Source organism: Escherichia sp. GZ89, assembly GCF_019366485.1.
Taxonomy (GTDB): Bacteria; Pseudomonadota; Gammaproteobacteria; order Enterobacterales; family Enterobacteriaceae; genus Escherichia; species Escherichia fergusonii.
On sequence record NZ_JAEOHX010000015.1, the window covers coordinates 1 to 57,671 of the forward strand.

General features: G+C 47.7%; 47 protein-coding genes, 1 tRNA gene and 2 pseudogenes (1 of these 50 running past the window's edge). 17 read left to right on the plus strand and 33 right to left on the minus strand.

What is annotated here, in order from left to right; genetic code table 11:
- Nucleotides 1-75: 75 nt before the first annotated feature.
- A pseudogene (locus K0335_RS18950) lies at nt 76-405 on the minus strand (hypothetical protein); the annotation flags it as partial.
- 220 nt (nt 406-625) lie between these two features.
- Between K0335_RS18950 and K0335_RS18955 the strand changes: the two are divergent.
- The 3 genes from K0335_RS18955 to K0335_RS18965 all read left to right on the plus strand — a co-directional run bounded on the left by K0335_RS18955 (nt 626) and on the right by K0335_RS18965 (nt 3,412).
- Entirely contained in the window at nt 626-1,546 is a 921-nt protein-coding gene (locus K0335_RS18955) for a Kdo(2)-lipid IV(A) acyltransferase (protein ID WP_000181884.1), read from the plus strand.
- A 182-nt stretch (nt 1,547-1,728) separates the two neighbouring features.
- The gene (mdtG, locus tag K0335_RS18960; RefSeq protein ID WP_000075067.1) at nt 1,729-2,955 is read left to right on the plus strand and encodes a multidrug efflux MFS transporter MdtG; all 1,227 of its coding nucleotides are present in this window, start codon (nt 1,729-1,731) and stop codon (nt 2,953-2,955) included.
- Nucleotides 2,956-3,037: 82 nt separating this feature from the next.
- Nucleotides 3,038-3,412 carry a MysB family protein gene (locus tag K0335_RS18965; protein ID WP_000180065.1) on the plus strand — a complete coding sequence of 125 codons (375 nt, stop codon included), beginning with the start codon at nt 3,038-3,040 and terminating at the stop codon, nt 3,410-3,412.
- Here the strand turns inward: K0335_RS18965 and K0335_RS18970 are convergent, their stop codons facing one another.
- The 3 genes from K0335_RS18970 to mdoG all read right to left on the minus strand — a co-directional run bounded on the left by K0335_RS18970 (nt 3,413) and on the right by mdoG (nt 7,864).
- Nucleotides 3,413-3,640 (minus strand): YceK/YidQ family lipoprotein, encoded by a 228-nt coding sequence (locus tag K0335_RS18970; RefSeq protein ID WP_001210959.1) that lies wholly within the window; start codon nt 3,638-3,640, stop codon nt 3,413-3,415. It lies immediately after the preceding gene.
- A 152-nt stretch (nt 3,641-3,792) separates the two neighbouring features.
- Nucleotides 3,793-6,336: a glucans biosynthesis glucosyltransferase MdoH gene (gene mdoH / locus K0335_RS18975; RefSeq protein ID WP_104917371.1), complete on the minus strand. Its 2,544-nt coding sequence runs from the start codon at nt 6,334-6,336 to the stop codon at nt 3,793-3,795.
- Nucleotides 6,329-7,864 (minus strand): glucans biosynthesis protein MdoG, encoded by a 1,536-nt coding sequence (gene mdoG, locus K0335_RS18980; RefSeq protein WP_015953466.1) that lies wholly within the window; start codon nt 7,862-7,864, stop codon nt 6,329-6,331. Before mdoG ends, mdoH begins: the two co-directional genes overlap by 8 nt.
- Nucleotides 7,865-8,137: 273 nt before the next feature.
- Between mdoG and mdoC the strand changes: the two genes are divergently transcribed.
- Nucleotides 8,138-9,298, plus strand: coding sequence for a glucans biosynthesis protein MdoC (gene mdoC / locus K0335_RS18985; protein ID WP_001070381.1), 1,161 nt, complete (start codon nt 8,138-8,140; stop codon nt 9,296-9,298).
- A gap of 7 nt (nt 9,299-9,305) precedes the next feature.
- Here the strand turns inward: mdoC and K0335_RS18990 are convergent, their stop codons facing one another.
- The 6 genes from K0335_RS18990 to csgB all read right to left on the minus strand — a co-directional run bounded on the left by K0335_RS18990 (nt 9,306) and on the right by csgB (nt 13,127).
- The gene (locus K0335_RS18990) at nt 9,306-10,787 is read right to left on the minus strand and encodes a phospholipase D family protein (protein WP_180492020.1); all 1,482 of its coding nucleotides are present in this window, start codon (nt 10,785-10,787) and stop codon (nt 9,306-9,308) included.
- Entirely contained in the window at nt 10,729-11,262 is a 534-nt protein-coding gene (gene ymdB / locus K0335_RS18995; RefSeq protein ID WP_000842231.1) for an O-acetyl-ADP-ribose deacetylase, read from the minus strand. Before ymdB ends, K0335_RS18990 begins: the two co-directional genes overlap by 59 nt.
- A 94-nt stretch (nt 11,263-11,356) precedes the next feature.
- Nucleotides 11,357-11,671: a hypothetical protein gene (locus K0335_RS19000; RefSeq protein ID WP_000879861.1), complete on the minus strand. Its 315-nt coding sequence runs from the start codon at nt 11,669-11,671 to the stop codon at nt 11,357-11,359.
- A 115-nt stretch (nt 11,672-11,786) separates the two neighbouring features.
- Nucleotides 11,787-12,119, minus strand: coding sequence for a curli assembly chaperone CsgC (gene csgC, locus K0335_RS19005; RefSeq protein WP_001094297.1), 333 nt, complete (start codon nt 12,117-12,119; stop codon nt 11,787-11,789).
- Nucleotides 12,120-12,178: 59 nt separating this feature from the next.
- Nucleotides 12,179-12,637, minus strand: a complete 459-nt coding sequence (csgA, locus tag K0335_RS19010; protein WP_000765273.1) for a curli major subunit CsgA — start codon at nt 12,635-12,637, stop codon at nt 12,179-12,181.
- Nucleotides 12,638-12,677: 40 nt separating this feature from the next.
- Nucleotides 12,678-13,127 carry a curli minor subunit CsgB gene (gene csgB, locus K0335_RS19015; protein WP_024256466.1) on the minus strand — a complete coding sequence of 150 codons (450 nt, stop codon included), beginning with the start codon at nt 13,125-13,127 and terminating at the stop codon, nt 12,678-12,680.
- 746 nt (nt 13,128-13,873) lie between these two features.
- Here csgB and csgD point away from each other — a divergent pair.
- From csgD to csgG, 4 genes are read left to right on the plus strand one after another with little or no spacing between them, the layout of a single operon-like run.
- The gene (csgD, locus tag K0335_RS19020; protein ID WP_000490584.1) at nt 13,874-14,524 is read left to right on the plus strand and encodes a biofilm master transcriptional regulator CsgD; all 651 of its coding nucleotides are present in this window, start codon (nt 13,874-13,876) and stop codon (nt 14,522-14,524) included.
- A gap of 4 nt (nt 14,525-14,528) precedes the next feature.
- Nucleotides 14,529-14,918, plus strand: a complete 390-nt coding sequence (gene csgE, locus K0335_RS19025; protein ID WP_000833257.1) for a curli production assembly/transport protein CsgE — start codon at nt 14,529-14,531, stop codon at nt 14,916-14,918.
- A gap of 23 nt (nt 14,919-14,941) precedes the next feature.
- Nucleotides 14,942-15,358, plus strand: coding sequence for a curli production assembly/transport protein CsgF (gene csgF, locus K0335_RS19030; protein ID WP_104920238.1), 417 nt, complete (start codon nt 14,942-14,944; stop codon nt 15,356-15,358).
- Nucleotides 15,359-15,384: 26 nt separating this feature from the next.
- Nucleotides 15,385-16,218, plus strand: a complete 834-nt coding sequence (csgG, locus tag K0335_RS19035; protein ID WP_001189333.1) for a curli production assembly/transport protein CsgG — start codon at nt 15,385-15,387, stop codon at nt 16,216-16,218.
- Between the two features lie 37 nt (nt 16,219-16,255).
- Here csgG and K0335_RS19040 read toward each other — a convergent pair whose 3' ends face one another.
- The 4 genes from K0335_RS19040 to ghrA all read right to left on the minus strand — a co-directional run bounded on the left by K0335_RS19040 (nt 16,256) and on the right by ghrA (nt 19,179).
- Complete coding sequence (locus K0335_RS19040) at nt 16,256-16,738, minus strand: DUF1097 domain-containing protein (protein WP_219394005.1); 483 nt, start codon at nt 16,736-16,738, stop codon at nt 16,256-16,258.
- A gap of 100 nt (nt 16,739-16,838) precedes the next feature.
- On the minus strand, nt 16,839-17,393 hold the full coding sequence (locus K0335_RS19045) for a molecular chaperone (protein WP_001001886.1): 555 nt from the start codon (nt 17,391-17,393) through the stop codon (nt 16,839-16,841).
- 23 nt (nt 17,394-17,416) lie between these two features.
- Nucleotides 17,417-18,154: a phosphatase gene (locus K0335_RS19050; RefSeq protein WP_219394007.1), complete on the minus strand. Its 738-nt coding sequence runs from the start codon at nt 18,152-18,154 to the stop codon at nt 17,417-17,419.
- Nucleotides 18,155-18,240: 86 nt separating this feature from the next.
- Nucleotides 18,241-19,179, minus strand: coding sequence for a glyoxylate/hydroxypyruvate reductase GhrA (ghrA, locus tag K0335_RS19055; protein WP_000353197.1), 939 nt, complete (start codon nt 19,177-19,179; stop codon nt 18,241-18,243).
- A 234-nt stretch (nt 19,180-19,413) separates the two neighbouring features.
- Here ghrA and K0335_RS19060 point away from each other — a divergent pair.
- Nucleotides 19,414-19,501 (plus strand) — tRNA-Ser (locus K0335_RS19060).
- 275 nt (nt 19,502-19,776) lie between these two features.
- Here K0335_RS19060 and lysS read toward each other — a convergent pair.
- The 6 genes from lysS to K0335_RS19090 all read right to left on the minus strand — a co-directional run bounded on the left by lysS (nt 19,777) and on the right by K0335_RS19090 (nt 30,232).
- The gene (gene lysS, locus K0335_RS19065) at nt 19,777-21,294 is read right to left on the minus strand and encodes a lysine--tRNA ligase (protein ID WP_000003789.1); all 1,518 of its coding nucleotides are present in this window, start codon (nt 21,292-21,294) and stop codon (nt 19,777-19,779) included.
- Nucleotides 21,295-21,562: 268 nt separating this feature from the next.
- Complete coding sequence (gene dtpC, locus K0335_RS19070; RefSeq protein ID WP_000856806.1) at nt 21,563-23,020, minus strand: dipeptide/tripeptide permease DtpC; 1,458 nt, start codon at nt 23,018-23,020, stop codon at nt 21,563-21,565.
- Between the two features lie 58 nt (nt 23,021-23,078).
- Nucleotides 23,079-25,226 (minus strand): lysine decarboxylase CadA, encoded by a 2,148-nt coding sequence (gene cadA / locus K0335_RS19075; protein WP_002431488.1) that lies wholly within the window; start codon nt 25,224-25,226, stop codon nt 23,079-23,081.
- 79 nt (nt 25,227-25,305) lie between these two features.
- Nucleotides 25,306-26,640 carry a cadaverine/lysine antiporter gene (gene cadB, locus K0335_RS19080; RefSeq protein WP_160194076.1) on the minus strand — a complete coding sequence of 445 codons (1,335 nt, stop codon included), beginning with the start codon at nt 26,638-26,640 and terminating at the stop codon, nt 25,306-25,308.
- Between the two features lie 363 nt (nt 26,641-27,003).
- Entirely contained in the window at nt 27,004-28,533 is a 1,530-nt protein-coding gene (cadC, locus tag K0335_RS19085) for a lysine decarboxylation/transport transcriptional activator CadC (protein ID WP_001187204.1), read from the minus strand.
- A 340-nt stretch (nt 28,534-28,873) separates the two neighbouring features.
- Nucleotides 28,874-30,232, minus strand: a complete 1,359-nt coding sequence (locus K0335_RS19090; RefSeq protein WP_219394008.1) for a GGDEF domain-containing protein — start codon at nt 30,230-30,232, stop codon at nt 28,874-28,876.
- 582 nt (nt 30,233-30,814) lie between these two features.
- On the opposite strand from K0335_RS19090, the gene pgaA reads away from it, so the two are divergent.
- From pgaA to pgaD, 4 genes are read left to right on the plus strand one after another with little or no spacing between them, the layout of a single operon-like run.
- Nucleotides 30,815-33,238 carry a poly-beta-1,6 N-acetyl-D-glucosamine export porin PgaA gene (pgaA, locus tag K0335_RS19095; protein WP_104920234.1) on the plus strand — a complete coding sequence of 808 codons (2,424 nt, stop codon included), beginning with the start codon at nt 30,815-30,817 and terminating at the stop codon, nt 33,236-33,238.
- Nucleotides 33,239-33,246: 8 nt separating this feature from the next.
- Nucleotides 33,247-35,265, plus strand: coding sequence for a poly-beta-1,6-N-acetyl-D-glucosamine N-deacetylase PgaB (gene pgaB / locus K0335_RS19100; protein ID WP_104920233.1), 2,019 nt, complete (start codon nt 33,247-33,249; stop codon nt 35,263-35,265).
- Entirely contained in the window at nt 35,258-36,583 is a 1,326-nt protein-coding gene (pgaC, locus tag K0335_RS19105; RefSeq protein WP_104920232.1) for a poly-beta-1,6-N-acetyl-D-glucosamine synthase, read from the plus strand. The genes pgaB and pgaC overlap by 8 nt, the downstream gene beginning before the upstream one ends.
- Nucleotide 36,584: 1 nt before the next feature.
- Complete coding sequence (gene pgaD / locus K0335_RS19110) at nt 36,585-36,998, plus strand: poly-beta-1,6-N-acetyl-D-glucosamine biosynthesis protein PgaD (protein ID WP_001061086.1); 414 nt, start codon at nt 36,585-36,587, stop codon at nt 36,996-36,998.
- Between the two features lie 40 nt (nt 36,999-37,038).
- On the opposite strand, the gene phoH is transcribed toward pgaD, so the two are convergent.
- The 6 genes from phoH to K0335_RS19140 all read right to left on the minus strand — a co-directional run bounded on the left by phoH (nt 37,039) and on the right by K0335_RS19140 (nt 43,823).
- On the minus strand, nt 37,039-37,827 hold the full coding sequence (phoH, locus tag K0335_RS19115; RefSeq protein ID WP_000533534.1) for a phosphate starvation-inducible protein PhoH: 789 nt from the start codon (nt 37,825-37,827) through the stop codon (nt 37,039-37,041).
- 607 nt (nt 37,828-38,434) lie between these two features.
- A complete protein-coding gene (gene efeB, locus K0335_RS19120; RefSeq protein ID WP_001199128.1) occupies nt 38,435-39,706 on the minus strand; it encodes an iron uptake transporter deferrochelatase/peroxidase subunit in 1,272 nt (423 codons plus the stop codon).
- A gap of 5 nt (nt 39,707-39,711) precedes the next feature.
- Nucleotides 39,712-40,839, minus strand: a complete 1,128-nt coding sequence (gene efeO / locus K0335_RS19125) for an iron uptake system protein EfeO (protein WP_104920231.1) — start codon at nt 40,837-40,839, stop codon at nt 39,712-39,714.
- A 57-nt stretch (nt 40,840-40,896) separates the two neighbouring features.
- Complete coding sequence (efeU, locus tag K0335_RS19130) at nt 40,897-41,727, minus strand: iron uptake transporter permease EfeU (RefSeq protein ID WP_219394010.1); 831 nt, start codon at nt 41,725-41,727, stop codon at nt 40,897-40,899.
- Nucleotides 41,728-41,946: 219 nt separating this feature from the next.
- The gene (gene putP / locus K0335_RS19135) at nt 41,947-43,455 is read right to left on the minus strand and encodes a sodium/proline symporter PutP (RefSeq protein ID WP_001018507.1); all 1,509 of its coding nucleotides are present in this window, start codon (nt 43,453-43,455) and stop codon (nt 41,947-41,949) included.
- A gap of 158 nt (nt 43,456-43,613) precedes the next feature.
- Complete coding sequence (locus K0335_RS19140) at nt 43,614-43,823, minus strand: hypothetical protein (protein ID WP_104920229.1); 210 nt, start codon at nt 43,821-43,823, stop codon at nt 43,614-43,616.
- Nucleotides 43,824-43,877: 54 nt separating this feature from the next.
- Here K0335_RS19140 and putA point away from each other — a divergent pair, with 54 nt between their 5' ends.
- Nucleotides 43,878-47,840: a trifunctional transcriptional regulator/proline dehydrogenase/L-glutamate gamma-semialdehyde dehydrogenase gene (gene putA, locus K0335_RS19145; protein ID WP_160194081.1), complete on the plus strand. Its 3,963-nt coding sequence runs from the start codon at nt 43,878-43,880 to the stop codon at nt 47,838-47,840.
- Nucleotides 47,841-47,932: 92 nt separating this feature from the next.
- Here putA and lpxM read toward each other — a convergent pair.
- The 7 genes and pseudogenes from lpxM to fliE all read right to left on the minus strand — a co-directional run bounded on the left by lpxM (nt 47,933) and on the right by fliE (nt 54,475).
- Nucleotides 47,933-48,876, minus strand: a pseudogene (gene lpxM / locus K0335_RS19150) (lauroyl-Kdo(2)-lipid IV(A) myristoyltransferase).
- Between the two features lie 76 nt (nt 48,877-48,952).
- Nucleotides 48,953-49,858, minus strand: a complete 906-nt coding sequence (locus K0335_RS19155; RefSeq protein ID WP_000202576.1) for a VirK/YbjX family protein — start codon at nt 49,856-49,858, stop codon at nt 48,953-48,955.
- Between the two features lie 45 nt (nt 49,859-49,903).
- Nucleotides 49,904-50,992: a glycosyltransferase family 4 protein gene (locus K0335_RS19160; protein WP_104920227.1), complete on the minus strand. Its 1,089-nt coding sequence runs from the start codon at nt 50,990-50,992 to the stop codon at nt 49,904-49,906.
- A gap of 224 nt (nt 50,993-51,216) precedes the next feature.
- Nucleotides 51,217-52,035, minus strand: coding sequence for a polysaccharide deacetylase family protein (locus K0335_RS19165; RefSeq protein WP_104920226.1), 819 nt, complete (start codon nt 52,033-52,035; stop codon nt 51,217-51,219).
- Nucleotides 52,036-52,215: 180 nt separating this feature from the next.
- On the minus strand, nt 52,216-53,484 hold the full coding sequence (locus K0335_RS19170) for a Y-family DNA polymerase (protein WP_104920225.1): 1,269 nt from the start codon (nt 53,482-53,484) through the stop codon (nt 52,216-52,218).
- Complete coding sequence (locus K0335_RS19175; protein ID WP_000897388.1) at nt 53,484-53,903, minus strand: translesion error-prone DNA polymerase V autoproteolytic subunit; 420 nt, start codon at nt 53,901-53,903, stop codon at nt 53,484-53,486. The genes K0335_RS19170 and K0335_RS19175 overlap by 1 nt, the downstream gene beginning before the upstream one ends.
- A gap of 257 nt (nt 53,904-54,160) precedes the next feature.
- Entirely contained in the window at nt 54,161-54,475 is a 315-nt protein-coding gene (gene fliE / locus K0335_RS19180) for a flagellar hook-basal body complex protein FliE (protein ID WP_001274309.1), read from the minus strand.
- A gap of 214 nt (nt 54,476-54,689) precedes the next feature.
- On the opposite strand from fliE, the gene fliF reads away from it, so the two are divergent.
- The 3 genes in view from fliF to fliH are tightly spaced (each overlapping or abutting the next) and all read left to right on the plus strand, a layout consistent with a single transcriptional unit that may run on beyond the window.
- Entirely contained in the window at nt 54,690-56,348 is a 1,659-nt protein-coding gene (gene fliF / locus K0335_RS19185) for a flagellar basal-body MS-ring/collar protein FliF (RefSeq protein ID WP_000994479.1), read from the plus strand.
- Nucleotides 56,341-57,336 carry a flagellar motor switch protein FliG gene (gene fliG / locus K0335_RS19190; protein WP_000067937.1) on the plus strand — a complete coding sequence of 332 codons (996 nt, stop codon included), beginning with the start codon at nt 56,341-56,343 and terminating at the stop codon, nt 57,334-57,336. Before fliF ends, fliG begins: the two co-directional genes overlap by 8 nt.
- A protein-coding gene (fliH, locus tag K0335_RS19195; protein ID WP_104920224.1) for a flagellar assembly protein FliH crosses the window boundary here: on the plus strand, nt 57,329-57,671 show its start. The gene runs 344 nt beyond the window's last position; the window shows 343 of its 687 coding nt (coding positions 1-343); the start codon lies at nt 57,329-57,331; the stop codon falls past the right edge of the window. Before fliG ends, fliH begins: the two co-directional genes overlap by 8 nt.

Sequence of the window (57,671 nt, forward strand, 5' to 3'; positions counted from 1 at the left end):
ATTTGATCATATGACAAGATGTGTATCCACCTTAACTTAATGATTTTTACCAAAATCATTAGGGGATTCATCAGTGCGCAGCACCCAAAATGATTTCCCATCATCATCCAGTGCAATATTAAGACGCAGATTATTTAATGCCGGATCAAAGGAATACAACTGTTGGCGAAACTTATCAACATGACTCTCGGGAACGCTAATTTGTGCATTGATCCCTTCATGCGCCAGGTAAACCCGGCCAAACACATTCAGCGCAGTAAATAATTTGTACAGTGCATCACGCGTGGTTTGTGGATCGGCAATGGTGAAATATTTATAGAACGAAATAGTAGTACGCGGTTCGTTCTCGGCGAGCATTTTGGCTTTCAGCGCGTCATTAGAGATGCGGTTATGTAACACTGGCATGGTGTACGGTTCCTGAATGGGAAGTAAAATCGGCCGCATGATATAGCAATTCTTTCACAGTAACATCCACACATTTTACGCTACATTTGCATCTTAAAATTAATCAGTAGCTTACAATTGTGGTAATTTCACCCATTCTGATAGCGTATATTTTAGTTACGGACGAAAAAGTGCAACAATACATAGAATTGCCAGTTATAGGTTCAAACACAGGATTGACATGACGAATATACCCAAGTTCTCCTCAGCTCTACTTCATCCACGTTACTGGTTAACCTGGTTGGGTATTGGCGCACTTTGGTTGGTCGTGCAGTTACCCTACCCGATTATCTATCGTCTGGGCTGCGCGATGGGGCGTCTGGCGTTACATGTTATGAAACGACGCGCCCAAATTGCTTATCGCAATCTGGAGCTTTGCTTTCCAGAAATGAGTGAGCAAGAGCGCCATGAGATGGTCGTGAAAAATTTCGAATCCGTAGGCATGGGGCTGATGGAAACCGGAATGGCATGGTTCTGGCCAGACCGTCGTATTGCGCGTTGGACAGATGTGATTGGTATGGAGCATATCCGTGAAGTTCAGGCGCAAAAGCGCGGTATCTTACTGGTCGGCATTCATTTTTTAACACTTGAACTTGGTGCTCGCCAGTTTGGTATGCAGGAACCAGGGATTGGTGTTTATCGCCCGAATGATAATCCGCTGATCGACTGGCTACAAACCTGGGGTCGCTTGCGCTCCAATAAATCGATGCTTGATCGTAAGGATCTGAAAGGCATGATCAAGGCGCTCAAAAAGGGGGAAGTCGTGTGGTATGCCCCCGATCATGATTACGGTCCACGGGCCAGTGTGTTTGTACCGCTGTTTGCTGTAGAACAAGCCGCCACCACCTCTGGCACCTGGATGCTGGCGAAAATGTCAGGTGCCTGCCTGGTACCGTTCGTTCCCCGCCGCAAACCTGATGGTAAGGGGTACGAACTGATTATGCTGCCACCAGAATGCTCACCACCGCTGGATAATGCCGAAACGACCGCTGCGTGGATGAACAAAGTCGTCGAGAAATGCATCATGATGGCCCCTGAGCAATATATGTGGCTGCATCGTCGCTTTAAAACGCGCCCGCAAGGTGTTCCTTCGCGTTATTAATTCATTTCCTCGTAAATCGGATAAGATGCAACCCGCATCTTATCCGGCAACAACCGCTCTGCCGTAATTTAGCGATAAAAGCTCTCCACATTGCAGCATCTATATGTCAGGCGCATAATTAGTGTGCTTACCTTTTTCTCCTGTAAATACAAGTACCCCCTGCTTACAAACTGTGGATTACTATGTCTCCTTCTGAATCTGACGACGCTATAAACTGGAAACGAAATCTTATTGTTGCCTGGCTGGGCTGTTTTCTCACCGGCGCTGCGTTCAGTCTGGTCATGCCTTTCTTACCTCTCTATGTCGAAGAACTCGGTGTCACTGGTCACAGTGCCCTGAACTTATGGTCCGGGATCGTCTTCAGCATTACCTTCCTTTTCTCCGCGATCGCATCACCGTTTTGGGGTGGACTGGCTGACCGTAAAGGTCGAAAAATCATGCTATTGCGCTCAGCCCTGGGAATGGGGATCGTCATGATTTTAATGGGGATGGCACAAAATATCTGGCAGTTTTTGATCCTGCGTGCACTGCTGGGATTGCTGGGTGGCTTTGTCCCTAATGCGAATGCGTTGATCGCAACACAAGTGCCCCGCAACAAAAGTGGTTGGGCGCTGGGCACACTCTCAACCGGTGGTGTAAGTGGCGCACTACTTGGTCCCTTAGCTGGCGGTTTACTGGCTGATCACTACGGTTTACGCCCGGTGTTTTTTATAACAGCCAGCGTGCTAATGCTCTGCTTCGTGGTAACGCTCTTGTGTATCAAAGAGAAGTTTCAGCCCGTCAGTAAGAAAGAAATGCTGCATGTGCGCGAGGTCGTGTTCTCGCTGAAGAATCCCAGGCTGGTGTTGAGTCTTTTTGTTACCACGATGATTATTCAGATAGCTTCCGGCTCCATCGCCCCCATTCTTACGCTCTATGTCCGTGAACTGGCCGGTAACGTCGGCAATATCGCTTTTATCAGCGGCATGATCGCCTCTGTACCTGGTGTTGCTGCTCTTCTTAGCGCCCCACGTCTTGGTAAACTTGGAGATCGCATCGGGCCGGATAAGATCCTGATTGCTGCGCTGATCTTCTCTGTTCTGCTGTTGATCCCGATGTCGTTTGTTCAGACACCGTGGCAACTCGGCATCCTTCGTTTTTTACTGGGAGCTGCTGACGGTGCATTACTTCCCGCTGTTCAAACATTGCTGGTGTATAACTCCTCTAACCAAATTGCCGGGCGTATTTTCAGTTATAACCAGTCATTTCGCGACATCGGTAACGTTACCGGCCCGTTAATGGGGGCCGCGATATCGGCTAACTATGGTTTCCGCGCAGTTTTTCTGGTCACTGCATGTGTCGTGCTGTTTAACATAATTTATTCCTGGAATAGTTTACGTCGCCGCCGCGAACCTCAAGTATTAGGTTGATTTTTACCCATTCAGACTTGCAAAACTGGAGAATCAGCTATTCTTTTCCCTGAAACCTCATCAAATTAAAGGGAGAAACGTGATGACCATGTACGCAACACTTGAAGAAGCAATTGACGCTGCACGTGAAGAGTTTCTTGCGGATAATCCAGGTATCGAAGCCGAAGAAGCGAATGTGCAACAGTTCAATGCGCAAAAGTATGTTCTACAGGATGGCGACATCATGTGGCAGGTTGAGTTTTTTGCCGACGAAGGGGAAGAAGGCGAATGTTTGCCTATGCTAAGCGGTGAAGCAGCACAAAGTGTTTTTGACGGCGATTATGATGAGATCGAGATCCGTCAGGAATGGCAGGAAGAGAACACACTTCACGAATGGGATGAAGGCGAGTTTCAACTGGAACCACCGCTGGACACCGAAGAAGGCCGGGCAGCGGCTGATGAATGGGATGAGCGTTAATTATTCATACGGCCCGTGATGAATATCAACCGGAAGCAGGAGGGTATCGAAAACCAGTGAGAACGGCAGGTCGAGGATTGTGACATAACGCCATGCAGAGTCACGTACATCCCACTGCACGCCGGGATAATACTGGTTGCCATGCCCCTGCCCCGGAATGGTACGGCTAATAATACTGCCACAGCCGCTAAGCAGGGTGATCATGATGCTTACCGCAATGAAACGCATTGGATACCTGCTCCGTAAAAAATACCGGCGTTACGCCGGTATATGTCGGATGCGATATGAATGCCTTATCCGGCCAACAAAATCATGCAAATTTAACACGTTGCAGGAAGATTGCAGGCCTGATAAGCACAGCACATCAGGCTATTTTGCCGTTACTGAGAAGCTTCATCTGGCTTACGTAATGCCAGAGGATTCAACGTCAGTGTCTCGTAGTAATTGACCCAGGATGAATATTTCTCCGGGGAATTCCAGACCCGATAATGCAGGCGAGCCATCGTCACTGGATCACTCAACAAGACCAGACGACGGTCACGATTGAGTTTTTCAGGCGTTTCATTGAGCGCCTGTTCAACATGGCGATCACGAGCAATTTCCAGTACTTTGCTGGCACGGTGACGTGCAGTCGCCATTGCTGTAGCCAGTGCGTTAAACGACGGGTTAAACACGGCATGCATAAAGCCATCTTCAAGCGCACGCTGGCGATTCATCTCAAGGAAGCGATCGGTATCTACCAGCACCTGCGGTGGTGAATACTCTTCCGGGATAAGGAACAATTTCCAGCGTTTGGTACGCAGTCCAACAGTTGCACGACTGGAGATCACCGACACAAATGGCGACAGGATCAGCGAGAAGACAATCGGCGCCAACCAGAACAAGAAGCGTAAATCCAGCCACGCCATGCCAACTGCCCATACCAATCCAAGCAGCAACTGTGAGCCGTGACGTTTAAACGCTTCCACCCATGAAGTGGAGTCATCGTCACGTTGCGGCGAATTCCATACTACCTCCCAGCCAAGGAAAGCACTGACCACGAACACGGTATGGAACAACATACGCACTGGAGCCAGCAGGACAGAAAACAGCACTTCCAGCAGCAACGATAATGTGACGCGCCAGAAACCGCCGTACTCTTTGGTGCCTTTACACCAGATGAGCATAATACTCAGTAGTTTTGGCAAGAACAGCAGCACCATCGTCGAGGCAAACAACGCGATTGCCAGTTCAGGTCGCCACTGTGGCCAGACCGGGAACAACTGACGCGGCTGGAGGAAGTATTGTGGTTCTGTCAGCGCATGTACCACCTGCAACGCGGTAGAGAGCGCAAGGAACATAAACCACAACGGCGCGGAGAGATAAGACATTACCCCTGTCAGGAATACAGCGCGATGTACCGGGTGCATTCCTTTTACCAGGAACAGACGGAAGTTCATCAGGTTACCATGACACCAGCGGCGGTCGCGTTTCAGTTCATCCAGCAGGTTAGGCGGCAACTCTTCATAAGAACCAGGAAGGTCATATGCAATCCATACGCCCCATCCGGCACGGCGCATTAATGCCGCTTCAACGAAGTCATGTGAAAGAATTGAACCTGCAAATGAACCTTCACCTGGCAATGGCGCCAGCGCGCAATGCTCGATAAACGGTTTCACGCGGATAATCGCGTTATGTCCCCAGTAGTGCGATTCCCCTAACTGCCAGAAGTGCAACCCGGCAGTAAAGAGCGGCCCATACACACGGGTAGCAAACTGCTGACAACGAGCATACAACGTATCCATCCCGGATGCTTTCGGTGATGACTGAATAATCCCGGCGTTCGGGTTAGCCTCCATCAGGCGTACCAGACCACACAAACAATCACCGGTCATCACGGAGTCAGCATCCAGCACCACCATATAACTGTACTGGCTACCCCAACGGCGACAGAAGTCATCAATGTTACCGCTCTTACGCTTCACACGGCGGCGGCGGCGGCGATAGAAAATCTGTCCTTCGCCACCCACTTCAGCGATCAGCTCCATCCACGCTTTTTGCTCTGCCACGCAGATATCGGGGTTGTAACTATCGCTTAAAATGTACACATCAAAGTGCTTCGCATTGCCTGTGGCTTTTACTGATTCCCATGTTGCACGCAGCCCCGCAAACACACGGTTAACGTCTTCGTTGCAGATAGGCATGATCAGTGCAGTACGATGCTCAGGATTTAACGGTTCATCACCGACAGTTGATGCAGAAATACTGTATTTATCGCGACCAATCAGCAGTTGCAGAAAGCCCATTAATGCTGTCCAGAAGCCTGCCGAAACCCAGCAAAAGAGGACAGCAAAAAGGATCAGAATCCCCGTTTGCAACATGTAAGGCAGAAGCTGCATAAAGGAGACCCACAAATCCTGGTCAAGCATATCTGCCGGGTTAATGAATGCCCAGCCCTGATACGGCAGAATTGTCTTCATGTACCAGGTGGCTACCACCGTTTGCGCCAGCGTCAGGATCAACAGAATATAGCGACGAATCGTGCCCACGGTACGCCACTTCTGCTCGCTGACCTGCTCCTCTTTGGTCAACCTTGCAAGGTAACGCGGGGTAACATCACGGCCACGCAAGCGATCCCAAAAACGCCCTACCGGGTTTGTACGCCAGGGATCAGGAAACATTGATGAGCGTTTCGCTTTCGGCATAGCATTGAGCTGATCACGACCTTCATCATCTTTAATCAATTGACCATCGGCCAGGGAATCTGGCCAGGCCTGCTCAAGACGAGCTTTTACCGAACCTTGCGGAGAGTCATCATCTCGGGGCCAGTCGCGATGCTCGGCATCCAGCGCCTGATGTACAGCGCGGATATCAGTTTTCGGCAATGCCGCTTTTTCGATATCCGAAAGCGGCATCGCGTCAATGTACTCAGTTGTCTTATTCATTGGCAGGTAACTGGTAGCTCCAGGTTTCACTCAGCGTTTTATCGGCAGTGGCCAGCGCTGCACGCATCTCAGTAGGTTTCTTGGCATCTTTTACTTTTACACGCATGGTAAGACGCCAGCCCTTGATGGCCGGGTTATAACGCACAGAACTTTCAACAATCTCACCGTTATCGCCAATACTGGTTTGCGCCGTAACTGGAGTATCCTGAGGCAGTTTTTTCATCTCTGTGCCCGTAAAGTCCACCACAAATGCGATAGTTCCGTCAGGCTGACGAATCAGGTTCGATTGCTTGACATCCCCCGTGGAGCGACGGGTTTGCTGCACCCAGGCGTTATCCGGTGCATGGAGTTTGTCTTCATCGCGGCTAAAGGTGATGGTGTACTTGAAATTCATCTCTTTACCCGGTTCCGGCAACTGGTCAGGAGTCCAGTAAGCCACGATGTTGTCGTTCGTTTCATCATTGGTTGGAATTTCCACCAACTCTACTTTGCCTTTACCCCATTCACCTTTTGGAGTGACCCAGGCGCTTGGACGCAGATCGTAACGATCATCCAGATCTTCGAAGCGAGAGAAATCGCGCCCACGTTGCAGTAAGCCAAATCCCTGCGGGTTTTCCATCGCATAACTGCTGATAGCAAGATGTTTCGGATTATTCAGCGGACGCCAAATCCATTCACCATTGCCAGCATGAATTGACAAGCCATTTGAGTCATGTAATTCCGGGCGATAGTTGGTTGCCGGAGAAGGCTGGTTCGGACCAAACAGGAACATACTGGTCAATGGCGCAACACCCAGTTTGCCTACTTTGTCGCGCAGATAAACTTTTGACTGCACGTCTACTACCGTGTCACGGCCTGGCATTACCACAAAACGATAAGCACCCGTAGCACGAGGGGAATCAAGTAATGCGTAAATGGTTAAGCGTTTGTCGGTCGGTTTTGGACGTTCGATCCAAAACTCGCGAAAGCGGGGAAATTCTTCACCTGATGGTAATGCTGTATCTATTGCCAGCCCACGAGCAGAAAGACCATAGACCTGACCTGCGCCGATCACACGGAAGTAGCTGGCGCCGAGCATGCTGAGAATTTCATCGTTTTTATCTTTGCTATTGATCGGATAAAGCACTTTAAAACCAGCAAAACCAAGATCTTTTACGGTGTCTTTATCATGCTTAACATCGCCAAAATTGAAGTAATCAGGGCTATATTTAATGCGTTTAACCGTAGTTGCGGTAACTTCGTTTATTTTAACAGGCGTGTCGAAGTACATCCCCTGATGGTAGAACTCGAGCTTGAATGGAGTCTTCAGGTTGCTCCAGTATGCTTTGTCACTGTTAAACTGGATCTGCTGATAGTCCGCATATTTCATATCGCGGAAGACGGAGGGCAAGTTGCTTTTCGGCGCCTCATAGCCTTTCCCGGCTAAGGATTGAGCTTGCTTCGCCACATCATCAATACTGAACGCCCAGCTTGACGACGTATACAGGGTTAACATTACTGCAGCACTCAACCAACGCATTTTCATCATTTGTAGTTTATGTTTCATAATTTCTAAGCACTTCCCCCTTTGTGTGCTTATATCGATCCGATCTATTTTAATGGATAAGCAGGCATTACGACAACTGAATCCCGGCAACGTTCAGCGTGCTGGCTCATGGATTAAGCACCTTTCGGACCCCCTGGCGTCTTTGTGTAATTATCCTGGAGACAGATCGCCAGAGTTCGTGTAGGGTTGCCACCGCAATGTAACCATTATCCTGCTTACGGATAAGACGAATAGTCCGAGATACCATAATCATCTATGAATCCAGTACCCACACAGCGTGAATATTTTCTCGACTCCATCCGCGCCTGGCTGATGTTGTTAGGGATCCCTTTTCATATTTCCCTGATTTATTCAGGGCACACCTGGCATGTAAATAGCGCTCAACCATCCTGGCTGTTGACACTGTTTAACGACTTTATCCATTCATTTCGTATGCAGGTGTTTTTCGTTATATCGGGCTATTTTTCGTACATGTTATTTTTACGCTATCCCATTAGACGCTGGTGGAAAGTTCGCGTAGAACGTGTCGGTATTCCGATGTTAACCGCTATACCTTTGTTAACCTTACCGCAATTTGTTATGTTGCAATATGTAAAAGGTAAAGCGGAAACGTGGCATACGTTGTCGTTATATGAAAAATATAACACGCTGGCCTGGGAATTAATTTCCCACCTCTGGTTTCTGTTAGTTCTGGTGGTGATGACATCACTTAGTGTGTGGATTTTTGGCCGTATCAGAAAAAGCCTGGAGGATCGACCTGATAGCACGCCAGGGTGGTGTTCAATGAGTAAGCTATCACTCATTTTTTTGTTACTCGGCATTGGTTATGCGGCGATTCGTCGGCTTATTTTTCTTGTTTACCCGCCAATTCTCAGCGACGGGATGTTCAATTTTATTGTCATGCAAACGCTGTTTTATATGCCTTTTTTTATTCTGGGCGCGTTGGCGTTTATTTATCCCAAACTTAAAGCATTATTCACCACGCCATCGAAAGGTTGCACAATTGCCGCAGCGCTGGCATTTGTTGCTTATCGCTTAAACCAACAATATGGCAGTGGTGATGCGTGGATGTATGAAACTGAATCGGTGATCACCATGGTTATGGGCCTGTGGATGGTCAATGTGGTCTTTTCTCTTGGTCATCGTTTATTAAACTTTCAGTCAGCGCGGGTGACTTATTTCGTCAATGCCTCACTGTTCATCTATTTAGTTCACCATCCATTAACGCTATTTTTTGGTGCTTATATCACACCCCATATCAGCTCAAACTGGTTAGGATTCATTAGCGGGATGATTTTTGTGGTGGGTATTGCCATTATTTTGTACGAAATTCATTTGCGCATCCCACTGTTGAAGTTTTTATTCTCCGGCAAACCAGCAATGAAGCGTGACAATAATAATGCGGTGGCACGCTAAGTACAGGTCACAATAACCATTCAACCGGCAAAAGCCTCGCCAGTTTCACCAGAGCCCGTTTCCACAATGTGGTCGCGGGTTCTTTTTTTAGCACAACATCCCTGTCTTGTTGGTGCTCGATCCAGTTAATTCGCCCCCATTTATCCAGGCGCAACTGCCAGGCAGCATCATGCAAACTTTGTAAAAAGCGCTTGTGAATCAGCGAAGCCAAAGCTTCGCTTTCAATGACAAATCCCATTTCCGTATTAAGTTGTATTGAGCGAGGATCAAAATTAAACGAACCGATAAATACTGTTTTACTATCTATACTGAAAGTTTTGGCATGCAAACTGGCACCAGAGTTACCGGTAATTCCGCGATCACGAATAACGCTCGGTTGCTCACGAGTTGGTTTTAGCTCATATAACTCCACTCCATAACGCAACAGTTTCTTACGCCAGCGGGCATAACCTGAGTGCACCACTGCCACATCATTGGCGGCAAGTGAATTAGTCAGGATGGCGATTTTCACCCCTTTTCGCACCAGCCTGAGTAACTGCGCAACACCGGCACGAGTAGGGACAAAATAGGAGGATATGATATCCACGCGCTCGGCGGGCGAGCCCATTACATCAAACAAACGTTGCGGCAACAGAGAATGTCGTTGCGCTTTGCCCTCACCTTTTGCCGGATCATCACTTAACAAACGTGTTTTTGCCCAAATCAGTGGCAATGAGCGATTATAAAGATGAGTCATAAACTGACTGGTTTCCAGTATATGCATATAGCGCTGAGCCATCGGATCGTTTTGCCAGGAGTCTGGTACAACAATCCGTTCTGAGATCTCTTGCTCAGAAAGCGAGAGCACCTGTTGCAACGAAGCGACAGATCCACAATGCCAGTAACGTTCAAAATCATCTGCCACATCGCTGACTACTGGGCCAACAGCCAGCACATCAAGATCCGAAAACAGAGGTTCTTCCCCTGCACCGAAATACGCATCGCCAATATTGCGCCCACCCACCAACGTGACAACACCATCAACAGTAAAACTTTTATTGTGCATCCGGCGATTAAGACGGGCGAAATCCGTCAAATAGCCCAATGGGCGCAAGAGGCGAAAAGAAAAAGGATTGAACAACCGAATCTCAATATTCGGATGGCTATCCAACAGCCGCAAGGTGTCATCAAGACCAGGTGTATTATTATCATCCAGCAGCAAGCGCACATGCACTCCACGTTTCGCCGCAGCAAGGAGCGCTGCAAATAGCAAACGACCAGACATATCGTCCTGCCAGATGTAATACTGCACATCCAGGGTACGCTCTGCCATTTCGGTCAATCGATAACGGGCAGCAAAAGCATCCAGGCTATCATCAAGGGGCAGCAATCCACACTGCCCCGGATGTTGTGCGCACAACGGTTCTACCGCTAGTGCCAGACGGGGCAAATCACTCATCTCCTTGTTGGGTAAGGAGTCTGTTATAAAGGCGGGCGTTTTCTTCATCATAACAGACAAAGTATATCTGCTCCGGTAAGGCGTGACGGGTTATAAAATCTGAAACTGTTTTTACAGCAATTTCTGCCGCAGCTGCTCGTGGAAATCCATATACCCCGGTACTAATGGCAGGAAAGGCGATTGACTTATAGCCATTGGCTTGCGCCAGCTTCAGGCTGTTCAGATAGGCATCATGTAATAATTGATCCTCGTTGTGCTCACCATCACGCCACACAGGGCCTACAGTATGAATCACCGCCCTGGCAGGAAGATTTCCGGCAATAGTAATCACCGCATGACCCGTGGGACATTCCCCTTGTTGGCGGCGAACTTTCTGGCAGGCTTCGAGGAGTTCCGGCCCCGCAGCACGATGAATCGCACCATCGACCCCACCGCCGCCCATTAATGATGAGTTCGCAGCATTAACTATCACATCAACTGCGAGCTGGGTAATGTCGCCCTGCAATACATGAATTCGCGATTTCATAACTCCTCCTTGCAACTTGTCTTGTAAGTGTACAGCAGGGTTTTAGCTAAAATCGCAGTTTTTATTCGCTGTTAAGATAATCCTCACGCCAGTGCTAACGATATTCGATAGTCATAATTGCCAATTTTTTGTCTTTATCAAGATAATGCATATTTACATTTGCTGTCGCTGCCAGTTGCGGTGATGTTTTAGTGAGTTGCTGGAGAGTAAAACGTGATGTTTTGATCTGACCGTTTTGTAGACAACTCATAACCACATGCTGATTATCAACAGATGAATCACAGGGTGGTTCGACGACTTGTCCACGAAACTGGATCACACCACCAGTAACATTACTGCCTGCCAGTACCGGGTAAGAGATAATAGCTATGGTAGCCAGACAGATTCTCAAATGATGTTTTGCCAACATAAATGCATCCTTAATAAGGACTCATCCTTAAGTGCGAGTTTTGCGCGAAAAGGGTCACAATAGTTATGACAGCGGTCTGCATTTCCTGCCAGTCAGCAAAGAATAAATTCTCCGGTTATGAAGAACTTGCAGAGGACGGCCATTGTTGTGATAAATGCAGTGATTTTCCGTCAGAAACAGTAACAACTATTTTAACTGTGTCTTCAGGTGAAATATTTAGCTTAAGCGTCGTTAAATCAATTGGCTGATTGGCCGGTATTGAGCGTGTTTGTTGTTGCTGAGTTTGACTTTGCCCACCACTTCCCTGGCGTAATGACATTATTTTTATCTGGCATACACAAGACTCTGTGAGTGTGACCTGAGGAATAATAGTGTAAATATCCCCCTGTTGCTGGGCATTAAACGTAATTTGACTGGAAAGTGCCGCCAGTAATAAGAGTGTGTTCATTGTATACCCCCGAAAAAAAACAGGGCTTCCGCCCTGTTTTCTGTAATACAGATTATGTATTAGTACTGATGGGCAGTAGCGTTGTTGCCAAAGCCAACCTGGGTAACATTTACTTGAGAGTTAGAAGCAGTCTGGTCAACAGCGGCGCCGTTGCCACCACCGTATTGTTTAACTTTCATAATAGAATCTTTGCTGTTCCACTGGTCCAGAGTAGCACTGTTACCAAAGCCACGCTGCAGCAGATCGATTGAGCTGTCATCAGAACCTTGTCCAACGTCAGCACCGTTACCGCCGCCGTGTTGAGTGATTGTCAGATCAGAGTTTTTAGCATCAGTTTGCAAGGCAACAGCAGAGTTACCGCCACCGTACTGATAAATGTTCAGTTCTGAATTCGGGCCGTTGTTATTACCATTACCCGGGTTATGACCGCCACCGCCGCCAAACTGAGGAACAGTACCAGCCAAAACGCTACCAGAGAACACGATTGCTGCAATTGCTGCTACTTTGAAAAGTTTCATCTTAAACCCCCATCGGATTGATTTAATAGTCGCTAAGGTATTAACGTTGTGTCACGCGAATAGCCATATTCGACTGTCTCTGCACTACAATTGCCGTTTTTTGAGTACCATACTGCGTAATATTTGCTTTATTCCCAGAACCTTTCTGGAGAATTATCGCTGTATTACCATATGAACCTTGCGAAATACTGGCATCGTTCGCACTGCCTGACTGATCAATATAAGCAAGGTTATAATCTCCTGATTGGTCAATCTTCGCCCGATTACTTCCACCTTCTTGAGAAATAACCGATAAAAGTTTTGAGCCTCCCTGGCGTATTTGTGCACTGTGGTCAGTACCATATTGACCAATAATGGCTGCCTGATTTAATGAAGACTTGCTTAATTCATTAACCGCAAAATTATATTCTGAGTTAGCCATATCAGTTGCGGTTGCAATCCCAGGCGCACCCAGTATTGTAAACATCATAAATAACAATTTGTTTTTCATGTTGTCACCCTGGACCTGGACATACATTTAAGTTCCACTTTATGTTAACCCGAATCGTTTTTTGTTAACGCCGAGTTACGATGAAGAGTATGTCTGCGGAAACATTTTTAATAACTCACCCGCCAGTTGTATTTTTATTACCTTTGTCACACCAAAGTATTAATTAACGCATAATCATGCTGCCAGACATGGCTTTTATTTGCTTATAAATGATTGTGATATTTATCGTTTCACAATTTAGTTAAAAATATTTTTATGGCTATTTTCCATGTCTGCAAGGCATTTTTTGATGAGTGCTCGAGCATGACGTGACAAACCTCGTCTTTTTGTCGCAAAAATTTGTCCAGAAGCAGGAAGATAAATTTCCAGTAATTCACCAGGACAGAAAACTTCATCAAATAATATTAATATATCTAAATATCAATTAGTTACATATATTTGTATGATTTTTTAAATCTGTACAACAACTATCAGATGTACAACTTTTCTATTAAATTCGAACTTAAGAAAAGCTTAAGATTAACATTTAAATATATAGAATTACATTTTGTTACAAGTTTAACGCTTGCTTTAAGATTTGTAATGACTAGATTGAAATCAGATGTAGTTCATTAGTTTTATATTTTACTTATTTAAGTAGTATTTATTCTACACACAGCAGTGCCACATCTTTCAGTACTTCTGGTGCCTTTTTTTTCAAGAGGCAGCTGTTGGATGTGTGACAAATAAAAAAGTGGGGTTTCATCATGTTCAGTGAAGACCATAGTATTCATACACATACACTGTTATTGATTACCAAACCATCTCTGCAGGCAACGGCATTACTGCAGCATTTAAAGCAATCACTGGCGATACCTGGAAAACTGCATAATATTCAGCGGTCTCTGGACGATATATCCTCCAGTTGTATTGTTTTACTTGATATGATGGAAGCAGACAGAAAACTGATTCACTACTGGCAGGACAACTTAAGTCGGAAGAATAACAATATCAAAACGTTATTGTTAAATACTCCTGACGACTATCCCTATCGGGAAATTGAAAACTGGCCGCACATCAATGGTGTTTTTTACGCAGCAGAAGATCAGGAATGCGTGGTAAATGGATTACATGGCGTTTTGCGTGGTGAGTGTTATTTCTCGCAAAAACTGGCCAGCTACCTGATTACCCATTCTGGTAATTATCGTTACAACAGCACGGAATCAGCATTACTCACTCATCGGGAAAAAGAGATCCTTAATAAACTGCGTATCGGCGCCTCCAACAATGAGATCGCGCGTTCTCTGTTTATCAGTGAAAATACGGTCAAGACACATCTTTATAATCTTTTCAAGAAGATATCTGTTAAAAACCGTACTCAAGCTGTCTCATGGGCAAACGATAACCTCAGGCGATAGAGCCATGAAGCGCTATTTAAACTGGATGTTAGCAGCACAACTTATGTTTGCTGCCGGTAACCTTCACGCCGTTGAAGTAGAGGTTCCTGGATTATTAACTGACCATACCGTGTCCTCAATTGGCCATGATTTTTATCGCGCCTTTAGTGATAAATGGGAAAGTGAGTACACAGGAAACTTATCCATTAATGAAAGACCCAGCGCGCGGTGGGGAAGCTGGATAACGATAACGGTTAATCAGGACGTTATCTTCCAGACTTTTTTATTCCCCATGAAACGTGATTTTGAAAAAACGGTAGTCTTTGCGCTGCTGCAAACCGAAGAAGCGTTAAAACGTCGGCAAATAGATCAGGCGCTGTTAGGCACCGGTGATTTGGCGCACGATGAATTTTAATACTAATCAGTCCGGAGGCTATAATGCGTGTCCAACATGCGGTAGTACTGCTTATGCTTATTTCGCCACTCAGTTGGGCCGGAAATATGACATTCCAGTTCCGTAATCCTAACTTTGGCGGTAATCCCAATAATGGTGCTTTTTTATTGAATAGTGCCCAGGCACAAAACTCCTATAAAGATCCCAGCTATGACGACGATTTTGGTATAGAAACGCCCTCAGCACTGGATAACTTTACCCAGGCGATCCAGTCGCAAATATTAGGCGGCTTACTGACCAATATAAATACCGGCAAACCAGGCAGACTGGTCACCAGTGATTTTATTGTTGATATTGCTAACCGTGATGGCCAATTGCAATTAAACATTACGGACAGAAAAACTGGCAAAACATCAACTATTGAAGTCTCTGGTTTGCAAACAAACTCTACCGATTTTTAAGCCACAGCAACGTAAGGACCAACATCATGCAGCGCTTATTTGTTTTAGTGGCCGTTATTTTATTGAGCGGATGCTTAACCGCGCCGCCAAAAGAAGGGGCAAAGCCGACATTAATGCCGCGGGCGCAGAGTTATAAGGACTTAACGCATTTGCCTTCGCCAACAGGTAAGATCTTTGTTTCGGTTTACAATATTCAGGACGAAACCGGGCAGTTTAAACCCTACCCGGCCAGTAACTTCTCTACCGCTGTTCCGCAAAGCGCCACCGCGATGCTGGTTACGGCACTAAAAGATTCACGCTGGTTTGTGCCGCTGGAGCGCCAGGGCCTGCAAAACCTGCTGAATGAACGCAAAATTATTCGTGCAGCTCAGGAAAACGGAACAGTGGCGGTAAATAACCGCATTCCGCTCCAGTCACTGACAGCGGCGAATATCATGGTTGAAGGCTCAATTATCGGCTATGAAAGCAACGTGAAATCTGGTGGTGTGGGGGCCAGGTATTTCGGTATTGGCGCAGATACGCAGTATCAACTCGACCAAATTGCAGTGAACCTGCGCGTCGTCAATGTCAGCACGGGGGAGATTTTGTCATCCGTGAATACCAGTAAAACCATTCTGTCTTATGAAGTACAGGCAGGTGTATTCCGCTTTATCGACTACCAGCGGTTACTGGAAGGGGAAATTGGCTATACCTCTAACGAACCTGTGATGCTGTGCCTGATGTCAGCCATTGAAACAGGTGTTATCTTCCTGATTAACGATGGTATTGATCGTGGTTTGTGGGATTTACAAAATAAAGCCGACAGACAAAACGACATTCTGGTGAAATACCGTCATATGTCTGTTCCCCCAGAATCCTGATGTGATGTATAAAAGCGTGCGGTTACCCCGCACGCTTTTATTTTGGTGTTACAGCCTGGGAGATATTTTTTTCACGGCGAGCCGCTAACCACAATCCACTATTTTTCATTGCGTATCCAAACACCAACCCCAGGGCCAGAGATGGCAGCACCAATTTCCAGTCGCCCTGCCCGGCGAACGTGGCACATGCGCCAATAAAGGTGCCTGGTACAAAAGAAAGCAGTAGCTGTTTAGCCTGCACACACATCAGGAATGCCACAATACCGGTCAGCACATAACTGACTATTTCCAGCTGTGGTGCCAGCGAACTACCATGAATGATTACCAGCGCCCACACCACTCCACTTAACAGCGTACATGCAGAGATCGCCAGCCCCTTCAGGCCTCCTTGCGGACAGGCAAAATAGGCTGTACAGCCCAGAAAACCCGCCCAGCTTAGCAGACCCAACGAAACTGCCACCCATCCCCAAATACCGGAGAGAATGCCAGTTGTTATTGCAATTGAGATAAGTATGTTCATGCGGCGCATGATAGCAGAAAAGTGCGCAACAAATGAGATCGCGCACACATTTTATGCAATGCAACACTCATGTTGCATTGCATAGTGATTTAGATCACATTTACTCTTCGATTTCTTCTTCCAGTTCGTCCCACATCGCACCAATGGCATCACGCGTAAGTGGAGCCATCGTCCGCCAGAACGGCGTAGTTGCGTGTGCTTCCACTTTTCCGAGGAAAGTACCGCACCACGGCAAAATATATTGCGCAAACAGTGTTTCCAGTGTTTCGCTTTCATCTTCTGTTGAGTGATCTTCCAGCCAGGATGCAGCAAGTAGCAGTGTACCGATATGATCAGCAGGGGTATCTGCCAGCGGCATTCCGCGCCCGGAAAGGAATGCACGCACTTCAGCCTCTGTAGCACCTTCGACCCAGGCACTACGATATGGCGAAACAGCGCACTCATCCCCGACAAACAGCGCATTATAATCAGCAGCCAGTTGCGTCATATCGCAGCTTTTTTGTAAACGCGCCAGCAACTCATCCTGCTCCAGCGGCCAACTGGCTGCCAGTTTACCTTCCCGAATCAGGTTAAACAGCGGTACCAGCAACGGATCCTGCGGTTGACGATAGTAAAGTGAGCCAAGAACACGACACAGGATAGAAAACTCGTTCATCAATATATTCCAGTAACCAGTAATTAAAGTTCAGCAAATTCAGCAATTGGCGTCATACCGCGAGATTCAAGGAATCCCAACATACGTGCAGGCGAAACGTTGAGGATACGATCCTCAGGAAAATCTACCGCTTCGATAATTTTAAGCGCTTCATCAAACTCGCCAAGGGTATAGGCGGTGTGCGAGTCAGATCCCAGAGCGATCCAGCCACCTGCATCACGGACTGCCGCAGCTACTGCCCGACAATTATCTTCACTACCTTTACGCGAGTGTATAAATGAGGAGTTATTGATCTCCAGCGCAACCTGGTGTTTAGCTGCCGCCTCGGCAACTGCCATGATATCGATAGGATATTTGGGATTGCCGGGATGGCTAATAATATGCACGTTGCCACTGGCAATGGTGGCAATCATCGCCTGGGTATTGGTGGCTTTATCATGAGGTGCGAACACAGGCTCATGGAAGCCTGCAATAATCAGGTCCAGAGAATCATACATCTGACCAAAGCAGTCAATTTCACCTTCGGTATTTTTGATATTGGCCTCAATGCCACGCAAGATCCCTACTCCATCAACGATACGAGGCCAAATTCGCATATTAATAAAATGCCAGTGATGTGGAGCATCGGCCATATCAGGGCCGTGGTCAGTAATGGCAAATAACTTAATGCCTTTGCGTTTGGCTTGCGCAATATAATCGCTCATAGTGCTATATGCATGAGTACTGGCAACAGTGTGCATATGCAAATCGACGGGATACATAGTTCTCTCCGGTAGTCATTTTGCGACAAGGATAGCAGGAATCGCAGGTGTTTATTAGTTGAAACCCGGCTTTCACCGGGTTGTCATCAGTAGCCACGGATACGATCAACTTGACCGGTAACAGGTTCACCTTTCTCAAGACGGTTAATCGTTTTTGAAATATACGCCACAGCTTCAGCCGGACGTGTTACTGCTGCGACATGTGGTGTCATCGCCACGCGCGGATGTTTCCACAACGGGCTTTCGGCTGGCAGAGGTTCCCGACTAAAAACATCCAGCATCGCACCTTTCAGTTTGCCGTTATTCAGGGCAATCAGCAGGTCATCTTCGACAACATGTACACCCCGCGCGAGGTTAAGCAGGTATGCATTGTCCTGCAGTTGGTTGAGCAAATGCAGATTAATAATACCGACGGTTTCTGGCGTGTTGGGTAACAGGTTAATTAATACTCGCGTCTTACGCAGAAAAGCGCCCAACTCCTCTTTCCCGGCAAAACTTTCGACGCCTGGCCAGGATTTTCGGCTACGACTCCAGCAACGTAGCGGGAATCCCCAGACTTTCAGGCTTTCTGCTACTTTACTGCCCAGCACACCTGCGCCCATGATCCCGATACTAAAATCTTCCTTGCGATATTCTGGCAGGGGTTCCCAACGAGATTCATTCTTCAGTGCCTGATAATCATCAAATCGACGAAACCAGTGCAACACCTGGCTTACGGCATATTCCTGCATCTGCTCGCCCATCCCGGTATCTTCGAGTCGAAACAGTGGGACGGAGGGGGCTAACATTTCAGGATGCGCCTGTAACTTACTCAAAATCGAATCGACACCGGCACCGAGAGCAAACACAGCCTTCAGTGTTCGCCCAGCCAGCATCTCAACGGGCGGATGCCAGACCAGCGCATAATCAGCTGGATCGTGATCGCCGCATTTCCACTCACGCACTTTTGCCTCAGGCAACGCCTCTCTCAGGGCATTAATCCACCATGTGGTGTCGAACGTTGGGTGATAAAAAAGGATATCCATAACTCACTCCTGAGGGTTGTTGTGCAAAACTTACTCGCACTTATTGTCATAATTATTTAGAGCCATCAGCATAACAAATTCACTGCCGGTGGCAAAAAAAGCAATAACTGATTGATAAACAAACTTTTTGATTGAAAATTGTCTAAACGATCGATTTTTAAAAAAAGTTTGTTGACCTTAAGCGCTGATTTCCCTAAATTAGCGCCCGTTCCAGCGATGCTGGAGAGAAAATTTGGTGAGGTGTCCGAGTGGCTGAAGGAGCACGCCTGGAAAGTGTGTATACGGCAACGTATCGGGGGTTCGAATCCCCCCCTCACCGCCATATTTAAGAAAGAGCTCGTACGAAAGTGCGAGCTTTTTTTTCGCATATTGCACGCCAGGGGGGATGAGAAGCCCCGACCGGGGTTCGACAACTGGCGCAGACAGTTGGACAGACCGCGAACGCAGTGAGTGGGCTGCCCGCAGGGCGAGCGAAGCGAGTCAATCCCCCCCCTCTCCGCCATATTTGAAAGTACGAGTTGCCCTTCCTGCTACAAAAAAAAGCCGCTCCACCAAAGCGAAGCGGCATTATCTTTTTCTTATATTAAGAAAGGACGATTATTTCTGTGGGCGCATTGCCGGGAAAAGAATAACGTCGCGAATAGTATGACTGTTAGTAAACAGCATAATCATTCGGTCGATACCAATCCCCAGGCCCGCGGTTGGCGGCAGACCATATTCCAGCGCAGTAACGTAATCTTCGTCGTAGAACATGGCTTCGTCATCACCTGCGGCCTTAGCATTAACCTGTTCCTGGAAACGTTCGGCCTGATCTTCTGCGTCATTTAATTCGCTAAAACCATTACCGATTTCACGACCACCGATGAAGAATTCAAAACGGTCGGTAATTTCCGGGTTAACATCATTACGGCGTGCCAGCGGCGATACTTCTGCCGGATACTCCGTAATAAAGGTTGGCTGAATCAGATGTGCTTCTGCCACTTCGTCAAAGATCTCCGTGACGATACGCCCCAGCCCCCAGCTTTTCTCTACCGTAATACCGATAGATTCAGCTAATGCTTTAGCGGCATCAAAATCATCCAGGTCGGCCATATCGGTTTCCGGGCGATATTTTTTAATTGCCTCGCGCATGGTGAGTTTTTCAAACGGTTTGCCAAAATCAAACACATGCTCACCATAAGTGACTTTAGTGGTACCCAGTACATCCTGTGCCAGGGTACGGAACAGCGACTCCGTAAGCTCAATCAAATCGTGATAATCCGCATACGCCATGTAGAGCTCCATCATCGTGAACTCTGGATTATGGCGAACAGAAATACCTTCATTACGGAAGTTACGGTTGATTTCGAATACCCGTTCAAAACCACCAACAACCAGACGTTTCAGATACAGCTCCGGCGCAATACGCAGGTACATATCCAAATCAAGGGCATTGTGATGGGTAATAAACGGACGAGCAGATGCCCCACCCGGGATGACCTGCATCATCGGGGTTTCTACTTCCATAAACCCACGGGCGACCATGAATTTGCGGATAGCCGCCAGAATTTTTGAGCGTACGACAAAAGTTTGGCGTGATTTATCGTTCGCGATCAGATCCAGATAACGCTGGCGATAACGTACTTCCTGGTCTTGCAGACCATGGAATTTATCCGGCAATGGACGCAGTGCCTTAGTCAGCAGACGTAACTCAGTACAGTGAATGGAAAGTTCACCGGTTTGCGTCTTAAACAGCGTACCGCGGGCACCGATAATGTCCCCCAGATCCCATTTTTTAAACTGATCGTTATAAACACCTTCTGGCAGGCTATCCCGCGCAACGTACAGTTGAATACGTCCTCCGACATCCTGCAACGTTACAAAGGAAGCTTTCCCCATGATGCGACGGGTCATCATTCGACCAGCAACCGAAACTTCAATGTTTAAGGATTCAAGTTCCTGATTATCCTTTTCATCATATTCAGCGTGCAGCTGGTCAGAGGTAGAGTCGCGGCGAAAATCATTTGGAAAAGCTACGCCTTGTTGACGCAGCGCCGCCAGTTTTTCGCGACGATTTCTCAGTTCATCATTAAGATCAATTGCCTCATTGGCACCCTGTGCTTCTCGTTCAGACATTTTGGTTCCTCTTAACCCTGCTTTCGATTTAGCGTTGATAAAGAGTCTGAGCACGTTCAGATATAGCCCGACTCAACTACCCCGGCTTCGAATTATCTTATCGAAGCCGGCCCAAGGTTCAAGCTGATATCACTGAGAAATCATCTGCCAGCCAGTTTATATAGCTAACAAATTCTGATTTATCAGGTCATCAGCCTGACAAATTCCGATTCATCACCACCATTATCTCCGGGGTGAAATCACATTTTTCACCCCAATTTTCAAACTGTTAGTCGCGAGATGTCTGGGCCACATTGGTTGATGTGCTAAACAACATCCGGGTAGCAAAGGCCAATACCACGATGATCGCGACACAACCCAACGTCCACTCCCCCATTTGGGAAAAGAACCGCTGATACGCCGCAATCGCCATGCCGTTAATTTGCGACTCTGCCGTCTGTTGTGCCACGACACCTGCCAGCCAGTTGGCGACGGCCCCGGTTGCCAGCATATAAATCCCGGTTAATACGCCAGACATTTTCAGGCGTGTGATTTGCGCAATCGCCACCGGGTCAATAAAGAGTTCAGCAAAGCCCATTAACGCCAACCCGGTGATCATCACGCCCATTGACGCTTGCCCGTTTGCCGCTGCATGTCGGGCATCAAATGCCAGCAACATAAAGCCACAAGCCATCAGCAGTAAGCCAAAGGCAAACTTCAGCCAGACACGTAATGTTGAGTTGCCGTGGCTTTCCGGCGATGCCAGCCAGGCGAGTACAACTCCTGCAAGCATCACCGCAATCGCATTCACCGACTGGAATAATGCTGTTGGTACTTCAATATTGAATGCCTGACGATTCACAAAACGATCGATAAACAAGCTGATGGTACTGCCGCCCTGTTGTGCCAGTACCCAGAACAATGTCCCGACGAACATCAACAATACAATTTGCCAAAGAGCACGGCGGTGTTCGGGGAATTTGATCATCATGCGGGCAATGATTTGTGCGGCAATAAGGCAAACGATCGCCAGTAAATAGCCTGACCAGTTATTCTCCAGCAACAGGGTAAAAAAGACCGGGGCAATACAGAGCATCACCACCAACCAGCCCCATACCGGTAAGGCAAACTTCACGGTGGCGAGCGCTTTTTTATCGATACCGCGGGTAGTCTGGAAATGACGATGGCCACTTAAGAAAATTAACAAGCCGATAAACATTCCCCCACCCGCCAGGGCAAAGCCAACATGCCAGCCATACCACTGCGCAGCCAGACCGCAAGCAATCGGCGCGGCGATAGAGCCGATATTGCCCGCGGCATAGAGCAGCGAAAAACCGCCATCACGCCGATGATCATCCTCGTCGTAGAGCTCACCAAGCAAACAACTGATATTTGATTTGAATAAACCGTAACCACAAATAATGATTGCCAGCGCCAGATACAGACTAAACGTTGAATTCGAATCGAAGCCCAGCACCACATGGCCAAGGGTCATTAACAACGCGCCGGCAATTACCGCAGTACGATTGCCGAGCAGGCGGTCGGCAAGCCAGCCGCCGAGAATAGGGGTAACGTAAACCAGAGATGCATATGCGCTGAACAGGCTGATGGCATGGTTATCATCAAAACCAAGCTGATGGGTGAGATAGAGAATGAGTAAGGCACGCATGCCGTAAAAACTGAAGTACTCCCAGATTTGGATCGCCACGATATAGTATATCGCGCGCGGCTGTGAGGGTGTTTTCATGTGTTCTCCTTACGAGCGAAAAAGGGAAGTGGCAAGCCACTTCCCTTGTACTAACTAATTATTTTTTGTTTTCTTCTTTCAATACCTTAACGGTATAGCGACCATCAGCCTGACGGTATGCACCGTGAATATCGGTTTCAAAGCCCGGATAGTGAGCGCCGATTTCACACAGCATCTGCAGGAACTCCAGAACCGGACGGCTTTCTTCGGTGATCATTTCACCCGGCATTACCAGAGGAACTCCCGGCGGATACGGAAGGATCATGTTGGCGTTAACACGACCTACCATTTCGTCGATGTAAACTTCTTCGGTCATACCGTGCAGCTCTTTCTGGAACGCAGCATACGGGGTCATTACCATAGTCGGCAGGACTTCAAATGCGCGATACATCAGATCCGGCAGATTGTGGTGAACAATCAGTTTGTGGATATTCTGAGCCAGTTCCTGAATACGCATGTTTTCATAGAATTCAGGATCTTCACGATACAGAGACGGCAGCATGTTTTTCACACGCAGGTTCAGGTCGAACGCACGTTTGAAGTCAGTCAGAGCACGCAGCAGGCTCAGTGCTTTGGTCTTATCGATACCGATGCTGAACAGGAACAGCAGGTTATACGGACCGGTTTTCTCAACAATGATGCCATGTTCGTCGAGGTATTTCGCCACGATGCTGGCCGGAATACCGAAGTCGCTCATGGTGCCGTCTTTTTCCATCCCCGGAGTCAGCAGAGTGACTTTGATCGGGTCAAGATACATATGCTCGTTATCGATGTTTTTGAAGCCGTGCCAGGAGCTGTCAGAACGCAGCGGCCAGCATTCAGTGGTATCGATATGATCCGGCTGCCATACATCAAAGAACCAGCCATCAGATTCCGTTCTCAGACGTTTGATCTCTTTACGGAACTTGATCGCACGTTCAATGGAACCGTCGATCAGACGTTTACCTGCATTACCTTTCATCATCGCCGCCGCGGTTTCAGTGGAAGCCACGATACCGTAGTGCGGAGAAGTGGTGGTGTGCATCATGTAGGCTTCGTTAAAGGTTTCTTCGTTTACATCACCTTTAACGTGGATCATGGAAGCCTGAGAGAACGCCGCCAGCAGTTTGTGAGTGGACTGGGTTTCGTAAATCACTTTCCCTTCTACACGGCCACCGCTCATACCGCATTTACCTTCGTAAATCGGTGAGAAGTTGGTGTAAGGCACCCACGCGGAGTCAAAGTGGATGGATTTCACATCCAGAGTTTTCTTGATGAAGTCGGTGTTGTACAGCAGACCATCATAGGTAGAGTTAGTAATTACGGCATGTACCGGCCAGGTCGCGTTTGGTGTTTCTTTCACGCGCTTAGCAATGGTAGCGTGCTGGAATTCACTCTGTGGGATACCACCAAGAATACCGTAAGCGTTACGGGTCGGGCGGAAATAGATTGGCGTAACATCGCTCATCATCATCAGATGGGTCAACGATTTGTGGCAGTTACGGTCAATCAGAATGGTGCTGCCTGCCGGAGCAGAGTACATACCGACAATTTTGTTCGCAGTGGAAGTACCGTTAGTCACCATGTAGCTGCGGTCTGCGTTAAAGACGCGAGCGATATACTGTTCTGCTTCTTTGTGTGGACCGCTGTGATCCAGCAGAGAACCCAGTTCAGATACTGAAATGGAAATATCAGATTTCATGGTGTTCGGACCAAAGAAATCATAGAACAGGCTACCTACCGGGCTTTTCTGGAATGCAGTACCGCCCATGTGGCCAGGAGTACAGAAAGTATATTTACCTTCACGTACATATTTAAACAGCGCTTTAGTCAGTGGAGGCAGAATAGTGTTGATATATTCGTCTGTGGTCTGCTTGATCTTATTAGCAATATCATCAGCAGCACCCAGCGCATATTCAAAGAAGCTAATCTGTAAACGCAGATCGTTCAGGCTTACATCGAGTGTGGAATACGTATTAGCGAACGCGTACAACGGTAAGTTCTCGTTCATTTTGCTAATTTCTTCGCACAACTCGAGATTATATTTATCCCAGTCAAAAATAACGCCGCACAGACGCGCATTGTTTTCGATCAGTTTTAATAAGTCGTCACGGTCATTCGGGTAAACAATCTGGAAGTTCAGACGCTCAAGCGCACGATGAAGTTCACGGATGGGTTCTTCTTTAAAGTAAACCCCCATGTGATTCAATATTGCAATAACGTTCATAGTAATATCTCCAGGTAAAGAAAGCCCCTCCCAACACATGGGACAAATGAAAGGAGGCGCTTTCGGAAAATACTTTTAATTAATGGGCGTTAGACGCTGTGTGGTTATCCATTGAGTGGCTCTGGCGCTCATGCATTTTGCGAGCGTAGAACATCAGGATAATCAGGCTGACGATGAAGGTACCAGCCAGTTCGAAGGAGCTTGCCCCCATCAGTGCGATGAAGCAGAACACGCAACCCAGTACAGAGCAGATCAGGCTGGCAAAGTTGCGGATGTTAACGCCTTCGAAGCGAATCAGGTCAACGCAAGAGTAGAAGTACGGCAGCATAGTCAGCAGTACTGCGATACCGGTCAGTTCACCGAACAGGTCAGATGCTTTACCACCAGCAGAGTTCATCAGAGTGATAAGGATCATCAGGGCAGTCATTTTCACTGCAGCCAGCAGCAGACCTTTTTTCGGAATACCGTTGCTGTCGACTTCACCATAAACTTTCGGGAAGTTACCGTCGTTAGCGGCACGCACACCTGCCTGACCTACCAGCATCATCCAGGAGCCCAGAGAAGTCAGGCACGCAAACGCGGTGAATGCAGAAACCATCGGCGCAGCCCAGTTACCCAGGATAGTAGAAGCACTGATTGCAAACGGAGCACCGGAGCCTGCCATTACAGAAGACGGATACATACCGGAAAGCACCTGAGTCGCAGCGATGTAAACAATACCTGCTAAACCAGTACCCAACATGGTTGCCAGCGGAACAGTACGTTTCGGGTTTTTAACCATACCAGTACTTACCGCTGCGGATTCGACACCCACGAAGGCCCACAGGCAGAGCAGAATACTTTTAATGATCGCATGACCATCAGTGGTTTGTGCAGTATTCCAGTTAGCTGCATAAGTAGCAGCATCAAACCAGTGCCAGCCGACAATAGCGGTCATTACTACCGGAATAAGAACCAGTACCAGACCAATTGTGGTTAAACGGCTTACCCAGGTACCACCGAGCATATTTACAAAGGTAAATACCCAAACAATGGCAATACAGGCAATACCTGCCGGAACCGGGTCATTTAATACCGGGAAGAAGGTGGAAAGATAAGACACGGCGGTAATACCAATCGCCAGGTTACCAATCCAGTTAGCATGGTAATAAAGAACACCCGTCTGGAAACCAAATGCAGGAGAAATTTCCCCGGCATAAGCAATTGGGCCACCTTGCTGCGGGTTTTTGGTTGCCAGTCGGGCATATACATAAGCCAGCGACATTGCACCAATAATAGAGATAATCCAACCCCAGATAGCAATACCACCGATACTTGCGAGGTTCGCAGGTAATAATGCAATACCGCTCCCCATCATATTACCGGCAACCACACCGGTACAGGCAAATAGCCCGATCTTCTTGGCAGAACTCATGCTTTCTTTTCTCCTAAGTTCATTTTGGAAGTCCGGATCATGATGTAGAACCATTTATTGACCAGACCAAACTGGCGATAAGATTACTCACGAAAAAGGGATTAATCCTAAAGATTAGGTGAAATAACGCAAAAGTTTCTGTAAGTGATAACTTGAGGTTTTTTATTAACACATCAGGATCGCAAGTTGATATCACGAAAAGATAAACATCGATAATATACAGTAACTTACATCACACTGATTAGGTTATACATATGTAGCAAAACACGCCAATTAAATACATTGTCGCAACATATTAAATTGATAAAATATACATGGATTCAACATCAGGCATACCCATAACTGAGTATGCCTGATGTTTACTTATTCTGAAGCGAGGAAATTATCGAGATAAGGAACAACATGAGAGACAGAAGTCTGAAATACGCCGTTTTCAATCCAGTAAAGTGTATTTTCACCAGGGCGTAAATTAAATGCTGTCAGATATGCATCAGCGGCTTCACGGTTCATGCCTTTCATTTCATAAACCTTGCCCAGCAATACATAATTTAACCACGACATTTCAAGTTCAATGCCGGTATTGATCGCCTGATACGCTTCATCTATTTTCCCGCTTCCCAAAGCACTGACTGTTTTAATTTGATAGAAAATAGACATATCATTCATGCCAGGCATCGCTCCTACTTTATCAACTTCCTCATACAGAGCCGCTAATTGTTTTTCGTCTAAAGGATGCTGAGAATGGCGTAATACATCAACCAATGCTTTCTCTGCCCGCACGTAGATAAAATCTGGAGCTTCCTCAAGAATCTCACCTAACAATTCACTGGCTCGACTCAATGATTCCACATCACCCCGCATTAAATAATCATGCGCCTGGTAAAAACTGGTTAATAATGCCCCACGGCGAGGTTGAAATTGTTGAAACATCTCTTGCATTCGTTGTGGCCACGGTTGATTCAATGCCTTTGACAAGCTCGCCAGTAAATCATTCTGAATCGATAACTGATTATCGTTAGTAATGAAGTAGCGTTTATCCAGCATGGTTGAGCCATCAGCATTGTCCACCAGTTTTACCGACATAAAGCATTGTTGCGCGCGGTAATGACGCTGATTAACAAACTCAATGGTCAGCGTCTTACCGGAACTGCTCGGTTCATCAATGTTGTAGTTCGTTTTGTCATGCACCATAAAGGTGGAGAAGGTGTTAAGCGAGGTTGTTACCAGGCTACCCAGCCCTACCGCGTAAGAGCGTTGTGAAGTCCAGTTGTTACATGGACTCTTATTCACCAAATGGATATCTATATCGCGTGGGTTGAGCAAAATACGCGATTTACTAACAGGAAGACGTGTTTCAAAACTCGACAATGCCACCAGCGCCACGCAAGTTCCCAGGGCAAGAAGAAAGAAACACCATACCCAAAAGGTAGTGAATCGTTTGCGTTTAACTGTGGTTGTCTGAGGTGGCGGTGTCGTGGTTTCAGCAATGGCAGGAGGCGAAGCGGAATCAGGTATTGTCTCTGGTAGTGCGGGAGGTGACGCCGACATTATTTCTTCGCTCTCCTCCTCTGTACACCAGATAACCGGCACCATTAATTTATAACCGCGCTTCGGTACAGTAGCGATATAGACAGGGCTATTTTCATCACCATCTTTAAGCGATTTACGCAGCTCTGAAATACTCTGCGTCACGACATGATTGGTAACGACACTTCTCGTCCAGACATTATCGATAAGTTCATCTCTGCTAAGTACTTCTCCACTATGGCGAGCAAAGAAAACCAAAAGATCGATTAACCGAGGCTCCAGGGTAAGCTGACGTCCATTGCGACTTATTTGGTTTATCGACGGAGTAACAAGCCATTCCCCAACGCGAACTACAGGTTGTTGCATAATAGAAACTCATTCGAAAAGGGACTGGCGCAATGATAATTGCCCTCACCTATTTTTACCATCTATCAATAGCCAGCAAACAATTTATATGAGTGTTGTTTTAACCTATTTATGCAACATTTTATCAACATGCGCGCATGTGAATAAATATTTCTGTAGATATTTTCACTGGCCAGGTCATTTGATAAAAATCACATACCTATGGTCACGATTCATTTACATAATCAATACCTGATAAATTATCCATTCAAAATGTGTGGCTAAGTGCACATAACACATACTTACAGGCAAAAAAAAACCATCCTGCAGGATGGTCAAATATGCAACATGAAAGGAACTGTTATGCGTAAGCATCAGGCAGGCGGCCATCTGTCACGATGACTTTATTTCTTCCGGTTGCTTTAGCATTATACAAGGCATTGTCGGCCAGCCGGTAAATATCATTGGGATGAAGCACATCTCCTTGCGTCACCACTACGCCAATACTGATCGTCACTTTTTGTGCTATTGCATACTGCGGATTGTTGTCTGTTAATTGCTCAACATTTTTGCGTATTCTCTCAGCTAATTCTTCACCTTCTTTACGCTCAAGATGAGTCAGCATAACGCCAAACTCTTCGCCGCCAACACGGGCTAACACATCGTCCGGGCGGATACTTTTACCGATAATATCCACTACGGCCTTAATCACTTTATCTCCTTCCGGGTGCCCCCACGTGTCATTAACGCTTTTGAAATGGTCAATATCCATAATCATGACGCAAAACGGTTTATTATCACCAGAATTGACCTGACCTTTCAGTTCATTGAAAAAATAGCTGCGGTTAAAGATATTGGTTAATGGATCCCGGTGGGCGATATCTTTGGTTACTCTCAAGGCATGAAAAATATGACACATAAAAATCGACATTACCGTGAGTTTACTAAAAATCTCAACTGAACGACTGACATACCAAACAAAAGCACTGTTTCCGCTCGAAAACAAAATTGCCATATTGTATAACACTGCTGAAAAAGCAATAACTGACACCCCATTCCAGATATCATATCTAAAACGATTATAATATAAATTTGCCAAAAGCAAGGCTAACCACATAACAATAATCACTGTAATATGAATAGTATCCAGATCAATTTTCTTATACGCACTGACATATTCAACGAGGTCCAGACTCAATATTTCATGATGGCTACTGACTACATGCGAAACAAACGGCACAATAAATAAACATGTCAAGCTAATGATTAACATTGTTTTTTTCAATCTATTAGCACGTTGCTTTCGATTTTCAAAAATTTTGCAAATCAATGCCAATACAATTAGTAAACATAAATTAATCTGACGAAAAAGATAGTAAATAGCAACATCATTGGTGATAATGGATATGTCGGCATGACTATCTACTGGTTGTTGCACAGTAATAACCGTCTGAACAAAATAGATAAGGCAGCTTAAGAAAGCCAGACTAAGAATACAGTTTGAAAACTCCTGTCTATTATAGATGAAATACAACTGCATAAAAATAAATGCAATGGTATCAATAAAGAACAGAGCAATCATAACAATCAAATAAGTCGATTGTAGTACTCCCCATTCTACGGGGTGTTGAAAAAACCAGCTATTAGCCCAAATAAAAGCAAAGCCAAATATTAAGCTGAATATAACCGTGCTGCCTATCCTGACATGTTCCTTTTTCATATTTCTAATAATCCATAAGATGACAATATCCATTTTTACATAATGAAATATAAGAATCACATTATGTCAATATGATTTTCGCATAACCAATACATAAAACAAGAAATAATTAAAATGGAAATTATTTAATATTCTATAGTTTGTGAATAATTTATAGTTGAATTGTAATCTTAATCTCCATTGCCGCTTATGGTACAAATGAGCAAATATAACTTCAGATAGATGGTTGTGGAATATGAAACAACAAAACACGACTCTAAACCACATGTTCTCTGCACTATCGAAAAATCCGAAAGCTAACATCGAAAATTCCTGATTTAATTTTTTTTATGGTTATCTATTTTTAATAGTACATAAGGATTTATGCCTCAAAACCCAATTAATTAACCCTTCTGCTGGGTTTTGCGTCACAAAAAGGATTTTAAATGGACATGAAACACTCTCTTTTTTTTCTTTTTTATCAACTACACACTTCATTTTTCCGCAATTAACCTTACGGATGTTGAGGTACAGAACTCTTTATTTTCAAGCGACTGGAATCACTCGCTTGAGGAGTTCTTGTTACAAATGGGGTAATACAGGATGTATTCAAACACCAGTAAAAGGCGCACCCGCGCAATCTTTGCCTTAAATTTTTTTACCGCAACGCTGTTAACACTCAGTCCCACGGCTATATCCGCTACTACCAGCCAGTATGATGCATTGATTATTGAAGCTCGTAAGGGAAATACCCAACCAGCATTAAGCTGGTTTGCGGATAATACCGATCTCAATAGTGCTCAGATTGCGGACTGGTTGCAGATTGCCTCCTGGGCCGGTCAGGACCAGAAGGTTATTGCCATTTATAACCGCTTTGGTCATCAACCATTACCTGCGCGTGGCTATGCTCCTGTCGCAATGGCATATCGCAATTTACAACAGTGGCAGAAGTCGCTTCAGCTCTGGCAACTGGCGGTGTCAAAAGCGCCACAAAATAACGATTATCGTCGTGGGCAAATTCTCACCCTGGCCGATGCAGGCCAGTACGATATTGCGCTTAATAAACTCGAACAGCTGCAACGTGAAGCACCAGACAAAACTAACACACTGGTTGCAGCGTATATCTACAAGCTGGCAGGTCGCCACCAGGATGAACTACTGGCAATTACTGAAACCTTATCGGCGCCATCATCGTCCAACAATCTTGCGCAGGAATACGCCCAGGCGTTACGTAATAATCAGCTGTCCGCCGCAATTAATGACGCCAGTTTAACCCCGGATATTCGCGCGGATATTCATGCGGAACTGGTCAGGCTCTCATTTATGCCAACCAGAAGTGAAAGTGAACGCTACGCTATTGCCGATCGTGCACTGGAACAATACACCGCTTTAGAGATCCTCTGGAAAGATAACCCGGATCGTACCCTGCAATATCAACGCATTCAGATAGATCATCTCGGGGCATTATTAACCCGCGATCGTTATAAAGACGTCATTGCATACTATCAGCAATTAAAACAAGCGGGTCAAACCGTACCGTCCTGGGCGCAATATTGGGTGGCATCGGCCTATCTCAGAGATCACCAACCACAAAAAGCTCAGGCCATGATGTCTGATCTTTTTTACCATCAGGAAGTTCTGGCCAGCACTTTATCGGAAGAAGAACGTGCGGATCTTTTTTATAGCCATCTTGAGAGTGAAAATTACGCCAGTGCATTGGCTGTTACCCGCCATACGCTTAACAACACACCCGCCTGGCGTCGGGTAATGGGCTCACCGGTAACTTTGCCAAATGACAGCTGGTTGCAGGGATATTCGTTTCTCTCTTCCGTGGCGCAATATGGCAATGATCTTCCTCAGGCGGAAAAAATAACCCGCAACCTGGCAACCAATGCGCCTGGAAATCAGGGCTTACGCATCGATTATGCCAGCGTATTACAGGCGCGTGGCTGGCCGCATGCGGCAGAAACGGAATTAAAAAAAGCCGAGGTGCTCGAACCGCGTAATATTTATCTGGAGGTTGAGCAAGCCTGGAATGCCTTAACATTACAAGAATGGCAACAGGCTACGGTATTAACTGACGATGTGGTGGCCCGTAATCCGCAAGATCCTGGCGTTGTACGTTTAAAACGCGCCGTTGAGGTACATAATCTTGCTGAACTGCGTATTGCGGGCGCCTCAGGTCTGGATGCTGAAGGCCCGGACAGTGGCAAACATGATGTTAATTTTACCAGCGTCATTTACTCACCTCCGGTGAATGATAATTGGCGCGGTTTTGCCGGTTTCGGCTATGCCGATGGGCAATTTAGCGAAGGAAAAGGCATTGTCCGCGACTGGCTGGCGGGGGTTGAATGGCGTTCACGTGATCTCTGGCTGGAAGCAGAATACGCCGGACGCTATTTCAATCATGAACATAAACCCGGCGCAAGATTATCAGGCTGGTACGATTTCAACGACAACTGGCGTGTCGGCTCAGAGCTGCAACGCCTCTCCCATCGTGTACCGTTGCGGGCAATGAAAAATGGCATTACCGGCAATAGCGCACAAGCATATGTACGTTGGTATCAACATGAGCGCCGCCAGTACAGCCTCTCCTGGGCATTTACTGATTTTTCCGACAATAACCAGCGGCACGAAGCGGCAATAGAAGGATCAGAACGTATCTGGTCTTCGGCAAATTTAATTATCGATTTCCAGCCAACTGTCTATTACCAACAGAATACGGAAACAGATACCCCTTACTTTAACCCGCGAAAAACGATCGATATTGTTCCGGCTTTTGAGGCCAGTCATTTGCTCTGGCGTAATTATGAAAATAGCTGGCAACAAATATTCAGTGCTGGTGTGGGCGCGTCCTGGCAAAAAGATTATGGCACGGATGTGATTACGCAACTCGGCTATGGGCAACGTATTAGCTGGAATGACGTCATTGATGCCGGAGCAACCTTACGCTATGAGAAACGACCTTACGACGGCGACAGAGAACATAACTTATATGTTGAATTTGATATGACATTCAAATTTTAAGGATCATTATGTTACGCAAAGGAAAAAGATCTCTCTTTATGCTGGTAAGCATTTTTATGCTTTCGGCATGTCTGAGCCAGCAAAAAAATGAATTCACGCCACCACAACAACGTGAATCATTACAGGCTGAGCAACCATGGCCGCGTAATGGTTTTGTGGCGATTTCATGGCATAACGTCGAAGACGAAGCTGCCGATCAGCGTTTTATGTCGGTGCGTACTTCTGCCCTGCGTGAACAATTCGCCTGGTTACGTGAGAACGGTTATCAACCTGTCAGCATTGCTCAAATTCGTGAGGCACATCGTGGTGGCAAACCGCTACCTGAAAAAGCGGTAGTGCTGACTTTCGATGACGGTTACCAAAGTTTTTACACCCGTGTTTATCCGCTCCTCAAAGCGTTCCAGTGGCCCGCATTATGGGCCCCGGTCGGCAGTTGGATCGATACACCACCTAATCAGCAAGTGAAATTTGGCGATGAAATGGTTGCCCGACACTATTTTGCCACCTGGCAACAAGTGCGTGAAATAGCACGTTCGAAACTGGTTGAAATAGCCTCCCACACCTGGAATTCTCACTACGGTATAGAGGCTAATCCCACCGGTAGCCAATTACCCGTTTTTGTTAATCGCATGTATTTATCAAATAATGGGCGGTATGAAACCGAAGCGGAATATCGCAACCGTATTCGTCAGGATGCAATAAAAATGACCACGCAGTTGCAAAAGAATGCTGGCGTAACTGCCCAGGTCTTTGTCTGGCCCTACGGTGAAGCAAACGGTATTGCGATTGAGGAATTAAAAAAACTGGGCTATGACATGTTCTTTACGCTAGAGTCCGGGCTGGGAAACACTTCCCGGTTAGATTCCATTCCGCGTGTATTAATCGCCAATAATCCATCACTTAAAGAGTTTGCTCAGCAAATTATTCGTGTGCAGGAAACATCACCAGAGCGAGTTATGCACATCGATCTCGATTATGTCTACGATGCTGACCGCCAACAACAGGAGCGGAATCTCGATGTGTTGATTCAGCGGGTGAAAGATATGCAAATTTCCAGTGTATATTTGCAGGCTTTTGCCGATCCGACAGGTGATGGTCTGGTTAAAGAGGTCTGGTTTCCTAATCGCCTGCTACCCATGAAAGCGGATTTGTTTAACCGTGTTGCATGGCAATTAAGGACTCGCGCCGGAGTGGCCGTTTACGCCTGGATGCCGGTGCTGAGTTGGGATTTAGATCCTGCATTACCCCGGGTGGAATATTTGCCCACTGATAAGCAAACATCACAAATTCACCCGACGCAATACCGTCGTCTTTCCCCTTTCGATGACCGGGTACGTGAACAAATTAGTACCCTTTATGAAGATCTTGCAGGTCATGCGTCTTTTGACGGCATTTTGTTTCATGACGATGCCGTGTTGTCAGATTATGAAGATGCCAGTGCCCCTGCAATAGCCGCTTATAAGAAAGCAGGTTTTTCGACGAGTATTCGTGAAATCCGCGAGGATCCTGAGCAATTTAAACGCTGGACGCAATTTAAACGCCAGGCAGTAACAGACTTCACATTAGCGCTAAGTGCCAAAGTCAAAGCGGTTCGCGGTCCACAAATTAAGACTGCGCGAAATATTTTTGCCCTCCCCGTTATGCAACCAGAAAGTGAAGCATGGTTTGCTCAAAACTATGTCGATTTTCTCCAAAGCTATGACTGGACGGCAATCATGGCAATGCCCTATATGGAAGGCGTTGATGAGAAATCTGCGGATAAATGGCTGGTTCAACTGGTGAATCATGTTAAAGCGATTCCACAGGCAAAAGATAAATCAATTTTAGAATTACAGACACAAGACTGGAAAGTGAATGGTCAACATCAGGCTATTCAATCGCAAATAATCGCTCACTGGATGAGCCTTCTACAACTCAATGGAGTGAAAAACTATGGTTATTACCCTGATGATTTTCTGCGCAATCAGCCTGAAATAAAGGTCATTCGTCCTCAGTTCTCCACAGCCTGGTATCCAAAAAATGACTAATCGCATCGTATCGTTTTTTATATTGTGTCTGGTGTTATTTATTCCCTTGAGTGTTGCGTTCTTCCACTCTGGCGAATTAATGATGAGATTCGTGTTCTTCTGGCCATTTTTTATGTCCATTATGTGGATCGTTGGTGGTGTCTATTTCTGGTTTCACCGCGAACGCCACTGGCAATGGGGGGAAAATGCACCAGCACCGCAACTTAAGGATAATCCACCGATCTCAATTATCATTCCCTGCTTTAATGAAGAGAAAAATGTTGAGGAAACTATTCATGCGGCTTTAGCGCAGCGATATGAAAATATTGAAGTGATTGCCGTTAATGACGGTTCATCAGATCAAACTCAGGCGATACTGGATCGGCTGGCCTCGCTACACCCCAAATTGCGTGTCATTCACCTTGCGCAAAACCAGGGTAAAGCGATTGCCCTGAAAACCGGTGCAGCAGCGGCAAGAAGTGAGTATTTAGTCTGTATTGATGGCGACGCCTTGCTGGATCGCGATGCGGCAGCCTATATAGTGGAGCCCATGCTATACAATCCGCGCGTCGGCGCGGTGACCGGAAACCCGCGTATTCGCACACGATCCACGCTGGTTGGCAAAGTTCAGGTTGGCGAGTTCTCATCAATTATTGGTCTGATCAAACGTACCCAGCGCGTCTACGGTAACGTTTTTACCGTTTCCGGTGTTATCGCCGCATTTCGTCGCAGTGCACTGGCAGAAGTTGGTTACTGGAGTGACGATATGATCACCGAAGATATTGATATTAGCTGGAAGCTGCAACTGAATCAGTGGACAATTTTTTACGAACCACGAGCGCTGTGCTGGATATTAATGCCGGAAACGTTAAAAGGGCTGTGGAAACAACGGTTGCGTTGGGCGCAGGGGGGCGCGGAAGTCTTCCTGAAAAATTTAAATAAATTGTGGCAATGGAAAAATCATCGGATGTGGCCGCTATTTTTTGAATATTGTCTGACCACCACCTGGGCTTTTACCTGTTTGATTGGTTTGTTCATCTTTATTGCCCAACAACTTGGCGTACCTATAAATGTTGAGCTTAGCCATCTTGCCGCGACTCACACTGCCGGGATATTGCTATGCACATTATGTCTGCTGCAATTTTTAGTGAGTTTGATTATTGAAAACCGCTATGAACAAAATATGGCTTCATCATTGTTCTGGATTATCTGGTTCCCGGTCGTCTTCTGGACGCTTAGTCTGGCAACGACTCTGGTGTCTTTTACCCGGGTTATGCTGGTGCGTAAAAAGAAACGCGCCCGTTGGATAAGCCCGGATCGTGGAATAATGCGAGGTTAATATGAATAATTTGATTATTACTACTAAGCGCAGCCCGTTACGGAAATTATTTGATTATCTGGCGACCTTTGTATTATGGATTCTGTTCGCATTTTTTATCTTTCATTTTCTTGATGCAATGCTAAGTGGTGTTTTCTGGGAAAGTGAAGCAAGGAACAGATTGCAATTTTACTTCATGTTGGCTGTCGCCAATGCCATCGTGCTCATTCTCTGGGCGTTCTATAATATGCTGCGTTTTCAGAAGCAGCAGTATAATGCGGCTCTTCATTATAATTCCCGGCAATTTGCCCAGAGCCTGGGGATATCAGAAGAGTTGTATCAGCAAATACAGAACAGCCGCAAAATGCGCGTACATTTTAATAACCACGGGCAAATTAAATTGGTCATTGCCGAAAAATTGTTGGGAAGAATGTAAACAAAGCCCGGTTCGCCCGGGCTCTGCGCTTATAACACACTTAACTGTAGGCATGTAGCGTACGTTGGCAAAGTGCCGAACGTACGCAATCCTCTTTACCGAATCGGATGATCCCGACCATTTCATCTTCTTCGAAACGTTCCAGCGCGTCACTTAATCCGGAGCGCACGCCACGAGGTAAATCGCATTGCGTGATATCACCGTTGACAATAACCGTCACGTTCTCCCCGAGGCGGGTTAAAAACATTTTCATTTGTGCGGCAGTCACATTCTGCGCCTCGTCAAGAATGACGACTGCATTTTCAAAGGTACGTCCACGCATATAGGCGAACGGCGCGATTTCGACCTTCCCTATTTCTGGTCGCAGACAGTACTGCATAAAGGAAGCCCCTAAGCGCCGGACCAGCACGTCGTAGACCGGGCGAAAATAGGGAGCAAACTTTTCTGCGATATCTCCAGGTAAGAAGCCCAGATCTTCATCGGCTTGCAGAACTGGACGGGTGACAATAATCCTGTCGACATCCTTATGTATCAGGGCCTCTGCCGCTTTTGCGGCACTGATCCAGGTTTTTCCGCACCCGGCTTCGCCCGTGGCAAATATTAGCTGCTTACTCTCAATAGCCTTCAGATAGTGCAATTGCGCTTCATTTCGCGCGAGGATGGGCGAGGTATCGCGACTGTCGCGGGCCATACCAATGGCTTCTACGCCGCTCATCTGCACAAGCGAGGTGACCGATTCTTCTTCACGCTGCTTATGGCTGCGCGAATCCCGTCTCAGCACACGTTTTGCCTCGCGACGAGCTTTGATCACTGCTTTTTGTCTTCCCATGGAGAGCACCTTGAGTTGTTTGTATTCATCACACGCGCCGTTGGCAGCGCGATTATGCGCACGAACATCAGAGGGTTGGCTTCCTTGTAAGCCATAGTTTGCTGTTGGATAAAATGCCGAAAAACGGCTACGCACACCGTTTGCGGCGTCGGTAACACGAGTAAAGAGAGGAAGTGAGAAAAATACAGAGTGACGAAGTTGCTACCGGAGGAGAAATCTCCGCGAGTGGTGGAGCGTTGCTTAACAAAACATTGTCCAGAACAGGACGTTACCATCCGCGATCTCCATAGTGACTGACTATCACTGCCGGGAACTTCCGCTGCTACCTAATAATTACAACAGAACTCGCATTCATTGCAACAATATATTCACCTATATTTAACGATAAACACCCATTTCAGTGACATTAGTTTCTACTGGAAAGATGACAGAGTGATGACAGTGATGAAAAAAGCTGTGTGCTTTCAGCAGGATTCGCAGGGCTGATAAAATGTGCCTTGTGTTTGCCAGATGCGGCGCGAACACCTTACCCGACCTGCAAGTGATTGATAATTTGTACACAAAACTCATGCCCGATAAACCTGCGCATCGGGCATATTTGCGTCGATCAAACCTGTAATAGCGCCCTTCCAAGATAATCGCTCGCGTCCTTCACCCCCGGCAGCGCAAAAAAATAACCGCCGCCGATGGGTTTAACGTATTCCTCCAGCGCTTCACCATTGAGCCTTTTTTGTACTGTCAGGAAGCCCTTTTCCAGATCGTGTTGGTAGCAGACAAACAGCAACCCCATATCCAGTTGCCCGGAGTTGGTGACGCCCAGTGAATAACTGTAGCCACGACGCAGCATCAGACTGGACTCGCTCTCCGTCGTGCGGGGATTCGCCAGCCGGATATGGCTGTCCAGCGCGATCACCTTCCCTTCCGGGTCGCTGGCATAATCCGGCACATCGTGCTCATGCTGCATTCCCAGCGGCGCACCAGTTTGCTTATCTCGACCAAAAATTGTCTGCTGTTCTTTCAGCGGCGTTCTGTCCCAAAATTCCACTCGAAACTGAATCAACCGCACCGCCTGGTAGCTGCCGCCGATAGCCCAGGCAGGCTCCTGCTGATCTGCCGTCACCCACACCACTTTTTGCATCAACTTCGCATTCTGGCTATCGGGATTGGCGGTGCCGTCTTTAAAGCCCAGCAAATTTATCGGCGTCTCTTTGCCTTTACTGCGCGCCGCGTGATCAGAAATAAACCCTTCCCGCTTCCAGCGCACACTGAGCAAATCCGGCGTGTGTTTAATGATATCGCGCAGTGCATGGATCACCGTGTCCTGGGTATTGGCGCAAATCTGTAGCAACACATCACCATGACATAACGCCGCATCAAGCGAGTCGTTAGGGAAACGTGTCATCTTCTGCAACTTTTTCGGCATCTGCTGCGCAAGGCCAAAACGCTCATCAAACAATGAGTGGCCCACCGATAACGTGATGGTGAGATTATCGGGCGCAATGTAGCCGCCAAGAATGCCGGAATCGCGTGGTGGCAGGCGTGGATTTGGCGTTTCTGGTGCCGCTCCGCCCTGAGTCAGAAAAGCAAAACGCTGAGTCAACAAGCGAAACAATCGCTCAAGATCAGCTTTATCGCTGGCAAGCACATCAAACGCCACCAGCATCATTGCCGCCTGCTGCGGCGTCAGAATACCCGCCTGATGTTCGCCATAAAACGGCTGCGCTTCACTGCGCGCATCCGGTGAAAGCGTCCCCGGCGCACTTAGTGGTTTTTGCGCATGCGCTACCGGGCAACTTCCCGCCAGTGCCAGCGCGCCAATCCCTTTCAGTAAACGTCGGCGTGACGGTTCATTCACGCCGTTTTCATCTTCATACTGCATAACGCTTAATCCAGCCCCAGCACACCGCGAAGTTGCGCCAGATCTTCCGCCAGCGCAGTAATCGGCCCTTTCAGCGCATTACGATCGGCATCGGTCAATTTGTCGTAGGTTTCAAAACCGTCTTTAGTACGGTATTTCGCCAGAATGGTATCGACCTTTTTGAAGTTAGCATCGACTTTTGCCAGCAGTTCCGGGTTGGCTTTTTGTAGTTGTGGACGCAGCAGATCGACAATTTTCTGCGAGCCTTCAACGTTAGCCTGGAAGTCCCACAGATCGGTGTGGCTGTAGCGATCTTCTTCACCGCTGATTTTACTGGCAGCCACTTCCTCAATCAGTCCGGCTGCCCCGCCGACCACTTTTGACGGAGGGAAAGCCAGTTCACTGATGCGTTTTTGCAAATCGGCCACATCGGTATAAAGCTGGTCAGCGTACTGATCCATTCCTTTGGTAGTGTTGTCGCCAAACAAGGCTTTTTCCAGACGATGGAATCCGGTGAATTTCGGATCGCCGGCTTTTTGCTCGTAATCATCTTCACGGGCGTCAATGCTGCCATCCAGATCGGAGAAAAGTTCAGCAATCGGTTCGATGCGCTCATAGTGCTGGCGCGTCGGCGCATACAGTGCTTTCGCTTTTTCGATATCGCCTGCTTTGATGGCGTCGGTAAAGGCTTTGGTGTCGGTCACCAGTTGCGTGGTTTCCGCCATGACATACGCTTTATATGCAATAATTGCACCACCAAGACTTAACAGCGCATCACTTTGCGCCGCATCCGCCGTTGCTTCACCTTTGACGATCAACTTCCCTTTCGGGTTAGTCAGCAGACCGCAGGTCATATCGTATTCGCCAGGCTGTAAATTCGCCGTCATTTTCTGGCTAAAACCAGGGGCGATATTTTCCCGCTCTTCCACCACCATCACGCCTTTGAGGATCTCCCACTCCAGCGCCTTCTGGCTGTGGTTCTGAATAATGAACTGTGTTTTCCCGGCGTTAACCGTAATGGTCATCGGTTCGCACTGTTTATCTGTCACAGTGACTTTGACCTGCGGAACATCAGCAGCGTTAGCCATAAAAGCAGAAGAGAACAGCGCAGCCACGCTCAACTGCAATGCGTTACGGCGGAAGTTAATGGTCATGACGAGACTATCCCTTTAAAGTATGTTGTAACTAAGCAAGAGTTTGCGTCATTTTCGTTACGCGGAGCGAGACGCTGTCGCCCCTGCGCGCGGCGGCAGAGCAAATGCCACCAGCGCCGGGATGAGATAAATAAACCAGACGGCGACTTCGCTGACGCTCGGCGCTTCCTGATAACCAAAGATACCTTCCATCAGCGTACCGAACAGCGAGTGAGTTGAGAGCACCGCGCTCATATCGAAGGCGATTTCCTGAAAGTGGTTCCACAGCCCGGCTTCATGAAACGCGCGAATAGCACCAGCTGCCAGCCCTGCGGCGACGAAGAGAATAAACAGGCTGGTCCATTTAAAAAACGCGCCAAGATTGAGGCGAATACCGCCCCAGTAGAGCAGGAAGCCGAGCACCACGGCTGTAGCAAGACCGAGCATTGCACCCAGCGGAGGCCAGATCCCGACATCTTGTTGAAACGCCGCCAGCAGGAAAAAGACCGACTCCAGTCCTTCCCTTGCAACGGCAAAAAAGACCATCATCACCAGCGCCCGGCCATGATGATTCCCACGCTGCAATGCGCTATCGACTGCCTGTTCCAGTTGCACTTTGACGTTGCGCGACACTTTACGCATCCAGAAAACCATCCAGGTGAGGATCACCACGGCAATCACCGCCACGATACCTTCGAACAATTCCTGCTCTTTTTGCGGAAATTCGCCGGTGGTTTCATTAATGAAGATACCCAGCCCCAGGCACAACGCAGCGGCTAGAAACACGCCAATCCACATGACACCAATCCATCGACCTCGCTGGGTACGCTTAAGATAGCTGGCAATCAGGCTGACAATCAGCGCGGCTTCAAGTCCTTCGCGCAACATAATGAGAAACGGAACAAACATGCCACCCACCCTTAAACGTTTTTCTGAGTCAATCTATGCAAAGAAAAGTAAATCGCAGTGATAGCGATTATCATTACGGTGAAGAAAAACACAAGCGGAATGTAGTGATAATGATGAGGAAATGTAAATTTTTTTTGAGAGAAAATGCAGAGGGCAATCACTGATTGCCCTCTGCCTGCTTCTGATTATGACGTGGGATTTTCGGTAAAACGCCTTCCCTTACCCTTCCTGCAACCGTGACGGCGGCGCTGAATGATAGTGCGCGTCGGCGTCAGCAAAGCGTTTTTGCATCGCCGCTGACGGTGCTTTACCCAGTAAACTAAACACCACAATCCCAATGCTACCGAAGATAAAGCCCGGAATAATTTCGTACAGACCCAGCCAGCCGAACTGTTTCCAGACAATAACCGTCAGCGCGCCAATGATCATCCCCGCCAGTGCACCGTTACGCGTCATGCGTGACCACATCACTGAGAACAGCACCACCGGACCAAACGCCGCACCGAAGCCTGCCCACGCGTAGCTTACTAAGCCCAGCACACGGTTTTCAGGATTCGCCGCCAGCGCAATTGCCACCAGCGCCACCACCAACACCATCACACGCCCTACCCACACCAGTTCTTTCTGGCTGGCATGTTTACGCAGAAATGCTTTGTACAGATCTTCGGTAATCGCACTGGAGCACACCAGCAGCTGGCAACTTAACGTCGACATCACCGCCGCCAGAATCGCCGACAACAGAATCCCGGCAATCCACGGGTTAAACAATATTTGTGCCAGTTCGATAAACACGCGCTCAGAGTTCTGGTTTACCGCACCGGCAACCGCTGGATTATTGTTAAAGTATGCAATGCCGAAGAAACCGACCGCCACCGCGCCTGCCAGACAGAGGATCATCCAGGTCATGCTGATACGACGCGCATGGACAATGCTATAGTGAGAATCCGCCGCCATAAAACGCGCCAGAATATGCGGCTGACCGAAGTAACCCAGCCCCCAGCCCATCAGCGAGATAATGGCGACAAAATTCAACCCTTTGAGCATATCCACGTTTTCAATGCTCTTTTGTTTGATCACTTCCAGCGAGTCGCCAAACCCACCGACGCTAATGATCACGATAACCGGCGTCAGGATCAGGGCAAAAATCATCAGGCTGGCCTGTACAGTGTCAGTCCAGCTCACCGCAAGGAAACCACCAATAAAGGTGTAAAGGATCGTCGCCGCAGCTCCCGCCCACAGAGCCGTTTCGTAGCTCATGCCAAAGGTGCTTTCAAACAGACGCGCGCCAGCCACAATGCCCGAAGCACAATAAATGGTGAAGAACAGCAAAATTACCAGCGCGGAGATAATGCGCAAAATACGGCTTTTATCTTCAAAACGCCCGGTGAAATAATCCGGCAATGTTAAGGCGTTATTATTGTATTCGGTATGCACACGCAAGCGCCCGGCCACCAGCTTCCAGTTAATCCACGCGCCTAATGTCAGGCCAATGGCGATCCAGCTTTCGGAAATCCCGGAAAGAAAGACTGCACCCGGTAATCCCATTAACAGCCAGCCGCTCATATCCGACGCACCTGCCGATAATGCCGTCACGAATGGCCCAAGGCTGCGACCGCCAAGAATATAGTCGTCGAAGTTTTTGGTTGATCGCCAGGCGATGAACCCAATCAATATCATGCCAAAAATATAGACACAGAATGTCACCAACATCGGTGTGCTAATAGCCATCTAAAGTCTCCAAAAAATTATTATCGGCAATGTCGAAACTTGCCGTTATATCTGCCACCGGAACGGGGTAACAGAGTTTATGTTTTCCCAGGGCGACCGTATCCTGCCGGAAGCGCTGGTTATTCACAATCGATTTAACACACCATTTACATTAAATTTTAGTGCTCAGCGATACTATTTTTCATCAGGTTGCACTCCCTCACATTTTTTTCGGTTGCACCTTTCAAAAATGTTAACTGCCGCAGAGAAAAAGTCTGAGTTATTTTTTTAATCCCTGTCATATCGATTTCTTTTATTAACATTTCATTCATTTTTAAGCTTGCTACGCAGGTCACATTTAACATGGTTGCACAAAGTTGCAACATCATGGATATTTCACGATAACGTTAAGTTGCACCTTTCAGAACAACAGGAGTAATGGCATGGGAACCACCACCATGGGGGTTAAGCTGGACGACGCGACGCGTGAACGCATTAAGTCTGCCGCGACACGTATCGATCGCACACCGCACTGGTTAATTAAGCAGGCGATTTTTTCTTATCTTGAACAACTGGAAAACAGCGATACTCTGCCGGAGCTACCTGCGCTGCTTTCTGGCGCGGCCAATGAGAGCGATGAAGTACCGAATCCGGCAGAGGAACCACACCAGCCATTCCTCGACTTTGCCGAGCAAATTTTGCCACAGTCGGTTTCCCGTGCGGCTATCACCGCTGCCTATCGCCGCCCGGAAACCGAAGCGGTTTCGATGCTGCTGGAACAAGCTCGCCTGCCGCAGCCAGTTGCTGAACAGGCGCACAAACTGGCGTATCAACTGGCCGATAAACTGCGTAATCAAAAAAATGCCAGTGGTCGCGCAGGCATGGTTCAGGGATTATTGCAGGAGTTTTCGCTGTCATCGCAGGAAGGCGTGGCGCTGATGTGTCTGGCGGAAGCGCTATTGCGTATTCCCGACAAAGCCACCCGTGATGCGTTAATACGCGACAAAATCAGCAACGGTAACTGGCAGTCACATATTGGTCGTAGCCCGTCGCTGTTTGTTAATGCTGCCACCTGGGGGCTTCTCTTTACCGGCAAACTGGTTTCTACCCATAACGAAGCCAGCCTCTCCCGTTCGCTGAATCGTATTATCGGTAAGAGTGGCGAACCGCTAATCCGCAAAGGTGTGGATATGGCGATGCGCCTGATGGGCGAGCAGTTCGTCACTGGTGAAACCATCGCGGAAGCGTTAGCCAATGCCCGCAAGCTGGAAGAGAAAGGTTTCCGTTACTCCTACGATATGCTTGGCGAAGCCGCACTGACCGCAGCGGACGCGCAGGCGTATATGGTTTCCTATCAGCAGGCGATTCACGCCATTGGTAAAGCCTCCAATGGTCGCGGCATTTATGAAGGTCCGGGCATTTCAATCAAGCTGTCGGCGCTGCATCCGCGCTACAGCCGCGCCCAGTATGACCGGGTAATGGAAGAGCTTTACCCACGTCTGAAATCATTAACCTTGCTGGCGCGTCAGTACGATATTGGTATTAACATTGATGCCGAAGAGGCCGATCGTCTGGAGATCTCCCTCGATCTGTTGGAAAAGCTTTGTTTCGAGCCTGAACTGGCAGGCTGGAACGGCATCGGTTTTGTTATTCAGGCTTATCAAAAACGCTGCCCGCTGGTGATCGATTACCTGATTGATCTCGCCACCCGCAGCCGTCGCCGTCTGATGATTCGCCTGGTGAAAGGCGCGTACTGGGATAGTGAAATCAAACGTGCGCAAATGGACGGCCTTGAAGGTTATCCGGTTTATACCCGCAAGGTGTATACCGATGTTTCTTATCTCGCTTGTGCGAAAAAGCTGCTGGCGGTGCCAAATCTCATTTACCCGCAGTTTGCAACGCACAACGCCCACACGCTGGCGGCGATTTATCAACTGGCAGGTCAAAACTACTATCCGGGTCAGTACGAGTTCCAGTGCCTGCATGGTATGGGCGAGCCACTGTATGAGCAGGTCACCGGGAAAGTTGCCGACGGCAAACTTAACCGTCCGTGTCGTATTTATGCTCCGGTCGGTACCCATGAAACACTGCTGGCGTATCTGGTGCGTCGCCTGCTGGAAAACGGTGCTAACACCTCGTTTGTTAACCGTATTGCTGATACCTCTTTGCCACTGGATGAACTGGTTGCCGATCCAGTCACTGCAGTAGAAAAACTGGCGCAACAGGAAGGGCAAACTGGATTACCCCATCCGAAAATTCCCCTGCCGCGCGATCTTTACGGTCACGGGCGCGACAACTCGGCAGGGCTGGATCTCGCCAATGAACACCGGCTGGCATCACTCTCCTCTGCCCTGCTCAACAGTGCACTGCAAAAATGGCAGGCCTTGCCAATGCTGGAACAACCGGTAGCGGCTGGTGAGATGTCGCCCGTTATTAACCCGGCAGAGCCGAAAGATATTGTGGGCTATGTGCGTGAAGCCACGCCGCGTGAAGTAGAACTGGCGCTGGAAAGTGCGGTTAATAACGCGCCAATCTGGTTTGCCACGCCTCCGGCTGAACGCGCGGCGATTTTGCATCGCGCTGCCGTGCTGATGGAAAGCCAGATGCAGCAACTGATTGGTATTCTGGTGCGTGAAGCCGGAAAAACCTTCAGTAACGCCATTGCCGAAGTGCGTGAAGCCGTCGATTTTCTCCACTACTACGCGGGACAGGTGCGGGATGATTTCGCTAACGAAACCCACCGTCCATTAGGGCCTGTGGTGTGTATCAGCCCGTGGAATTTCCCGCTGGCGATTTTCACCGGGCAAATCGCTGCCGCACTGGCGGCAGGTAACAGCGTACTGGCAAAACCGGCAGAACAAACGCCGCTGATTGCCGCACAAGGGATTGCCATTTTGCTGGAAGCGGGTGTACCGCCAGGCGTGGTGCAGTTGTTGCCCGGTCAGGGTGAAACCGTAGGCGCGCAACTGACGGGTGATGATCGCGTGCGCGGGGTGATGTTTACCGGTTCAACCGAAGTCGCTACGTTACTGCAACGCAATATCGCCAGCCGCCTGGACGCTCAGGGCCGCCCAATTCCACTCATCGCAGAAACCGGCGGCATGAACGCGATGATTGTCGATTCCTCCGCCCTGACCGAACAGGTCGTCGTGGATGTACTGGCCTCGGCCTTCGACAGTGCAGGTCAGCGTTGTTCGGCGCTGCGCGTGCTGTGCCTGCAAGATGAGATTGCCGACCACACGCTGAAAATGCTGCGCGGCGCAATGGCCGAATGCCGGATGGGTAATCCGGGTCGCCTGACCACCGATATCGGTCCGGTGATTGATGGCGAAGCGAAGACCAATATTGAGCGCCATATTCAGACCATGCGTAGCAAAGGCCGTCCGGTGTTCCAGGCGGTGCGGGAAAACAGTGAAGATGCCCGCGAATGGCAAAGTGGCACCTTTGTCGCCCCGACGCTGATCGAACTGGATGATTTTGCCGAATTGCAAAAAGAGGTCTTTGGTCCGGTGCTGCATGTGGTGCGTTACAACCGTAATCAGTTGCCGGAACTGATCGAACAGATTAACGCTTCCGGTTATGGTCTGACGCTTGGCGTCCATACGCGCATTGATGAAACCATTGCCCAGGTCACTGGCTCGGCCCATGTCGGTAATCTGTATGTTAACCGTAATATGGTGGGCGCAGTGGTTGGGGTGCAACCATTCGGCGGCGAAGGGTTGTCCGGCACCGGGCCGAAAGCTGGCGGCCCGCTCTATCTCTACCGTCTGCTGGCGAATCGCCCGGAAAGTGCGCTGGCGGTGACACTGGCGCGTCAGGATGCAGAGTATCCGGTCGATGCGCAGTTGAAAGCCGCATTGACTCAGCCGCTAAATGCACTGCGGGAATGGGCGGCAAACCGTCCAGAATTGCAGGCGTTATGTACGCAATATGGCGAGTTGGCGCAGGCAGGAACACAACGATTGTTGCCAGGGCCGACGGGTGAACGCAACACCTGGACGCTGCTGCCGCGTGAGCGCGTGTTGTGTATTGCGGATGATGAACAGGATGCGCTGACTCAGCTCGCCGCCGTGCTGGCGGTGGGTAGCCAGGTGCTGTGGCCGGATGATGCGCTGCATCGTCAGTTAGTGAAGGCATTGCCATCGGCAGTCAGCGAACGTATTCAACAGGCGAAAGCGGAAAATATAACCGCTCAACCCTTTGATGCGGTGATCTTCCACGGTGATTCGGATCAGCTTCGCGCATTGTGTGAAGCCGTTGCCGCGCGGGATGGTGCAATTGTTTCAGTGCAGGGTTTTGCCCGTGGCGAAAGCAATATCCTGCTGGAACGGTTGTATATCGAGCGTTCGCTGAGCGTGAATACCGCTGCCGCTGGCGGTAACGCCAGTTTAATGACGATCGGTTAAGCAGGTTGCCGGATGCGACGTGCAACGCGTCTCATCCGGCATGATCGGTAGCAACGCTCATTTCATCAGCTGCTAACCAACGCATGGTAATGTCATGGATACGGGTCAACCTCATTAGGCTTGCGTGTTTTCAATAATTTCAACATCCAGGTATATTGTTCTGGATTTGGTCTGATAAAACTTTCTATCTCTTCATTTATCCGTCGGGCTATCGTTTTATCATCTGCTGTCGATAAATCGACCATTGGAGTGTGAATTTCAATGGTCAGGATATGTTTTTTTGCATCGTAGGTAGGAAAGAGGGGGATAATCTTCGCCTGAGTTATTTTAGCCAACCGTCCTGGTACAGGTAATGTCGCTTTATAAGTTGCGAAAAAAAATCAACAAACTCACTATGCTCTGGACCATGATCCTGATCAGGTAAGTAATATCCCCAATATCCCTGACGTACAGACTGAATAAATGGTTTTATCCCGTCATTTCGGGCATGTAGTCTTCCACCGAAAATACGGCGTACAACATTCCAGGTATAATCCAACACCGCATTACGCTGGTTATGGAACATAGCTGCCATTTTTTGGTTCTGAAAAGCCATCAACATCGCCGGAAGATCTACACACCAACCATGCGGAACAAGAAAAATTACTTTGTCGTTGTTATATTTAATTTCTTCCAGGATATTTTTATTTTTCCAGTGTACGCGCGGAAGGATTTTTTCCGGCCCGCGAATAACTAACTCTGCCAGCATCACGATAGATTGCAATGCTGTGGCAAACATAGCGTCAACAATGCTCTCGCATTCTTTCTTACTACGTTCCGGGAAGCAAAGAGCCAGATTAATCAATGCCCGCCGACGAGCATTTTTCCCCAACCGTCCGACCACACGCCCAAGTTTACCCAGAGCAGGATCACGAATTGATGGAGGGATGAACGCAAAGATTACTATGATTATCAGGCCACACCATGTACTCCAATAACGCGGAAGTAAGAAAGATTTCTTAAATTCAGGAATAAACTCAAACTGTTTTTTTCTCATTTTTTATATAAGCTGGCTTGTTTTATTACATTACTGGCGAGGCAAGATGCCAAAAGTGTTACCTGCCAGACTCTGACTAATTCAGGCGGGCCGTAATCTCCTCACGAATCTGATCCAACAATGCATACCGTTTTCTATATTCTGACCTTTTTTTACTGGGAAGATCATCAAGCGGCTTACGCTCGACACATATCGGCAATCGATACCAGTTATTGTGTGGTCGGCCAGCAATAGATTCCCAAAAATCACTGTATACGGCAACAAAGGTTTTACTCTTTTGGTAGCGGTATCTCAACTGTTTGAAAACATGACTCTGCTCGCTGACGGCTAAAATATCAGTAATACCACAGAATCCCATCAACGAACAAAGAACCTCAAAAATAATTCGCTTCGGAAATAGCCCATAACAGGCTTTAGTGGCATCCCGAATAACTTCCGGGCCAATATTTTTTGGTGCTCCCTGTAGTCCGCCAATAAACGCACAACGGTCGTTCTTTGTCCTAATAATGGAACACGATAGTCGGGCAACAGGTATCTTGTTGAAATAAAGTGATAGCATTAATTCCCCTTCACGGTCAAAGTTGCATGGAGAACACTGAATATCAAAATGTTCACCATTTTTTCCCGCGAATTGAATGAGCGATACTGTCTCACACGGAAATAAAAACGTCTGATATTTATGCGGTAAACTCTGAACAAATCGATAATGTCCGATAATATACTCCCCGCGGGTATGTGCACATCCCCCTTTATGTAAATAAGGTCTATGGATTTTTGCAGGTAATGTAGGGTGTATCTCCAGGAGTTTATCGATGGATTGTAGTGAAAGTAACTTATAATAATACTGAACGCTGGCAACAGGATTTAATATGCATCGCAGAAGATACATGAATCTAAATTTCTTGTTCTCCCATTTTCCATGCAGAGAACCACGGGCCAAAAGAACTTCTTTCAGGAAAGCTGAAAATAGCAAGCTGGTCATAAGATATCCGTAAATATGGCACTAATGGAATATACTGGAAGTTATTTATTCACAACTAGCAAAACCTGGAATAATCGATACTGTTTTGTTAATATCAAAACGGTTTGCCACATCATATTTTGCCTGATGTGCCATTTGGCAGAAGTGTTCTGGTCGTTCAAAAAAATCATTCAGTGCACTTCTCCAAACTTGCATATCCCCGGCGGGTAACAATGTTCCCGTCCGGTTATGCTGAATCACATCGGGAAGTCCTCCAACGTGATTTGCAAATACAGGTATGGAAAACACGGAAGCCTCAGCAGCAACCATGCCAAAAGATTCGTTTTCAGAAGGCATGACGATCAGATTAGCAATTTTATATATTGATGATACAGGGAAAATACCACCAGAAATCAACACATTATCATGCATATCTAAATCATCAACGATAGCTCGCAGACGTCTCTCATTCTCAACACTCCCGCTGCCAACGACCAACCATCGAAACTTTCGGCCTTCCTTTTTCAGGCGGAATAACAAATTCAGCATGAATTCATGTCCTTTCTCAGGACGTAACATACCGATTTGTACGATAACCGGCCCCTCCCCTGAGTCTGCTAACCACGCCTTTATATGAGGAGGAACAGGACTGTGGGACTCTTCATATATCTTATCGAAATCAAAACCAGGGGGAACGATAGTAATGTTTGTGCGGACACCGCAGTGCATCAAGTGTTTTCTGGTCGCTTCTCCAGGCACTATTATGTCATCACATAAATAATTTAATGAAAAATTTTTTGTTCTCTTTGTCAGGTATGTCTTCTGCCTGATAATACGGAATCTGTCTTTCCAGCATAGCAACCGTGTCAAACCAACAATATTACTGTCATGACCACTATGGCAAATAACCACATGTGGTCTAAAACGTTGACATATCCCCAGTAATTTTAATACCGATGAAATGTGAAGACTGTTTTTAAAGGGAACAAAGATAACATCAATATTTTGTTTTTTCGCTTCGGAAGCTATTTTACTTTTTTCCCTGCAAACCAGTAAGACAGAATGCCTTTTTTTTCTTATAGCTACCATTTGGGCCACAGTCTGTAGTTCTTGCCCGCCAATATTGGGCGACGATTCAGTGAATAATATATTCATTGTTTGGTAATCCCTCTACTTTTTAGCTATGGCCAATAAAATTTGTCGTGACTTACTGACCATGCAAACATCCTTTTACATCGGAATATTGCTCATAGTTCACTGGCGCAGAAATTTTAGAAACATTCTATTCGAGAAATATATGAATCCAATGCTTCTCTCGTTCTGTTGCATTCTCATAAATGTTATAACACATGCAAATTGAAGCATGACGACTATATTCATCAATCAGTTACTCTGGGGCCTTTATAAAGGGCCAACAAAGAAGAAAACAGTGGTGTCGTATAACAGAAAAGACGTCTTTTAAGCCATGCCGAGTGTTCTCGCTCTTTAGTGCTAATCCGTCCCAAACGCAAGGTTCCATTTGTACGGTTATTCATTCTTCTTTCTGTTGTGTATAAATACGAAAACCCAAGTTCTTCAGCCACTTTAATATAATTGCTATTGTAATATCCTTCTGGCCAGCAAAAATGTTTACTGCACTTCCCTATTTTATCCAGAAATACTTTTCTGCTCTCCAGAATATCTTGCTTAAGATATTGACATTGTTCTTCCCGAGAACTGTACATTTTGTCCCAGCGAATATGAGAATGGGTATGAATGTGGAATTCAACCAATCCTGAACTCAGCATTACGGCTACTTCTGACCAACGAAGCATCACATCATCAGCATTATCTTTATTTATTATTTGCTCACAATCCTGATGAGAATACTCTCTTTTCTGAAATGACCGTATCGGACCATCACCTATAAGTCCGGCAATCAAAAATATATGAGCTTTGAGATTAAACTCTTTTAATACCGGATAGACCTGAAACCAGTTATCCAGATAGCCATCATCAAAAGTCAACATTACACTTTTACGAGGAAGTTCACCACCTTCGTAAAAATATTCAATTTCATCTGAAGTCACCGTTTTCCATTTATGATCAGCCAACCATTTCATCTGCTCCCGAAATGTTTTTGGCGAAAGTGTGACAAGCCCTGGACAGTTACTGACATGATGGTACATCAACACAGGGAGATTTTTTGCCTTTCGCATATATTTCTTTTTTTTCAGAAAAAATTCTATTAAATTGATAGATTACAAATATTACATCATCGGGCGCTATAAAATAGTGCCCGATAATTTTTATGTTCTTGTATTAGATATTAGCGAATTGGAAGTGATATAAAAATCAGGTCAATCATGTATATTCGATACACTGTTGCCAGACCATGTTTACCTTACACAAAGAAGATCCGAAGCTCGTGTTGTATATCGTGGTGACAACATCCCACGCTTCATCTTCCACTCTTGCTGGATGCCCTGCCCGGCAAAATAGAGCGTGCCACGACCTTCCCTGGCATTGAGCATGTCGAGCACAGCCATCAACTCCTCACTACCAGCGCGCGGTGCGTTGTCATCAAACAAATTCAGTTGCGCCACTCCACGACTAAAAAAATCCCCCAACATCACCCCCGCTTTCTGGTAGCGATGCTCCTCTTGCCATATTGCATCCAGGCATCGGATCGCCGCCTTAATAATATCCCTGCTGTCCTGAGTGGGCGTCAGCAGCTTCACCGAAGCGCTATTGCTGTAATACGGTTCATTAAGCGAAAACGGCGATGTTTTTACAAACGTGGAGATAAAGCGGCAATACTGGTGCTCGCTACGCAGTTTTTCTGCCGCACGTGAGGCATAACTGCATATGGCCTGGCGCATCGCCTCGTAGTCGGTTACGCGTTCGCCAAACGACCGCGAGCAGACGATCTCTTGTTTTGCTGGCGCAAATTCTTCCATTTCCAGGCAAGGTTCACCACGCAACTCCCGTACTGTTCTTTCAAGCACCACATTAAAGTGTTTTCGAATAAAGCGGATATCCGTATCCGCGAGATCAAGTACGGTTTTTATTCCCATCGCCTCCAGCTTTTTGCTGATGCGTCGGCCAATCCCCCAGACGTCCTCAACCGGAAGTACCGCCATTAATTTGCGCTGACGCTCGCGGTTCGATAAATCCACCACGCCCCCAGTTTGTCTTTGCCATTTTTTAGCCGCATGGTTGGCGAGTTTGGCCAGCGTCTTGGTTTGTGCAATGCCGACGCCAACCGTTAGATGTGTACGCTGAAAAAGGGTCTGGCGAATTTCACGACCAAAATCTGTTAAATCCCGGCAGTTACGCACACCGGTTAAATCACAAAATGCTTCATCGATACTGTAAATTTCGACTCTGGGCGACAACTCCTCCAACGTACACATCACCCGGTTGCTCATATCGGCATAGAGTTCATAGTTACTGCTGAAACAGACCACACCACTGCGATGAAACAGATCCTTTTGTTTAAAATAGGGCTCCCCCATTTTGACACCGAGTGCTTTTGCTTCTGCACTGCGGGCAATGACGCAACCATCGTTATTGGAAAGCACAACCACCGGTTTTCCCCATAAATCCGGGCGAAACACGACCTCGCAGCTGGCATAAAACGAATTCACGTCACAAAGGGCAAACATCAGCGTACGGCCTTCACCACATGCGTGACTACCCCAAATACGTTCAGCGATTCTTCGCTGCCAAGAGTAATGGGCGAATAAGCACTGTTCATCGGCACAAGCTGTACAGAGGGGCGCAGTTGCAATCTTTTGACGGTGAACTCACCGTCCACGGCAGCAATAACAATATCGCCGTGGCTGGCAGTAATGGCGCTGTCAACCACCAGCAGATCGCCATCGCCAATCCCGGCCTCAATCATTGAATCTCCCGCTGCTTTAACAAAATAGGTCGCGCTGGGATGTTGAATCACTAACTGGTTAAGATCGATTCGCTGCTCAACGTAGTCAGCTGCCGGTGACGGAAAACCACACGGCACAAGGTCACTAAACAAAGGAAGTGTAATGATTTCACGAAGTTCCGCAGGCTTGATAAACAACATGATAATCCGCCTAAATACACTGTTTTTATATACAGTATATTCTTATGGCGAATAGATCAATGTGAGTAGTGGCTATCAATTGCGAGCACAGAGGGAAAAGTGTAAGGATAGCCTCAGATGAGCAAGGGGCTTTTCACGCTGAAACAGCCAGGGAATTAACTCATTTTAAACCAGAAATTGAGCGAGTTTGCCCCATCAATGCCCCACGCTGTGAGTTTGGATGTCATTAAACAAGCACAATCAACACGTAATACAACCTACACCTGCATACTCATCACTTCCTGGTACGCCGCCACCAGCTTATTACGCACCTGAATCCCCATTTGCATAGACACTGAGGCTTTTTGCATATCGGTCATCACATCGTTCAGTGCCACGCCAGGTTCGCCGAGCGTGAATTTTTCTGCCTGCACGCGGGCGGTGTTTTGTGTGTCGCTAATACGATCGAGTGCCGCGTGCAGTTGCCCGGCAAAACTGATCGTCGGTTGCGGCATTGGCTCCTGCGCGCGGGCGCTCATCGCCGTTGCCTGTAACTGGCTGATAACGCCCTGAATACCCTGTATTGCTGACATATTCATCTCCCGGATAATTTCTGGTAGCAAAGCCTACCAGCAAGTCAATAAGACAAAGGCGTTAAATAACGACAAAAAATCGGGTTAATTGGCGCATAGAAAAAAACAAAACCACAAATAATGTGACGGTCAATTTTTCGAGTTTGCTGACCCGGGAGTGAGTCTTGTTCCACTTTGCCAATAACGCCGTCCATAATCAGCCGCGAGGTGCGCGATGAATGCGACTGCAGCCCAGACGAAATCTCTTGAGTGGCTTAATCGCCTGCGCGCGAATCCCAGAATTCCATTGATTGTTGCCGGTTCCGCGGCTGTAGCGGTTATTGTCGCTCTGATTCTGTGGGCAAAAGCCCCTGACTACCGCACGTTATTTAGCAACCTTTCCGATCAGGATGGCGGTGCAATCGTCAGCCAACTGACGCAAATGAATATTCCTTACCGCTTCAGTGAAGTCAGTGGCGCCATTGAAGTTCCCGCGGATAAGGTCCACGAGCTGCGTCTGCGCCTGGCACAACAAGGTTTGCCAAAAGGCGGTGCGGTCGGTTTTGAACTGCTCGATCAGGAAAAATTTGGCATTAGCCAGTTCAGTGAGCAGGTAAATTATCAGCGGGCGCTGGAAGGTGAACTATCCCGCACCATCGAGACCATCGGCCCGGTAAAAGGGGCTCGCGTGCATCTGGCGATGCCAAAACCGTCTTTATTTGTGCGTGAGCAAAAATCCCCTTCTGCATCGGTGACAGTAAATCTGCTCCCAGGCCGCGCACTGGACGAAGGGCAGATCAGCGCCATTGTGCATCTGGTTTCCAGTGCGGTTGCCGGGCTGCCACCAGGTAACGTCACGCTGGTGGATCAAAGCGGGCATTTGTTAACCCAATCCAACACCAGCGGGCGTGATCTTAATGACGCTCAGTTGAAATATGCCAGCGATGTCGAAGGGCGTATTCAGCGTCGTATTGAAGCGATCCTTTCACCTATTGTCGGCAACGGTAATGTTCACGCCCAGGTAACGGCGCAACTGGATTTCGCCAGTAAAGAACAAACCGAAGAGCAGTATCGGCCAAATGGTGATCAATCCCAGGCAACGTTGCGTTCTCGCCAGGTCAATGAGAGCGAGCAGAGCGGTTCTGGTTATCCGGGCGGTGTACCGGGTGCACTATCGAATCAACCGGCTCCCGCAAATAGCGCGCCGATCAGCACGCCTCCGGCAAATCAAAACAATCGTCAACAACAGACGAGCACCAGCAGTAACAGTGGACCGCGTAGCACGCAGCGTAATGAAACCAGTAACTACGAGGTCGATCGCACTATTCGTCATACCAAAATGAATGTGGGCGATGTGCAACGATTATCCGTTGCGGTGGTGGTGAATTACAAAGCAACTCCGGATGGCAAACCGTTGCCACTGAGCGCCGAACAGATGAAGCAGATTGAAGATCTGACCCGCGAGGCGATGGGCTTTTCTGAAAAACGTGGCGACTCACTGAATGTGGTTAATTCGCCATTCAACACCAGCGACGAAAGCGGTGGAGAATTGCCGTTCTGGCAACAACAGGTATTTATCGATCAGTTGCTGAGCGCCGGACGCTGGTTGCTGGTGCTGCTGGTGGCGTGGCTACTGTGGCGTAAAGCGGTACGCCCACAATTAACTCGTCGCGTCGAGGCAGTAAAAGCCGTACAGCAACAGGCACAGGCCCGCCAGGAAGTGGAAGATGCGGTGGAAGTGCGCCTGAGCAAAGACGAGCAGTTGCAGCAACGTCGCGCTAATCAGCGGATGAGCGCAGAAATGATGAGTCAGCGTATCCGTGAAATGTCTGATAACGATCCGCGCGTAGTCGCGCTGGTCATTCGCCAGTGGATAAATAACGATCATGAGTAACCTGACAGGCACCGACAAGAGCGTCATCCTGCTGATGACCATCGGCGAAGACCGGGCGGCAGAGGTGTTTAAGCATCTCTCCCAGCGCGAAGTGCAAACCCTGAGCGCAGCGATGGCTAACGTCAGCCAGATCTCCAACAAGCAGTTAACCGATGTGCTGTCCGAGTTTGAGCAAGAAGCAGAACAGTTTGCCGCACTGAATATCAACGCTAACGATTATCTGCGTTCGGTATTGGTGAAAGCCCTTGGCGAAGAGCGTGCCGCCAGTCTGCTGGAAGATATTCTCGAAACCCGCGATACCGCCAGCGGTATTGAAACGCTCAACTTTATGGAGCCGCAGAGTGCGGCCGATCTTATTCGTGACGAACATCCGCAGATTATCGCCACTATCCTGGTGCATCTGAAACGCGCCCAGGCCGCCGATATTCTGGCGTTGTTCGATGAGCGTCTGCGCCACGATGTGATGTTGCGTATCGCTACCTTTGGCGGCGTGCAACCTGCCGCACTGGCGGAACTGACCGAAGTACTGAATGGTCTGCTCGACGGTCAGAATCTCAAGCGCAGCAAAATGGGCGGCGTGAGAACAGCAGCCGAAATTATCAACCTGATGAAAACTCAGCAGGAAGAAGCGGTTATTTCTGCCGTGCGTGAATTCGACGGCGAACTGGCGCAAAAAATTATCGACGAGATGTTCCTGTTCGAAAATCTGGTGGATGTCGACGATCGCAGCATCCAGCGTCTGTTGCAGGAAGTGGATTCCGAATCGTTGCTGATCGCGCTGAAAGGGGCCGAGCAGCCACTGCGCGAGAAATTCCTGCGCAATATGTCGCAGCGTGCCGCCGATATTCTGCGCGACGACCTCGCCAACCGTGGTCCGGTGCGTCTGTCGCAGGTGGAAAACGAACAGAAAGCGATTCTGCTGATTGTGCGCCGCCTTGCCGAAACTGGCGAGATGGTGATTGGCAGCGGCGAGGATACCTATGTCTGATAATCTGCCGTGGAAAACCTGGATGCCGGACGATCTCGCCCCACCACAGGCGGAGTTTGTACCCGTGGTTGAGCCTGAAGAGATCACCACTGAAGAGACCGAACCCAGCCTTGAGCAGCAACTGGCGCAACTACAAATGCAGGCCCACGAGCAAGGTTATCAGGCAGGTATTACCGAAGGTCGTCAGAAAGGCCACGAACAAGGCTATCAGGAAGGCCTGGCCCAGGGGCTGGAACAAGGTCTGGCTGAGGCGAAGTCTCAACAAGCGCCGATTCATGCCCGAATGCAGCAACTGGTCAGTGAGTTTCAAACTACCCTTGATGCGCTTGATAGTG

Bases quoted from the DNA above. Each gene is read 5' to 3' on its own strand.
- K0335_RS18955 (WP_000181884.1), top strand. From the start codon at position 626: ATGACGAATATACCCAAGTTCTCCTCAGCTCTACTTCATCCACGTTAC.
- mdtG (WP_000075067.1), top strand. From the start codon at position 1,729: ATGTCTCCTTCTGAATCTGACGACGCTATAAACTGGAAACGAAATCTT.
- K0335_RS18965 (WP_000180065.1), top strand. From the start codon at position 3,038: ATGACCATGTACGCAACACTTGAAGAAGCAATTGACGCTGCACGTGAA.
- K0335_RS18970 (WP_001210959.1), bottom strand. From the start codon at position 3,640: ATGCGTTTCATTGCGGTAAGCATCATGATCACCCTGCTTAGCGGCTGT.
- mdoH (WP_104917371.1), bottom strand. From the start codon at position 6,336: ATGAATAAGACAACTGAGTACATTGACGCGATGCCGCTTTCGGATATC.
- mdoG (WP_015953466.1), bottom strand. From the start codon at position 7,864: ATGATGAAAATGCGTTGGTTGAGTGCTGCAGTAATGTTAACCCTGTAT.
- mdoC (WP_001070381.1), top strand. From the start codon at position 8,138: ATGAATCCAGTACCCACACAGCGTGAATATTTTCTCGACTCCATCCGC.
- K0335_RS18990 (WP_180492020.1), bottom strand. From the start codon at position 10,787: ATGATGAAGAAAACGCCCGCCTTTATAACAGACTCCTTACCCAACAAG.
- ymdB (WP_000842231.1), bottom strand. From the start codon at position 11,262: ATGAAATCGCGAATTCATGTATTGCAGGGCGACATTACCCAGCTCGCA.
- K0335_RS19000 (WP_000879861.1), bottom strand. From the start codon at position 11,671: ATGTTGGCAAAACATCATTTGAGAATCTGTCTGGCTACCATAGCTATT.
- csgC (WP_001094297.1), bottom strand. From the start codon at position 12,119: ATGAACACACTCTTATTACTGGCGGCACTTTCCAGTCAAATTACGTTT.
- csgA (WP_000765273.1), bottom strand. From the start codon at position 12,637: ATGAAACTTTTCAAAGTAGCAGCAATTGCAGCAATCGTGTTCTCTGGT.
- csgB (WP_024256466.1), bottom strand. From the start codon at position 13,127: ATGAAAAACAAATTGTTATTTATGATGTTTACAATACTGGGTGCGCCT.
- csgD (WP_000490584.1), top strand. From the start codon at position 13,874: ATGTTCAGTGAAGACCATAGTATTCATACACATACACTGTTATTGATT.
- csgE (WP_000833257.1), top strand. From the start codon at position 14,529: ATGAAGCGCTATTTAAACTGGATGTTAGCAGCACAACTTATGTTTGCT.
- csgF (WP_104920238.1), top strand. From the start codon at position 14,942: ATGCGTGTCCAACATGCGGTAGTACTGCTTATGCTTATTTCGCCACTC.
- csgG (WP_001189333.1), top strand. From the start codon at position 15,385: ATGCAGCGCTTATTTGTTTTAGTGGCCGTTATTTTATTGAGCGGATGC.
- K0335_RS19040 (WP_219394005.1), bottom strand. From the start codon at position 16,738: ATGAACATACTTATCTCAATTGCAATAACAACTGGCATTCTCTCCGGT.
- K0335_RS19045 (WP_001001886.1), bottom strand. From the start codon at position 17,393: ATGAACGAGTTTTCTATCCTGTGTCGTGTTCTTGGCTCACTTTACTAT.
- K0335_RS19050 (WP_219394007.1), bottom strand. From the start codon at position 18,154: ATGTATCCCGTCGATTTGCATATGCACACTGTTGCCAGTACTCATGCA.
- ghrA (WP_000353197.1), bottom strand. From the start codon at position 19,179: ATGGATATCCTTTTTTATCACCCAACGTTCGACACCACATGGTGGATT.
- lysS (WP_000003789.1), bottom strand. From the start codon at position 21,294: ATGTCTGAACGAGAAGCACAGGGTGCCAATGAGGCAATTGATCTTAAT.
- dtpC (WP_000856806.1), bottom strand. From the start codon at position 23,020: ATGAAAACACCCTCACAGCCGCGCGCGATATACTATATCGTGGCGATC.
- cadA (WP_002431488.1), bottom strand. From the start codon at position 25,226: ATGAACGTTATTGCAATATTGAATCACATGGGGGTTTACTTTAAAGAA.
- cadB (WP_160194076.1), bottom strand. From the start codon at position 26,640: ATGAGTTCTGCCAAGAAGATCGGGCTATTTGCCTGTACCGGTGTGGTT.
- cadC (WP_001187204.1), bottom strand. From the start codon at position 28,533: ATGCAACAACCTGTAGTTCGCGTTGGGGAATGGCTTGTTACTCCGTCG.
- K0335_RS19090 (WP_219394008.1), bottom strand. From the start codon at position 30,232: ATGAAAAAGGAACATGTCAGGATAGGCAGCACGGTTATATTCAGCTTA.
- pgaA (WP_104920234.1), top strand. From the start codon at position 30,815: ATGTATTCAAACACCAGTAAAAGGCGCACCCGCGCAATCTTTGCCTTA.
- pgaB (WP_104920233.1), top strand. From the start codon at position 33,247: ATGTTACGCAAAGGAAAAAGATCTCTCTTTATGCTGGTAAGCATTTTT.
- pgaC (WP_104920232.1), top strand. From the start codon at position 35,258: ATGACTAATCGCATCGTATCGTTTTTTATATTGTGTCTGGTGTTATTT.
- pgaD (WP_001061086.1), top strand. From the start codon at position 36,585: ATGAATAATTTGATTATTACTACTAAGCGCAGCCCGTTACGGAAATTA.
- phoH (WP_000533534.1), bottom strand. From the start codon at position 37,827: ATGGGAAGACAAAAAGCAGTGATCAAAGCTCGTCGCGAGGCAAAACGT.
- efeB (WP_001199128.1), bottom strand. From the start codon at position 39,706: ATGCAGTATGAAGATGAAAACGGCGTGAATGAACCGTCACGCCGACGT.
- efeO (WP_104920231.1), bottom strand. From the start codon at position 40,839: ATGACCATTAACTTCCGCCGTAACGCATTGCAGTTGAGCGTGGCTGCG.
- efeU (WP_219394010.1), bottom strand. From the start codon at position 41,727: ATGTTTGTTCCGTTTCTCATTATGTTGCGCGAAGGACTTGAAGCCGCG.
- putP (WP_001018507.1), bottom strand. From the start codon at position 43,455: ATGGCTATTAGCACACCGATGTTGGTGACATTCTGTGTCTATATTTTT.
- K0335_RS19140 (WP_104920229.1), bottom strand. From the start codon at position 43,823: ATGATGTTGCAACTTTGTGCAACCATGTTAAATGTGACCTGCGTAGCA.
- putA (WP_160194081.1), top strand. From the start codon at position 43,878: ATGGGAACCACCACCATGGGGGTTAAGCTGGACGACGCGACGCGTGAA.
- K0335_RS19155 (WP_000202576.1), bottom strand. From the start codon at position 49,858: ATGACCAGCTTGCTATTTTCAGCTTTCCTGAAAGAAGTTCTTTTGGCC.
- K0335_RS19160 (WP_104920227.1), bottom strand. From the start codon at position 50,992: ATGAATATATTATTCACTGAATCGTCGCCCAATATTGGCGGGCAAGAA.
- K0335_RS19165 (WP_104920226.1), bottom strand. From the start codon at position 52,035: ATGCGAAAGGCAAAAAATCTCCCTGTGTTGATGTACCATCATGTCAGT.
- K0335_RS19170 (WP_104920225.1), bottom strand. From the start codon at position 53,484: ATGTTTGCCCTTTGTGACGTGAATTCGTTTTATGCCAGCTGCGAGGTC.
- K0335_RS19175 (WP_000897388.1), bottom strand. From the start codon at position 53,903: ATGTTGTTTATCAAGCCTGCGGAACTTCGTGAAATCATTACACTTCCT.
- fliE (WP_001274309.1), bottom strand. From the start codon at position 54,475: ATGTCAGCAATACAGGGTATTCAGGGCGTTATCAGCCAGTTACAGGCA.
- fliF (WP_000994479.1), top strand. From the start codon at position 54,690: ATGAATGCGACTGCAGCCCAGACGAAATCTCTTGAGTGGCTTAATCGC.
- fliG (WP_000067937.1), top strand. From the start codon at position 56,341: ATGAGTAACCTGACAGGCACCGACAAGAGCGTCATCCTGCTGATGACC.